General features: G+C 32.4%; 42 protein-coding genes, 1 rRNA gene and 3 pseudogenes. 21 read left to right on the forward strand and 25 right to left on the reverse strand.

The window, feature by feature from the left end; genetic code table 11:
• Nucleotides 1-11: 11 nt before the first annotated feature.
• A 5S ribosomal RNA gene (rrf, locus tag IDG64_RS09730) occupies nt 12-126 on the forward strand.
• A gap of 466 nt (nt 127-592) precedes the next feature.
• On the opposite strand, the gene ilvA is transcribed toward rrf, so the two are convergent.
• The 10 genes from ilvA to IDG64_RS09780 all read right to left on the reverse strand — a co-directional run bounded on the left by ilvA (nt 593) and on the right by IDG64_RS09780 (nt 11794).
• Nucleotides 593-1861 (reverse strand): threonine ammonia-lyase IlvA, encoded by a 1269-nt coding sequence (ilvA, locus tag IDG64_RS09735; RefSeq protein WP_000216855.1) that lies wholly within the window; start codon nt 1859-1861, stop codon nt 593-595.
• Between the two features lie 14 nt (nt 1862-1875).
• The gene (gene leuD / locus IDG64_RS09740; RefSeq protein WP_000718947.1) at nt 1876-2448 is read right to left on the reverse strand and encodes a 3-isopropylmalate dehydratase small subunit; all 573 of its coding nucleotides are present in this window, start codon (nt 2446-2448) and stop codon (nt 1876-1878) included.
• Nucleotides 2449-3819 (reverse strand): 3-isopropylmalate dehydratase large subunit, encoded by a 1371-nt coding sequence (gene leuC, locus IDG64_RS09745; protein ID WP_000531816.1) that lies wholly within the window; start codon nt 3817-3819, stop codon nt 2449-2451.
• A gap of 13 nt (nt 3820-3832) precedes the next feature.
• Nucleotides 3833-4879 (reverse strand): 3-isopropylmalate dehydrogenase, encoded by a 1047-nt coding sequence (gene leuB, locus IDG64_RS09750; protein ID WP_000221949.1) that lies wholly within the window; start codon nt 4877-4879, stop codon nt 3833-3835.
• Nucleotides 4880-4881: 2 nt separating this feature from the next.
• Nucleotides 4882-6411, reverse strand: coding sequence for a 2-isopropylmalate synthase (locus IDG64_RS09755; RefSeq protein WP_000094580.1), 1530 nt, complete (start codon nt 6409-6411; stop codon nt 4882-4884).
• Between the two features lie 29 nt (nt 6412-6440).
• Nucleotides 6441-7445 (reverse strand): ketol-acid reductoisomerase, encoded by a 1005-nt coding sequence (ilvC, locus tag IDG64_RS09760; protein WP_000214552.1) that lies wholly within the window; start codon nt 7443-7445, stop codon nt 6441-6443.
• Between the two features lie 136 nt (nt 7446-7581).
• On the reverse strand, nt 7582-7836 hold the full coding sequence (locus IDG64_RS09765) for an ACT domain-containing protein (protein WP_000196911.1): 255 nt from the start codon (nt 7834-7836) through the stop codon (nt 7582-7584).
• Nucleotides 7836-9605 carry a biosynthetic-type acetolactate synthase large subunit gene (ilvB, locus tag IDG64_RS09770; RefSeq protein ID WP_000047821.1) on the reverse strand — a complete coding sequence of 590 codons (1770 nt, stop codon included), beginning with the start codon at nt 9603-9605 and terminating at the stop codon, nt 7836-7838. The genes IDG64_RS09765 and ilvB overlap by 1 nt, the downstream gene beginning before the upstream one ends.
• Nucleotides 9606-9632: 27 nt before the next feature.
• Nucleotides 9633-11321, reverse strand: a complete 1689-nt coding sequence (ilvD, locus tag IDG64_RS09775; RefSeq protein WP_001255772.1) for a dihydroxy-acid dehydratase — start codon at nt 11319-11321, stop codon at nt 9633-9635.
• A 317-nt stretch (nt 11322-11638) separates the two neighbouring features.
• Nucleotides 11639-11794: a hypothetical protein gene (locus IDG64_RS09780; protein WP_031864523.1), complete on the reverse strand. Its 156-nt coding sequence runs from the start codon at nt 11792-11794 to the stop codon at nt 11639-11641.
• 37 nt (nt 11795-11831) lie between these two features.
• Between IDG64_RS09780 and tsaE the strand changes: the two genes are divergently transcribed.
• The 4 genes from tsaE to tsaD are packed head-to-tail and all read left to right on the forward strand — an operon-like array spanning nt 11832 to nt 14391.
• Nucleotides 11832-12293, forward strand: coding sequence for a tRNA (adenosine(37)-N6)-threonylcarbamoyltransferase complex ATPase subunit type 1 TsaE (gene tsaE, locus IDG64_RS09785; RefSeq protein ID WP_000590798.1), 462 nt, complete (start codon nt 11832-11834; stop codon nt 12291-12293).
• Nucleotides 12274-12936, forward strand: a complete 663-nt coding sequence (gene tsaB / locus IDG64_RS09790; RefSeq protein ID WP_001050718.1) for a tRNA (adenosine(37)-N6)-threonylcarbamoyltransferase complex dimerization subunit type 1 TsaB — start codon at nt 12274-12276, stop codon at nt 12934-12936. The genes tsaE and tsaB overlap by 20 nt, the downstream gene beginning before the upstream one ends.
• Entirely contained in the window at nt 12909-13373 is a 465-nt protein-coding gene (rimI, locus tag IDG64_RS09795; protein WP_000372758.1) for a ribosomal protein S18-alanine N-acetyltransferase, read from the forward strand. Before tsaB ends, rimI begins: the two co-directional genes overlap by 28 nt.
• A complete protein-coding gene (gene tsaD / locus IDG64_RS09800) occupies nt 13366-14391 on the forward strand; it encodes a tRNA (adenosine(37)-N6)-threonylcarbamoyltransferase complex transferase subunit TsaD (RefSeq protein ID WP_000159056.1) in 1026 nt (341 codons plus the stop codon). The genes rimI and tsaD overlap by 8 nt, the downstream gene beginning before the upstream one ends.
• Nucleotides 14392-14492: 101 nt before the next feature.
• On the opposite strand, the gene IDG64_RS09805 is transcribed toward tsaD, so the two are convergent.
• Nucleotides 14493-16103, reverse strand: a complete 1611-nt coding sequence (locus IDG64_RS09805; RefSeq protein WP_000106309.1) for a MutS family DNA mismatch repair protein — start codon at nt 16101-16103, stop codon at nt 14493-14495.
• A gap of 32 nt (nt 16104-16135) precedes the next feature.
• Nucleotides 16136-16414, reverse strand: a pseudogene (locus tag IDG64_RS09810) (transposase); the annotation flags it as partial.
• 428 nt (nt 16415-16842) lie between these two features.
• Between IDG64_RS09810 and IDG64_RS09815 the strand changes: the two are divergent.
• Nucleotides 16843-16971 (forward strand): hypothetical protein, encoded by a 129-nt coding sequence (locus IDG64_RS09815; protein WP_077477373.1) that lies wholly within the window; start codon nt 16843-16845, stop codon nt 16969-16971.
• 144 nt (nt 16972-17115) lie between these two features.
• Here IDG64_RS09815 and IDG64_RS09820 read toward each other — a convergent pair whose 3' ends face one another.
• Nucleotides 17116-19044 (reverse strand): ABC-F family ATP-binding cassette domain-containing protein, encoded by a 1929-nt coding sequence (locus tag IDG64_RS09820; protein WP_000602053.1) that lies wholly within the window; start codon nt 19042-19044, stop codon nt 17116-17118.
• 252 nt (nt 19045-19296) lie between these two features.
• Here IDG64_RS09820 and IDG64_RS09825 point away from each other — a divergent pair, with 252 nt between their 5' ends.
• The 7 genes from IDG64_RS09825 (at nt 19297) to IDG64_RS09855 (ending at nt 26778) form a co-directional block, all read left to right on the forward strand.
• A complete protein-coding gene (locus IDG64_RS09825) occupies nt 19297-19932 on the forward strand; it encodes a redox-sensing transcriptional repressor Rex (RefSeq protein ID WP_001283612.1) in 636 nt (211 codons plus the stop codon).
• 303 nt (nt 19933-20235) lie between these two features.
• On the forward strand, nt 20236-21315 hold the full coding sequence (locus tag IDG64_RS09830; RefSeq protein ID WP_000266883.1) for a YeeE/YedE family protein: 1080 nt from the start codon (nt 20236-20238) through the stop codon (nt 21313-21315).
• Nucleotides 21316-21374: 59 nt separating this feature from the next.
• Nucleotides 21375-21599: a sulfurtransferase TusA family protein gene (locus IDG64_RS09835; protein WP_000581077.1), complete on the forward strand. Its 225-nt coding sequence runs from the start codon at nt 21375-21377 to the stop codon at nt 21597-21599.
• Between the two features lie 206 nt (nt 21600-21805).
• Nucleotides 21806-23056, forward strand: coding sequence for an ammonium transporter (locus tag IDG64_RS09840; protein ID WP_001052265.1), 1251 nt, complete (start codon nt 21806-21808; stop codon nt 23054-23056).
• 182 nt (nt 23057-23238) lie between these two features.
• Nucleotides 23239-24189, forward strand: coding sequence for a LacI family DNA-binding transcriptional regulator (locus tag IDG64_RS09845; RefSeq protein ID WP_000790330.1), 951 nt, complete (start codon nt 23239-23241; stop codon nt 24187-24189).
• Nucleotides 24190-24337: 148 nt separating this feature from the next.
• Complete coding sequence (locus IDG64_RS09850; RefSeq protein WP_000141429.1) at nt 24338-25822, forward strand: sucrose-6-phosphate hydrolase; 1485 nt, start codon at nt 24338-24340, stop codon at nt 25820-25822.
• A complete protein-coding gene (locus IDG64_RS09855; protein ID WP_001253314.1) occupies nt 25819-26778 on the forward strand; it encodes a carbohydrate kinase family protein in 960 nt (319 codons plus the stop codon). Before IDG64_RS09850 ends, IDG64_RS09855 begins: the two co-directional genes overlap by 4 nt.
• A 187-nt stretch (nt 26779-26965) precedes the next feature.
• Here IDG64_RS09855 and IDG64_RS09860 read toward each other — a convergent pair.
• From IDG64_RS09860 to IDG64_RS09880, 5 genes and pseudogenes are all read right to left on the reverse strand, one after another.
• Nucleotides 26966-27075: pseudogene (locus IDG64_RS09860) on the reverse strand (hypothetical protein).
• Nucleotides 27076-27146: 71 nt separating this feature from the next.
• Nucleotides 27147-27863, reverse strand: coding sequence for a quorum-sensing response regulator AgrA (gene agrA / locus IDG64_RS09865; RefSeq protein ID WP_000688492.1), 717 nt, complete (start codon nt 27861-27863; stop codon nt 27147-27149).
• Between the two features lie 18 nt (nt 27864-27881).
• Entirely contained in the window at nt 27882-29174 is a 1293-nt protein-coding gene (agrC, locus tag IDG64_RS09870; RefSeq protein ID WP_000387804.1) for a quorum-sensing sensor histidine kinase AgrC, read from the reverse strand.
• Nucleotides 29175-29198: 24 nt separating this feature from the next.
• Nucleotides 29199-29339: a cyclic lactone autoinducer peptide AIP-III precursor gene (gene agrD / locus IDG64_RS09875; protein ID WP_000735197.1), complete on the reverse strand. Its 141-nt coding sequence runs from the start codon at nt 29337-29339 to the stop codon at nt 29199-29201.
• 3 nt (nt 29340-29342) lie between these two features.
• Complete coding sequence (locus IDG64_RS09880) at nt 29343-29906, reverse strand: accessory gene regulator AgrB (protein ID WP_001105705.1); 564 nt, start codon at nt 29904-29906, stop codon at nt 29343-29345.
• 289 nt (nt 29907-30195) lie between these two features.
• Between IDG64_RS09880 and hld the strand changes: the two genes are divergently transcribed.
• Entirely contained in the window at nt 30196-30276 is an 81-nt protein-coding gene (gene hld / locus IDG64_RS15580) for a delta-hemolysin (protein WP_000046022.1), read from the forward strand.
• Nucleotides 30277-30875: 599 nt separating this feature from the next.
• Here hld and IDG64_RS09890 read toward each other — a convergent pair.
• Together IDG64_RS09890 and IDG64_RS09895 are read right to left on the reverse strand one after the other, a co-directional pair.
• Complete coding sequence (locus tag IDG64_RS09890; RefSeq protein ID WP_000867949.1) at nt 30876-31661, reverse strand: carbon-nitrogen family hydrolase; 786 nt, start codon at nt 31659-31661, stop codon at nt 30876-30878.
• A 360-nt stretch (nt 31662-32021) separates the two neighbouring features.
• On the reverse strand, nt 32022-32648 hold the full coding sequence (locus IDG64_RS09895; protein WP_000522384.1) for a nitroreductase family protein: 627 nt from the start codon (nt 32646-32648) through the stop codon (nt 32022-32024).
• Nucleotides 32649-32844: 196 nt separating this feature from the next.
• Here IDG64_RS09895 and IDG64_RS09900 point away from each other — a divergent pair, with 196 nt between their 5' ends.
• Nucleotides 32845-34065: an SdrH family protein gene (locus IDG64_RS09900; RefSeq protein WP_000120294.1), complete on the forward strand. Its 1221-nt coding sequence runs from the start codon at nt 32845-32847 to the stop codon at nt 34063-34065.
• Between the two features lie 24 nt (nt 34066-34089).
• On the opposite strand, the gene mroQ is transcribed toward IDG64_RS09900, so the two are convergent.
• Nucleotides 34090-34833 carry a CPBP family intramembrane glutamic endopeptidase MroQ gene (gene mroQ, locus IDG64_RS09905; protein WP_000197635.1) on the reverse strand — a complete coding sequence of 248 codons (744 nt, stop codon included), beginning with the start codon at nt 34831-34833 and terminating at the stop codon, nt 34090-34092.
• Nucleotides 34834-35008: 175 nt separating this feature from the next.
• Between mroQ and groES the strand changes: the two genes are divergently transcribed.
• Nucleotides 35009-35293 carry a co-chaperone GroES gene (gene groES, locus IDG64_RS09910; RefSeq protein ID WP_000917289.1) on the forward strand — a complete coding sequence of 95 codons (285 nt, stop codon included), beginning with the start codon at nt 35009-35011 and terminating at the stop codon, nt 35291-35293.
• Between the two features lie 75 nt (nt 35294-35368).
• Nucleotides 35369-36985: a chaperonin GroEL gene (gene groL, locus IDG64_RS09915; RefSeq protein ID WP_000240642.1), complete on the forward strand. Its 1617-nt coding sequence runs from the start codon at nt 35369-35371 to the stop codon at nt 36983-36985.
• Nucleotides 36986-37518: 533 nt separating this feature from the next.
• Here the strand turns inward: groL and IDG64_RS09920 are convergent.
• Nucleotides 37519-38826 carry a TrkH family potassium uptake protein gene (locus IDG64_RS09920; RefSeq protein ID WP_001045075.1) on the reverse strand — a complete coding sequence of 436 codons (1308 nt, stop codon included), beginning with the start codon at nt 38824-38826 and terminating at the stop codon, nt 37519-37521.
• Between the two features lie 887 nt (nt 38827-39713).
• Between IDG64_RS09920 and IDG64_RS09925 the strand changes: the two genes are divergently transcribed.
• Nucleotides 39714-40157, forward strand: coding sequence for a hypothetical protein (locus IDG64_RS09925; RefSeq protein ID WP_000361985.1), 444 nt, complete (start codon nt 39714-39716; stop codon nt 40155-40157).
• Between the two features lie 722 nt (nt 40158-40879).
• Here IDG64_RS09925 and IDG64_RS09930 read toward each other — a convergent pair.
• A complete protein-coding gene (locus tag IDG64_RS09930; RefSeq protein WP_000206636.1) occupies nt 40880-42103 on the reverse strand; it encodes an ArgE/DapE family deacylase in 1224 nt (407 codons plus the stop codon).
• A gap of 435 nt (nt 42104-42538) precedes the next feature.
• On the opposite strand from IDG64_RS09930, the gene lukH reads away from it, so the two are divergent.
• A complete protein-coding gene (gene lukH / locus IDG64_RS09935) occupies nt 42539-43591 on the forward strand; it encodes a bi-component leukocidin LukGH subunit H (RefSeq protein ID WP_000791406.1) in 1053 nt (350 codons plus the stop codon).
• Between the two features lie 21 nt (nt 43592-43612).
• On the forward strand, nt 43613-44629 hold the full coding sequence (gene lukG, locus IDG64_RS09940) for a bi-component leukocidin LukGH subunit G (RefSeq protein ID WP_000595401.1): 1017 nt from the start codon (nt 43613-43615) through the stop codon (nt 44627-44629).
• 500 nt (nt 44630-45129) lie between these two features.
• Here lukG and sph read toward each other — a convergent pair.
• Nucleotides 45130-45954, reverse strand: a pseudogene (gene sph / locus IDG64_RS09945) (sphingomyelin phosphodiesterase); the annotation flags it as partial.
• A gap of 56 nt (nt 45955-46010) precedes the next feature.
• Nucleotides 46011-47048 carry a tyrosine-type recombinase/integrase gene (locus tag IDG64_RS09950; RefSeq protein ID WP_000857176.1) on the reverse strand — a complete coding sequence of 346 codons (1038 nt, stop codon included), beginning with the start codon at nt 47046-47048 and terminating at the stop codon, nt 46011-46013.
• A 107-nt stretch (nt 47049-47155) separates the two neighbouring features.
• On the opposite strand from IDG64_RS09950, the gene IDG64_RS15185 reads away from it, so the two are divergent.
• Nucleotides 47156-47217: hypothetical protein (locus IDG64_RS15185; protein ID WP_234097802.1), on the forward strand; the 62-nt coding region annotated here is incomplete at its 3' end.

Genomic DNA, 47217 nt, shown 5'->3' on the forward strand with positions numbered 1-47217 from the left:
ACATTCATATGTCTGGTGACTATAGCAAGGAGGTCACACCTGTTCCCATGCCGAACACAGAAGTTAAGCTCCTTAGCGTCGATGGTAGTCGAACTTACGTTCCGCTAGAGTAGAACGTTGCCAGGCAAAAAATGGATGCGATGAGCCGCATTGAGACCGCAAGGTCTCTTTTTTTATGTCTAAAACATCAAAATAAAAAGCAAACACAAAGAAAAATGGCTTGGCGAAGTGAAAACGTTTGAATCTGACGAAACGAGAAAAGAGCGCAACGAGTTTAGTAGAGCTAAATGAGTAAGCGAGAGCCGAAGGAGAGGAAAGAAGCAAGCGATTGTCACAAGTCAAGAAAGGTTCTTAGCGACGATGGTAGCCAACTTACGTTCCGCTAGAGTAGAACGTTGCCAGGCAAGTTGAGACCGCAAGGTCTCTTTTTTTATGTCTAAAACGTCAAAATAAAAGTTAACACAAAGAAAAATGGCTTGGCGAAGTGAAAACGTTTGAATCTGACGAAACGAGAAATGTAAAGTATAATAAAAAGCAGTCATAAGATGATTTCAATTAGAAATCAATTTATGACTGTTTTTCTTACTATGTGTTAAATTAACAATGAATATAACATCTTATTTTCATTAATATAAATATTGGAAGGATCGAAATGATTTACACGTTGTTTGAGTTGTATTAAATCATCATGATCTTTAAGTTGAATACCAATAATGACAGTACCTGTATTTTGAGAAGATTTTTTTAAGTATTCAAATTTAGTAATATCGTCTTGAGGTCCTAATACGTCATTTACAAATTCTCTCAATGCACCTGGACGTTGAGGGAAATTTAAGATAAAGTAATGCTTCATTTCTTCGTATAGTAATGAACGTTCTTCAATTTCTTTCATTCGATTAATATCATTATTACCACCACTAATGACACAAACCACTGTTTTACCTTTAATATGATCTTTATAGTTTTCAAGCGCACTTACACTTAATGCGCCAGCAGGTTCTGCTACAATTGCTTGTTTTGAATACATATCTAAAATCGTAGAACAAACTGCACCTTCATCTACTTGAACGTAATCATCTACATTTTCTTTTGCAATTTCAAATGTAATATCGCCAACTCTAGCTACAGATGCACCGTCCACAAATTTATCGATATTAGGCAATGTGACTACCTGATTATTTACGACAACAGATTCATACATACTACTTGCACCTGAAGGTTCAACACCTATAATTTTCGTAGTAGGTGAATAGGTTTTAAAGTAAGTACTAATACCTGAAATTAATCCACCACCACCAATAGCGGCAAATAAATAATCAAAGTTAACATTGTCAGTCTTTGATTGTTCTAGCATTTCTTTAGCAAGCGTACCTTGTCCAGAAATTGTATGAACATTATTGAATGGATCTATAAAGTTCATTTGATGTTCACTTGTATAAGTTAAAGCTTCAGCTAAACAGTGATCAAATGTATCACCAGTGAGTACAACTTCAACGTTACTATTTCCAAAGAACTTTACTTGATTTACCTTTTGTAAAGGTGTAGTGACTGGCATAAAGATAACAGCGTTTAAATTAAGTTTTTTAGCTGTATAGGCAACACCTTGAGCATGATTACCTGCACTTGCACATGTAATACCTTTACTTTTAGCTTCATCTGATAAAACAGAAATAGCGTTGTAAGCACCTCTTAATTTAAAAGAACGTACCCATTGTAAATCTTCTCGTTTTAAATAGACTTTACAATCATACTTTTGAGATAAGTAATGGTCTAATTGTAAAGGTGTTTCTTTGACAATATCTTTAAGTCTTAAAAATGCCTCATCGATATCTTTCGTAGAAACTGTTGTTTTGACTGTCATAATATTCAACTCCCTTAAAGTGATTTTTCATATTTTTCTATTAATGATTCATATTGTAGGGTGATTGCAATGTCATCTAATCCATTTACTAATTTATTTTTCCATGTTTCATCAATTTCAAAATGGAAACGCTTGTCTGGTGATGACACAGTTTGATTTGGTAAATCTATTTCAATTTCCTCATATTGTGCAAGATGTTCACGGGCACCTTTTTCTAAAACGATAGGCAACATTGCATTTTTAGTGCAATTCATATAAAATATGTCACTGAAACTTCCTGCAATAATAATATGAAAACCATAGTCCTTAAGAGCCCAAGCAGCATGTTCACGACTTGAACCGCATCCAAAATTATCTCCTGTAATTAAAATAGAAGCCCCTTTATATTGTGGTTTGTTAGGATTGAAATCTGGATTATCTGAACCATCAGGTAAGTACCGCCATTCATCAAAAGCAAATGGACCAAAGCCACTTTTTGAAATACGCTTTAAGTGTACCTTAGGAATGATTTGGTCTGTATCGATATTGTCGTTGAAGAGAGGGACTATTTTACCTTTATATGTTGTAATAGGTTTGATTGCTGCCATTTAAACAACCACCTTTCTTACGTCCACAAATTTACCATGAATAGCTGCTGCTGCTGCCATAGCAGGGGATACTAAATGTGTTCTTGCACCTTTGCCTTGTCGTCCTTCAAAGTTTCGATTACTTGTAGATGCACAATGTACGCCCTCAGGTACTTGGTCAGGATTCATGCCTAAACACATTGAACATCCTGGTTCACGCCATTCAAATCCTGCATTTTTAAAGATAGTATCTAGACCTAATTTTTCTGCTTCTTTTTTTACTGTACGAGAACCTGGTACGACAATAGCTGTAATATTTGGATGAACTTTATTTCCTTTAACAATATGACTAGCTTCAATCAAATCTGATAGTCTAGCATTTGTACATGAACCGAGAAAAACATACCCTAAGTCGATGTCTTCAGCTTTTTGACCTGGTTCTAACCCCATATAATCATACGCACGTTGATCGTTGATATCATTGATTTCAGGGAATGGTTCACTGAAATTAACACCCATTTCAGGATTAGTTCCCCATGTCACTTGTGGTTCTAATGTTGAAACATCAAGTTCAATTACACGATCAAATATCGCGTCGTCATCAGAATATAGCTCACGCCACTTATCAACTGATTTAGCGAAGTTATCGGCAAATGGTCTCCCTTTAACATATTCAAATGTTATATCATCAGGTTGGATTATGCCGTATTTGGCACCACCTTCGATAGCCATGTTACAAATAGTCATTCGACCGTCCATTGAAAGGTTTTTAATTGTTTCGCCAGTAAATTCCAAAGCATAGCCTGTACCAAAATCAACACCATACGTTTTAATTAAATGCAGAATAATGTCCTTAGCATAGACGCCTGTTGGTAAGGTACCATTAATATCGATTTTTAAGTTTTTGGGTTTTGTTTGCCATAGCGTTTGAGTTGCGAAAACATGTTCAACTTCACTTGTTCCAATTCCAAATGCAATAGCACCAAATGCTCCATGTGTTGCTGTGTGAGAGTCACCACAAACGATTGTTTTGCCGGGCTGTGTAAGTCCTGTCTCAGGTCCTACCATGTGAACAATACCTTGTTCATCAGAGCCCATATCAAAAATATGCACCCCAAAATCTATGGCGTTTTTTTGTAATGTTGTGATTTGTTTGTTTGCAATTTCATCTTTAATATTGAAAATATCAATAGTAGGAACATTGTGATCGAGTGTTGCAAATGTTAAATCTGGGCGTCTTAATTTTCTGTTTTGAAGCCTAAGTCCTTCAAATGCTTGAGGAGAAGTAACTTCATGTATAAGGTGTAAATCAATGTATAATAGTTGCGGTTCGCCCAATTTCCCGAATAACACATGTCTGTTCCACACCTTGTCAAATAATGTTTGACCCATTTACATCTCCCCCTTAGTGATTCAATTTTTGAGATAGAATTTCGAAAATATCAGTAGTATTCAATTTGCCGCCTAAATCTGCTGTCGTTTGCCCATGTTCAATCATGTTATAAATATGTTGTTCTAATTCATCTGCAGCATCTGGTTGATTTAAGCTTTCACGTAAACACATCGCTAAAGATAGAATCATTCCAAATGGATTGGCAACGTTTTTACCTGCAATATCTGGTGCTGATCCATGAATAGGCTCATACAATCTTGGACCATCGTTACTAAAACTAGCAGAAGGTGATAAACCAAGTGAACCAGGAATCACTGAAGCTTCATCACTTAAAATATCGCCAAATAAGTTTTCACATACGATGACGTCAAATTGTTTTGGATTTGTGATTAAATACATACTACAAGCATCAACAAGTAAGTGATTTACTGTTACTTCTGGATATAATTGACTTACTTCATTTACGACTTTGCGCCACAATTTACTAGAAGCTAATACATTTTCTTTATCAACTGATGTTAGTTTTCCTCGTCTTGAAGCGGCCAATTTAAATGCTACGTGAACAATGCGTTCTATTTCTTCTCTTGTATAAGTAAGAGAATCTAAGGCCTCGTGATTATTAAAATGTCTAGGTTCTCCAAAATAAATACCACTTGTCAATTCACGGACAATAACTAAATCTGTGCCTTCAACGCGTTCTTCCTTTAAAGGTGATAAAGAACTAGCGCCTTTGACAACGGTAGTGGGGCGTATATTTGCAAATAAATTTAAGGATTTACGCAATTTTAATAATCCTTGTTCTGGTCGATTGTTAGGATCTGTCCATTTAGGTCCACCGATTGCACCCAGTAAAATAGCATCTGCTCTTTTACACGCATTTAAGGTTTTCTCAGTTAAAGGCTCGCCGAATGTATCAATAGAGGCACCACCAAATTCGTGGTGCTCTATTTGATAATTAAAGTTATATTTATTACTTATAATTTCAAGCAATGATAGAGATCCGTTCAAAATTTCTGGACCGATTCCATCACCAGGTAGGGCAACAATGTTATAAGTCATAATTAATTACCTACCTTCTCAACATTTTCAGCTGCAAATTTAGCATGTGCTTCTACGTATGCTTTACAAGAGGCTTGTAAAATATCATGATCAATACCAAAGCCATTGACAGTCTTACCTTCAATCAATAAATTTACATGTACTTCTGCTTGGGCATCAGTACCTTCAGTGACAGAATTAATACGATAATCAATTAATTCTGTTTCTTTCTGGAAAATACGATCAACTGCATTGTAAATTGCTACGATTGAACCAGTACCAATACTTGAATCCTGGTAAATATGACCCTCTTTATCTTTAACAACAACAACAGCACTTTGAAGGCCGCTAGAGACATATTGTAGTTGTAGTGTTTCCAATTTATAAAGTGCTTGATGCTCATGCTCAGAACCTTGAATAATCGCATGAATATCTCTATCTGAAACAGATTTCTTTTTGTCCGCAATGGTCTTGAATTGTTTAAATAAATCTATTTGCGCTTCTTTATCAATGTCATAACCTAATGCTTTTAACTTCTCTGAGAAGGCGTGTTTACCAGATAATTTTCCTAATGGAAGTTCAGTCGTGCTTACACCAACAAGTTGAGGTGTCATAATTTCATATGTTTCACGATGTTTTAATACGCCATCTTGGTGAATACCTGATTCATGACTAAATGCATTTTGGCCAACAATTGCTTTATTTCTAGGCACTCGAATACCTGCATATCTTGAAATTAAATCCGATGTTTTTTTAGTTTCTTCGAGATTAAGAGCAGTTTGAGCACCATAATGATCATTTCGAACGTATAGTGCAAGCGCGACTTCTTCAAGTGCTGCATTACCTGCTCGTTCACCAATACCATTTACAGTGCCTTCAATTCGTCTCGCACCGCCTTCAATTGCAGCTAAACTATTTGAAACAGCCATTCCTAAATCGTCATGGCAATGAGCACTATAAATAATTTCATTTGAAGATGTTACAGATTCTGTTAAGGTTTTGAAAATATGTGCATATTCATCATGGTAACTGTAGCCGACTGTATCAGGAATATTAATAACTGTAGCTCCAGCGTCAACGGCAGTTTGTACACATTTCACTAAGAATGGTAATTCAGTACGCGTTGCATCTTCAGGTGAAAATTGAACAACGTCAAATAATTGTTTCGCGTATGTGACATGTTCTTTAATAGATGCTAAAACGTCTTCTTGAGACATTTTAAGTTTATGTTCAAGATGAATAGGTGATGTTGCTATAAAAACATGCACGACCGGCTTCGCTGCATCTTTTGTTGCTTCATATACAGCATCGATGTCAGATTTTTTACATCTAGCTAAACCACATACAGCCGTTGTTGTTAATGTTTGTGCAATTGCTTGAACAGATTTAAAGCTACCTGTACTTGAAGCAGGAAATCCAGCTTCAATAACATCTACACCCCATTTTTCTAATTGCAATGCAATACGCAAGCGTTCATCAAAAGTAAAATTCACTCCTGGTGTTTGTTCACCGTCTCTTAGTGTCGTATCAAAAATTTGAATATGACTACTCATATTTAACAACTCCTCATTGTAGGTCTATCTTATTTTTCAATGCTTTTAGATTTAATAAAAGGCATCATTTCGCGTAATTCACGACCAACTTTTTCAATTTGATGACCATGTTGTTCTTCGCGTAATTTATAAAATTCTTTGAATCCATTTTTATTGTCTTCGATAAAGCGATTACTGAAGTTACCATTTTGGATATCAGTTAATACAGCTTTCATATTTTCTTTAACATCTGGTGTGATAACACGTGGTCCTGAAACATAGTCACCAAATTCAGCAGTATTTGAAATTGAGTAACGTACATTTTCCATACCGCCTTCATACATCAAATCAACGATTAATTTCATTTCATGTAATACTTCAAAATAAGCTAATTCTGGTTGATAACCCGCTTCTACTAATGTTTCAAAGCCACTTTGAATTAATTTCGATACACCACCGCAAAGTACTGCTTGTTCACCAAATAAATCTGTCTCAGTTTCTTCTTTAAATGTTGTTTCAATAACACCTGCACGAGTTGCACCAATACCTTTTGCATAACTTAAAGCAATATTACGTGCTTGACCTGAAGCGTCTTGTTGAATACCAAATAGTGATGGTACAGCAGAACCTTCAACAAATGTACGTCTAACTAAATGACCCGGTCCTTTAGGAGCTACTAAAAATACATCAACATCAGCTGGTGGTTGAATAACACCAAAATGAATGTTAAAGCCATGAGCAAATGCAAGCGCATTATGTTTTTCTAAATTTGGTTCAATTTCGTTTTTGTATACATCACCTTGAATTTCATCAGGTAATAGCACCATAATTACATCAGCTTGCTTAACTGCTTCTGCAACAGGGAACACATCAAATCCATCTTCTTTAGCTTTGTCAAAAGAACGACCTGGGCGAATACCGATGACTACATCATATCCATTGTCTTTTAAGTTTTGTGCATGCGCGTGGCCTTGTGATCCATAACCTACTACTGCAATTTTTTTGCCTTGTAAAGCGTCCGTTTTTACATCTTGATCATAATAAACTGTTGTCATAATAAATTCCTCCAAATAATTAAATATTTTGTTTTTCGAAAATTCTGAAATATAACTTTGTAATAGTGGCAGATGTTAACTAGCAGCCTATGATATATCTATAACTAATTAGCGCATCATTGCCTTTGTCTTAAAATTAAGCTTCGTTATCAACAAGGTCGTAGCATTCAACCGTTAAAACATTAATTTGTTGCTTCAATTTTTTAATTAATATATGAAGTGATGTATCATCTTGAATATCGACTTGAATTTCCATGTTAGAAATCCCAGGTTGTTCAGAATGTGTAACATGTAATGTATCGATATTATATTGTAGGCGAACAAAAGCACTTGTAATTCGATTTAGCGTGCTGACTTGATCCGCAACTTGTAATTTAAGAATTCTTGTCATTATAAGCCCTCCATTTCATGATTTGATTTGCCACTCGGAACCATTGGGGTTACAGCTTCAGTAGGGGAAATACGAACCTCAATTAAAACTGGTCCTTGATAAGCAAACGCTGCATCTAATTGTTCTTCCAGTTGTTCTGGCTTATCGATTAAGAAACCTTTGACGCCATATGCTTCTGCCATTTTCATAAAATCAGGTTGACCATTAAATACTGAGTGTGAGAAGCGTTGATTAAAGAACTTATCTTGCCATTGTTTAACCATACCTAATGTTCCATTATTGATTAGTACGATTTTGACATCTAAACCATATTCGGGTAAAAGTGCCATTTCTTGGTTTGTCATTTGGAAACCACCGTCACCGACGAAACATACGACTGTTTTATCAGGATTAGCTAATTTGGCACCAATTGACGAAGGAATACCGAATCCCATTGTTCCTAAACCACCGCTTGTAACCCATTGTCCGTGATTTTTAAATGGATAAAATTGAGCTGCCCACATTTGATGTTGTCCCACGTCTGTAGTAACAATTGCTTCACCATTTGTAATTTTGCCGATATATTCGATTGTTTGTTGTGGCTTACAAAATACTTGATCTTCTTCACCAAGTTTAAATGGGTGTTTCTGCTTATTATTTTGACAATGTTTAACCCAGTCACTGTGTTCTATAGTCTCAACATTTTTATCATTTAAACATTCTAAAAATCTTTTACAGTCTGCAATAATACCTAAATCTACATGAATAACTTTATTGATTTCTGAAGGATCAATATCTACATGTACAATTTTGGCGTTAGGTGCAAAGGCATCAGGTTTGCTTGCTAATCTATCATCGAAGCGGCTACCTAAATTAATGAGTAAATCACACTCAGTTAATGCCATGTTACTAGCATAAGAACCATGCATACCTCCCATACCTAAAAATAGTGTATCCTCATAAGGTACAGCACCTAGACCTAGTAAAGTAGTAACTGTTGGGATTTGATGTTTATTAACAAACTGTGTTAATAATTGATTTGATTTTGATTGATTAATACCTGCGCCGGCTAATACGACAGGCTTTTTCGCTTCTTTTAAAAGTGAGATGAAAGTGTCAATGTCTTTATTTTCTGGTTCTGTAACAACTTCATAACCTGGAATATTGATTTCGTCGCATAAATCCACATTTGTAGCTAAAACACCCATATCTTTTGGAAAATCAATCACTACAGGACCTTTGCGTCCAGAATTAGCTACATGGAAAGCTTCGTGTACGATTTTAGGGATATCTTCAACACGTTTCACTTGATAATTTTGTTTTGTAATTGGTGAAGTCATAGATAGAATATCCGCTTCTTGGAATGCATCTTTACCAATGCCTGGTGTAGCAACTTGTCCAGTGAATACAACTAGAGGTAAAGAGTCGCAATGTGCATCCGTAATACCTGTCATTACATTAGTTGCACCTGGACCGCTTGTAACTACAACGACGCCAGTTTTACCAGATACACGTGCATAACCTTCTGCAGCATGAACAGCACCTTGTTCGTGTCTTGCTAAAATATGTTTGATTTTACCATCATAAAACGTGTCATATAAAGGTAGTACGGCACCACCAGGATAACCGAATAAATAATCCACATTTTCTTTAAGTAGAGCTTCTACTAGCACTTCTGATCCTGAACGCATATCATTTAAAGTTTTTTCATTTAGTTGTTCAGGTTCAAGTGATTCAGCCATTTTTAAAGGGTCAATATTTTGGTTTACTTCATGTTGAGTTTTAGACATTTTAACCATCTCCAATATAAAAATAAATTAAATTAAATTCTCAGGGACTTGCATGACGCCACCTGTATTTGCGCTAGTTACTAGGGCAGTATAACGAGCTAGATAACCTGTTTTTACTTTCGCTTTAAATGGTGTTAAAGATTCTCGGCGACGCGCTAGAACATCTTCAGGCTGGTTTACGTTTAATGTACGATTTGTTAAATCAATAGTAATCTCATCACCATCTTCAATTAAGGCAATTGGTCCACCAGATGCAGCTTCAGGGGAAATATGACCAACTGCAATACCTCTTGTGGCACCGGAAAAACGCCCATCAGTAATTAATGCAACATCTTTACCTAAGCCGCGACCAACAATAGAGGAAGTAGGTGCTAACATTTCAGGCATACCTGGTCCACCTTTAGGTCCTTCATATCTAATGACAACGACGTGGCCTGCACGAACGGTACGATTGTCTATTGCTTCAACAGCTTCATCATGCGAATTGAAACAAATTGCTTTCCCAGTAAATGTTTTGATAGATGGATCAACGCCGCCAACTTTAATAACTGCGCCTTTAGGGGCGATATTACCAAATAAGATAGATAAACCGCCTTGTGCATCATATGGTGCATCAAGAGGGTGAATGACATCAAAGTTCTTAATTTCTTTGCCTTCGTTATTTTCACGTAACGTTTTGCCAGTAACTGTGATTCTATCTGGGTGTAACGTGCCATCTTTCTTCATCAATTCATTAATAATTGCTGGGACGCCACCAGCTTCATGCACATCATGCATTGAATACGATGAACTAGGTGCTATTTTTGATAAATATGGCGTGCGTTTGGCAATAGCATTAATGCGCTCTAAGTCATAATCAATACCAGCTTCATTGGCAATGGCTAACGTATGCAGTACCGTGTTTGTTGAACCACCCATAGCCATATCAAGTGCAAATGCATCATCAATTGCTTCGCGAGTAACGATATCACGTGGTTTTAAATCATTTTTAATATTTTCAACTAATTTAAAAGCTGCTTGGCGAATCATTTCTCGTCGCTGATCACTGACTGCAAGTGCAGTACCGTTGTATGGTAATGCTAGACCTAAAACTTCCATCAAACAGTTCATTGAATTTGCAGTAAACATCCCAGCACATGAACCACAAGTAGGGCAGGCATTTTGTTCCATATCTAAAAATTCTTCTTTAGAAATCGATCCTTCTTTAAATGCGCCGACTGCTTCAAACATTGATGAAAGTGTTAATGCTTTTCCATGTGCAGATAAGCCAGCTTTCATTGGTCCACCAGAGCAAAAGATAGCTGGTACGTTTGTCCTCATGGCTGCTAAAATCATACCGGGTGTAATCTTGTCACAATTAGGAATGTAAAATACGCCGTCAAACCAATGAGCGTTAATTACAGTTTCAGCTGCATCTGCAATAATTTCACGTGATGGTAGAGAATATCGCATTCCGATATGTCCCATAGCTATTCCATCATCAACACCAATTGTATTAAATTCAAATGGAATGGCACCGGCTTCTCTAATTGCTTCTTTAGCTATATCTGCAAGCTCTCTTAAATGAACATGTCCAGGAACAATATCAATATAAGAGTTACAAATAGCTACAAATGGTTTGTTCATATCAGTTGGATTTTTTAGCGCGCCCGTGGCATGTAAAAGACTTCTTGCTGGTGCTTGGTGATCTCCTTTTTTGATCATGTCGCTTCGCATAGTAAATTCCCCCGTAAATTTTAATGATTAATCATGTTTTATAGTAATAAAAATAAGTAATTGAAAGATAAAACATAAAAAAACGTCCCAATATTATTGGGACGTTTACAAGTCCCATTCAAACAGAAATAGGACTTAAAGCGTTTAGTAAATATTTACTAACGTTCGAGTCCTAAAGAGTATAATAAAATAATAATATTTGAAGTTGTCGGTTGATGTTCAGTATATTGATTAAGCATTTTATTATACTCCTTCCGTGAATGGTATATATCACTTTAATAGTTAGAATTGTCTAAAAATTTGATAAATTTAATTTACTATATCTGCTTTAGTATGTCAACAAATATTTTAAATTTTCTTACAATTAACTTTGAATAGATAATCTGTTTCAAAGATAAGAAATTTAAGTTGAAATTTGTTACAATATAAAGGTTAAATATAAAGTTAGATACGATTGAATAATGGATAATCATTTTTATGAATGAAAAGCATAATATAGGAGAATCAACATTGATAAAGATAAATAATTTAGATGAAATGAATCAATTTGCTATATTTTTAGTTGAGCAATTGAAAAGTGGTGATTTGATTTTACTTAACGGAGATTTAGGAGCAGGTAAAACAACGTTAACGCAATTTATAGGAAAAGCTCTTGGTGTAAGACGTACGATTAATTCCCCGACATTTAACATCATTAAATCATATAGGGGTAAAAATTTAAAATTGCATCATATGGATTGTTATCGCTTAGAAGATTCTGATGAAGATTTAGGATTTGATGAATTTTTCGAAGATCAGGCAATTACTGTTATTGAATGGAGTCAATTTATAAAAGATTTACTTCCAGCGACGCATTTATCTATTAACATTTCAACAATATCTGAAAATACAAGACAAATTGAGTTGTTCGCGCAAGGAGAACATTATGAACAAATTAAGGAGGCAATTATCCATGAATTTGCTGCTCATTGATACATCGAATCAACCATTATCAGTAGCATTGATGCAAAACGATGAAGTTTTAGCTGAAATAACTACGGATTCTAAACAAAATCATTCAGTGCAATTAATGCCTGCGATTAGTCAGCTATTTGAGCAGAGCAAAATAGCTAAACAGCAATTAGATGCGATTATTGTTGCTGAAGGTCCTGGTTCATATACTGGCTTACGTATCGGTGTTACTGTTGCTAAAACATTAGCGTATGCGTTAGATGTTAAATTATATGGTGTTTCATCATTAAAGGCATTGGCAGCAACAATCGATCATACTGATGAATTATTGGTTCCTGTGTTTGATGCAAGACGACAAGCAGTTTATACAGGCATATTCCAGTGGCAAAATGGTCAATTAGTGACTATTTTAGAAGATCAATATATGTCGATAGAGGCATTGCGAGCTTTTTTAGAAGATTTAAACCAACCATTTATTTATATTGGGAAAGATACTGTAAAATTACAAGATGAATTACAAGGTGAAGTGATTGCGCAGCTACCAAATGCATCAGTCATGTATCAATTGATAGATAAACCTACAGACGTACATACATTTACTCCTAAATACCATAAATTAGCTGAGGCGGAACGAAATTGGATCAACAGTCAAAAGAACAATTAAACATTAGAGAGATGACTAAAGAAGATGTGCCACAAGTCTTTGATCTTGAGCGTCGGAGTTTCAATGACAGTTCTTGGACAATTGACGCATTTTATCATGAAATAGAGCAAAATAACTTTGCGAAATATTTTGTCTTAGAATTTGAACAACAAATTATTGGTTATTTAGGTTTATGGATTGTTATCGATCAAGCTCAAATTACAACAGTTGCAATCGATGATAATTATAGAGGCTATGGTTTAGGTCAAATGCTTTTAAAATACGGAATAAACTATGCAAGTCACACTTGTGATGTGATGAGTTTAGAAGTAAGAGTTAATAATAAAGTGGCACAACATGTATATGAAAATTTAGGATTTCAATATGGTGGTAAACGTAAAAACTATTATGGTGAAGGTGAGGACGCAATGGTTATGTGGGTGAATTTAAATGACTAAAGATATATTAATACTAGCTGTTGAAACAAGTTGTGATGAAACAAGCGTTAGTGTTCTAAAAAATGGCAGAGAGATTTTATCAAATACAGTTTTAAGTCAGATTGAAAGTCATAAACGATTTGGCGGTGTCGTTCCCGAAGTGGCAAGTAGACATCACGTTGAAGGTATAACAACAACAATAAACGAGGCTCTAGTGGATGCCGATGTATCAATAGAAGATATTGATGCCATAGCGGTTACAGAAGGCCCTGGACTAATTGGTGCGTTACTAATAGGTGTTAATGCAGCCAAAGCATTGGCATTTGCTTACGATAAGCCACTTATTCCTGTTCATCATATTGCAGGACATATATATGCTAATCACATAGAAGAGCCATTAACATTCCCGCTAATTGCACTTATTGTTTCAGGTGGACATACTGAATTAGTTTATATGAAGGATCATTTATCATTTGAAGTCATTGGTGAAACACGAGATGACGCAGTAGGTGAGGCTTATGATAAAGTGGCACGAACAATTGGTTTAAATTATCCAGGTGGTCCACAAGTTGATCGGTTGGCTGCTGAAGGTGAAGATACTTATTCATTCCCTCGTGTTTGGTTGGATAAAGATAGTTATGATTTTAGTTTTAGTGGGTTGAAAAGTGCCGTAATCAATCAACTTCACAATCAACGACAAAAAAATATTCCAATCATTGAAGCTAACGTAGCAACGAGCTTTCAAAATAGTGTTGTAGAGGTGCTTACGTTTAAAGCTATTCAAGCTTGTAAAGAATATGGTGTTCAGCGATTAATTGTTGCTGGTGGCGTGGCGAGTAATAAAGGATTACGTCAATCTTTAGCGGATCAATGCAAAGTCAATGACATTCAATTAACTATCCCAAGTCCTAAATTATGCACAGATAATGCTGCAATGATAGGCGTTGCCGGCCACTATTTGTATCAGCAAGGTCGATTTGCTGATTTAGCATTAAATGGGCACAGCAATATAGATTTAGAAGAGTATTCTGCAGAATAAAATAAACGTCAGTTATTAACATGATTACGATGAACATTATTGAAACTGTTCATAGTCTTCTGTCATGTGATAGCTGACGTTTTTATATTTAAAGTTAAATGCTAAATTTTCGGGACATTATCTTTTGCTCGTTCATATATTTTTGCTGGAAATGAAGTGATTTTTAATAATTCGATGGCATTACGAGTATTTGCTTTGCCAGGCTTAATTTTGTAATCAAAATGTATGTTATTATTTTCTATTACCTCATTGAAATGATAATTTTCATAACGTTGTTTTAAGAGTTCAGCTAACTCAATATCATGTGTTGCTGCAATAACTCTAAAGTTAGATTTTTCATGTAAAAATGATAGTACTGATTCTGAAGCGGCAATTCGTTCAGTTGTGTTGGTACCTTTAAAAATTTCATCTATAAAGCAGTATATTTTTTGATTATCTGGAATTTCAACAATACGCTTAATAGATTTTAATTCAGCCATAAAATAACTATCGCCTGATAACACATCATCGGCATTTGCCATTGACGTGAACACAATTCCAGGTTGATATACAAATTTGCTTGCGGTAACTGTTTGTATAGCCGATGCAAGAATAATGTTTATTGCTATGGATTTCATAAATGTTGATTTACCCGAAGCATTAGACCCAGTTAACAGTATATTTTGTGATAGTGAGAAATCATTGGCTACTGCATCTGCTATGAGTGGATGTGTTAACTCAGAGAATACTATGCCATCATTTGAATCATCAATTTGTGGTTCAGTATAACATTCTAGCGTTCTACGATACATTGCTAATGCATAATGATTATCTAATTCAGCTATGTAATCGAAACAATTTTTAAGCTCATTCATATGTGTTGTATAGCTTTTTTGAATTGAATGAAATAAAACATAATCAATCATGAAAATAAGTTTAACTAGTTTAATTACCATAGCTCCGATATCTTCATCATTAACTTCAGCTAAAACACTCGTTAAATGACGTGCTGTTCTAAATTGCTTAAAATTGACTTCAGGTTGTGGAACATGTTTAATTTTTGAGATAGTATAGCCTTGTTTTAAAACATTGGATGCATAAAAGATAGATTTTAAGTCATCCTCATATGTACGCTTTAAAGTTGCTGATAAAATGATATTAAATAGGCAACTCATAAGAAATAATAAAATACCAACTTGTGAATTAATAAATATAACTGCAAATGAGATAACTGGTAAAAACGGGCATAGAAACAATATATTTTGACGTTTTACCGGTGTGATTTGGTCTGGAAATGTTGGATAAACAGCTTTACCAATCAAAGCTAAATGATATGTTACGTTTTTTCTAAATTCAGCATTATCATTAAATAAACTAAGTAATGATTTGTTCGTAATTGAAAGCATTCCACGTAAACAGGCATATAGCTTCATTTCACCAATAGCTGTTAAATTATAATTCATCTTATGAAAGATTGCATTCATATTTAAGTCGGACCAAGTTTTATCATCAACTAGTGAATGTGATTCAAATTTTTCCTTGTAGAGCTTATACTCATAGTCGAAATGTGAGTTCGGTCTGATAAAAGCCTCTAATGGAGAAATCGTTTGCCATAATGTTTCCATAGATTTTAATAGACGTTGACGACTCATGTATCGTCCAACAATTCCTATTACCGATGTAAGTATAATAATTGCTATAACAAATATTAAAAATGTTTGATTTGTGCTCATAAGTATCCCCTTATTTATTTTTAATAATGTGTTTGATCTTGAGCTAACCACATCATTCGAATACTGTCATGAAGTAATTTCTCTATTCTACGACCAGAAAATACAGATTGAGTATATGCATATAAGATGATTTTTAACATCATTTTTGGATGATAGGATGTTGCGCCACGATGATGTCTGAATTCATCGAATTCGCTATCAGGTATCGTTTCAACAATTTCATTTACATATCGCGAAATATCATTTTAAGGAATTCTAACAGAAGTTTCTATTGGTAGTGTAAGTTGGGTCATGTTATAATTTTTATACATAAGGCACCTCGTTAATTTAGTTTAGTGGTATTTATTAAATTATACGAAGGGACCCAACACAGAAAATTCATTTTATTGAATTTTACATTTATGTGCAAGTTGGGCAAAGTGTCTTATTTTTTTAAAGTATTTCAAAGTAAAATTACATGTTAATACGTAGTATTAATGGCGAGACTCCTGAGGGAGCAGTGCCAGTCGAAGACCGAGGCTGAGACGGCACCCTAGGAAGGGACCCATCATCAAAAATTCTATTTATAGAATTTTACAGTAATGTGCCAGATGGGCATAGCGAAGCCATTCAATACGAAGTATTGTATAAATAGAGAACAGCAGTAAGATATTTTCTAATTGAAAATTATCTTACTGCTGTTTTTTAGGGATTTATGTCCCAGTCTTATTTCATAAAGAAAGTGTCTTAACAATGAATTTTGATAAAAACAATGTCAATAGAGAACATGCGTACTTATCAACAAAGAGTGAATAACTTGTGGATAAAAGGTGTTGGGAACGTTATTTATTGTGGATATCAGGTGGGAAAACAGAAAATAAATAATTGATTAGTGTTAATTTACTTGTGGATAACTAGGATAAGTCTGTGGATAGCTTTAATATCAGCGTTTTTATTGTGAATAAAAAAAATTAAAATTTGTAAAAAAATAACTCTAACTATAGCGATTTTACAGTTAGAGTTATGTATATTTTTATAGTTTTTGTTGTAATTCTTCCCATTTAGACATAGCGTGTTCTAATTTTTGTTCGCTATCTTGTTTTTGGATAGCTAATTCGTTTGCTTTTTGTGGATTGTTATACACTTCTGGTTGCGTTAATTGCTCGTCTATTTGTAAGATAGTAGTCTCTAAAGTTTCTATTTCATTTTCACACTCGGATATTTGTCGTTCAAGTTTGCGTTGTTCACGTCTTTGTTCTTTTTGGTTATGATACGACGATTGTTCCATAGACTTTTCATGTGCTTGTACGTTAACTGACTGTTCTTCTTGGTGCGCTTTCAACGCTTCCGCTTCCTCAACTTTTTCAATGTAATATTGATAATCTCCTAAATACATCTTTCCGCCATCAATTGTTAAATCAAATACCTTGTTTGCTAATTGGTTAATAAAGTAACGATCATGGGAAACAAATAGTATTGTTCCTTCAAAATGTTGGAGTGCTTGCTCTAACATTTCTTTTGAATCTATATCGAGGTGGTTGGTAGGTTCATCTAAAATAAGTACATTGTCACGTTGCAACATAAGTAGTGCTAGTTGTAAACGTGCTTTTTCACCACCAGATAAATCATTAATTATCTTTTTAACATCGTCTTGTACAAATAAGAAACGACCAAGAACTGCACGAATATCTTTTTCATTCATTAACGGATATTGATCCCACACATAATCTAAAATCGTTTTACTAGATTTAAATTCTGCTTGCTTTTGATCATAATAACCAATTTGTAAATTTGCGCCGAAAGTAATATCGCCATTAAGCGCTTTTTGTTGATTAGCAATAGTTTTAATTAAGGTCGATTTTCCAATACCATTTGGCCCAATGATTGCTATATGATCGCCTTTAGAGACCTCTATACTGATAGGTTTGGTAATTGCAGTTTGATAACCGATTTCTAAATTTTTTACATGCATGACGTCATTACCTGTATTCCGGTCAAAGCCAAATTGAATATTTGCACTTTTGGCATCTAACATTGGTTTATCAATGCGTTCCATTTTTTCTAAAATCTTACGTCTACTTTTTGCCATTCCACTTGTTGAAGCACGGGTAATATTTTTCTCAACAAAAGTTTCTAATCGTTTTATTTCTGCTTGTTGACTTTCATATTCTTGCATTCGTTTTTGATAATATAAATCCCGTTGCTGTATAAATTCCTCGTAATTACCAACATAGCGTTTGACATCACCTAAAGCCACATCATAAATTTGAGTAACTATTTTATCTAAAAAGTAACGATCATGGCTGATGATGACGATTGCACCTTTAAAATAACGTAGATAATCTTCAAGCCACTTTGTCGTTTCTAAATCTAAGTGGTTAGTAGGTTCATCTAAAAGTAATAAATCAGGTTCGTTTAATAGCATTTGAGCTAAAGATAAACGTGTTTTTTGGCCACCGCTAAAATCATTGATAGGTTTATTGAAATCTTCTTCACTAAAATTTAACCCGTGAAGTACTGTTTTAATTTTACTTTCATATTGATACCCTTCTAATTGTTCAAATTGATTCGATAAAGATTCATAACGGGACATATGTGTTTTATATGTATCACTATCGTAATCATTTGCATGTTTTGATAACCAATCTGTTTCTTCTTTGATTAAGCTTTCCATTCGTTTAATATGTTCAAATGGTTTTGACATTTCTTCAAAAACTGTTGCATTAGAATTTAAAGTCATTTGTTGAGTTAAATAACCTAGTTTTAAGTTTTTAATTTTTGACACATTTCCAGAATCATAGTTTTCTACGCCAGCTATAATTTTCATCAATGTTGATTTACCGGCGCCATTTCTTCCTACGATACCAATTCGTTCACCAGTTTTTACTTCAAAATCAACATCAGTAAATATATCTTCACCATCGAACGATTTTGATATATGATTGAGTTGTAAAAGTATCATTCGATCTTCACCTTTCGTCTTTCTCAAATTTTATTAACTTATGAAAAAAGTCGTAATTATTACATTAATAACCATTTTACAGTATAAAACGCCGTCTTGAAACTAAGATATTTATTTTTAAAATTCAATAATGTATAATATTTAGGTATTCATTGTAATCAATTATTTGTTTTTTAATAATCTAACAATTACGCTCTAACTCGTTTGAATACATAGATATAATTCATTCAAACACGAAGGAGGAAATAGCGAATGAGTGACCAAGTTAAAATTCCTCGAGCAACTTTAAAACGTTTGCCGTTATATTATAGATTTGTCAGTTCATTAAAATCTAAAGGTATAGATCGTGTAAATTCAAAAGCGATTAGCGATGCGTTACAAATTGACTCGGCAACAATTCGTCGTGACTTTTCATATTTTGGCGAATTAGGTAAAAAAGGGTACGGATATAATATAGATAGTTTATTGGATTTCTTTAAATCTGAACTAAGCGAGAGTGACATGATCAAAATCGCAATTGTCGGAGTTGGGAACCTAGGGAAAGCTTTGCTCACATATAACTTTTCAATACATGACGATATGACGATTACAGAAGCGTTTGACGTAAAAGAAGATGTTATTGGCCAGAAAATAGGGAACGTTATTGTTAAAGATAACGATGAATTAATAACAACATTGAAGAAGGAAGAAATAGATGTTGTGATTCTAACTACACCAGAAAGAGTTGCACAGAAAGTTGCAGATGAACTCGTCCAAGCTGGTGTGAAAGGTATTTTAAACTTCACTCCTGGTAGAATTAATACGCCTTCAGATGTGCAAGTACATCAAATTGACTTAGGTATAGAATTACAGTCATTATTATTCTTTATGAAAAATTACAGTGAATAAATGTGATGTTAGCTTTGAATGATTAACCTTGTTATATCTTTAATTAATTATAGAACAGTCTGGGACTAAGTATGTCTCAGGCTTTTTCTGTTATGTTTGAAAATGAAAGGAAAAACTGTTGTGTTGATAAATATAGTATAGGTTAATAAATTAACACGTAGAGATATAATGATGAATCGTAATTAATCGCCTTCCTTATATGAATATAATATAAATATCAAAAATATTGTGTATAAGGTTGAAAACAAGAAAATCATCACCTATAATACATACTAAACTTATCGGAAATGAGAGGTTAGGATTATGTGGATGATTTTTAGTGGCTTAATTGTCGGGGGACTCTTAGGTTTTGTCATGCAAAGAACAAGATTTTGTTTAACAGGTGGCTTTCGAGATATGTATGTGCAAAAGAATAATAAGATGTTCTATGCATTATTAATCGCTATTACTATTCAAAGTATAGGATTATTGATTTTGACGGCAACAGATATTTTACAAATTCCTGCACATAGTTTTCCAATATTGGGAACAATTATAGGTTCTTTTATTTTTGGAATTGGAATAGTATTGGCTGGAGGATGTGCAACAGGTACTTGGTATCGCGCTGGTGAAGGGCTAATTGGTAGTTGGATTGCATTAGTATTATATGCTGTTACTGCAGCAATCACTAAAACAGGGATTTTAAAGCCAGTAATGGATAAAATTAATCAACCAACGAATGTAAATAGTGATATGTCTCAAACAACTGGCATTCCGTTTTGGGGATTAGTCGTTATATTAACTATAATCACCATTTTTCTAGTTGTAAGAACACTCAATAATAAGAAAGTTCGAGTTGCTGTTCCAAAACTAAAGCAACGTTATACAGGTATTAGATATTACCTTTTCGAAAAACGATACCATCCATTTATTGCAGCAATTGTAATTGGACTTATCGCACTCTTAGCTTGGCCAATGAGTGCATCAACTGGAAGAAATGACGGTTTAGGTATAACAACGCCTTCAGCAAATTTAGTACACTTTTTGATTACAGGTGAAACTAAATTTATTGATTGGGGTGTCTTTTTAGTTCTAGGAATTTTCATTGGTTCATATATTGCAGCTAGAGGATCAAGAGAATTTAAATGGCGATTGCCAGACAAGATTACAATACGAAACAGTGCCATTGGTGGCATATGTATGGGATTTGGTGCGTCAGTTGCTGGTGGTTGTTCTATCGGTAACGGTTTGGTTGAAACGGCAACGATGACTTGGCAAGGATGGATTGCGCTAGCATCGATGATAGTTGGTGTATGGACAATGAGTCATTTTATCTTTGTTCGTCCAATGAAAAAAGTACACCAACAATCTGCAAAGGTTAAACAGCAAACGCAAATAGTATAGAAGATTATTATGCAAATGATGTTGATCAAATAAAAGTGATTGGAAAAGGAGAAATAATTATGATACACGAATTAGGTACAGTAGGAATGGTATGTCCATTTCCGTTAATTGAAGCGCAAAAGAAAATGGCAACATTGCAATCTGGAGATGAATTAAAAATTGATTTTGATTGCACGCAAGCGACGGAAGCCATTCCAAATTGGGCTGCAGAAAATGGTTATCCTGTAACAAACTATGAACAAATTGATAATGCTTCATGGACAATTACAATTCAAAAAGTTTAACGTTATCATTTTAACAATAAAATAGATATTAGATTCTATGGCTACTTCCGCTAATTTAAAAGTGAGTAAGTAGTCTTTTTTGTTTTAGTTCATGAAATCATTTTTATATAGTGTGGCACATTTTATTCCAAAAGATGTAATAAAACTTAACGCATTTTTGCTTTTTATAAATTGTCAGATTATTATGAAAAAAGGGAGTGGTAAGTATGAATCTTAACGATACGATATTTATGTTTTTGTGTACATTATTAGTTTGGTTAATGACACCAGGATTAAGTTTATTTTATGGTGGGTTAGTTCAATCTAAAAATGCGCTTAATACTGTCATGCAAAGTATGGCAGCAATTGTGCTTGTTACATTTGTATGGATAACAGTTGGTTTTACAATTAGTTTTGGGAATGGGAATTTATGGTTCGGAAATTGGGAATATACTTTTCTTAATCATGTAGGTTTTGCGACTCAAGAAGATATTAGCCCACATATTCCTTTCGCTTTGTTTATGTTATTTCAAATGATGTTTTGTACGATTGCAATTTCTATTTTATCTGGTTCAATCGCTGAGAAAATGAAGTTTATTCCTTATTTATTATTCGTAGTAATATGGACTGCTCTTGTATACAGTCCAGTAGCACATTGGATTTGGGGCGGCGGTTGGATTAACAAACTCGGTGTATTAGATTTCGCTGGAGGTACGGTTGTTCATATTACATCAGGTGTTTCTGGTTTAGTATTAGCTATTATGATTGGAAAAGGAAACAAACATTCTGAATCAACACCACATAATCTTATCATTACGTTGATTGGCGGTATATTCGTGTGGATTGGTTGGTATGGATTTAATGTAGGTAGTGCTTTTACATTTGATAATATTGCGATGCTTGCATTTACAAATACTGTCATTTCAGCCAGTGCAGGTGCTATAGGTTGGTTAATTTTAGAATATATTTTTAAAAAGACGACAAGTTTACTTGGACTTTTACTCGGTGCATTAGCAGGATTAGTTGTCATTACTCCTGCAGCAGGATATGTAACATATCTTAGTGCAACAATAATGGCTTTAATAGGAGGTATCTGTTGTTATATTGTCATTAATTACATCAAGGTAAAACTAAAATATCATGATGCATTAGATGCATTTGGTATTCATGGTGTTGGTGGTATTATTGGTGCTGTTTTAACAGCAGTTTTCCAAAGTGAAAAAGCCAATCCTGACATTGAGAATGGCTTTATTTATACTGGTGACATACATATTATACTTGTACAAATATTATGTGTAACAGCAGTTGTAATTTTTAGTATAGTCATGACGTTTATTATTGCGAAAGTAATTAAATTAATTACACCATTATCTGTTACGGAACAAGAAACGAATATAGGATTAGACAAGATTGTTCACGGTGAACATGCTTACTTTGAAGGTGAGCTAAATAGATTCAATAAACATATTCGATATTAGAATATATTTACATAGAATATTCATTGTCCTGACATTTAACTAAAGGTTGATGTTGGGACATTTTGTTATACAAAAGTTTTATTTTGAAATCTTTTTATGAAAGAAGCAGAAATATTATTTAAAGCGGTTACACATATGCTAAAATAAGGCTAAGTGTCACAAATAATGATAGGTGAATAAGTATGAAAAATATATCTGATATTGCCAAATTGGCAGGCGTTTCAAAAAGTACAGTATCTAGATTTTTAAATAATGGATCTGTCAGTAAAAAAACAAGTGAAAAATTAACAAGAATTATAGCAGAACATGACTATCAACCGAATCAATTTGCTCAAAGTTTAAGAGCGAGACAAACACACCTTATTGGTGCCATTATACCTAGAATGAATTCATATGCAGTAGATGAAACAATCAAAGGATTGGCAAAACAATGCCAAAAATATGAATCACAATTAATTTTAAATTACACAGGTTTAAATATCGAAGCAGAAATACAAGCGCTTGAAACATTAGCACGCAGTAAAGTAGATGGTATTGTTTTAATGGCTACAGACATAACAGAGAGACATATTGAAGTCATTAATAAAATGAATGTACCAATCGTTATTGTTGGTCAACAACATGAACAACTTCATAGTATTGTGCATGATGATTATAAAGCAGGTCAAATTATAGGCGAATGGATTGGTCAACAGGGATATCAACAAGTTGAAGTGTTTAGTGTAAGTGAAAAAGATATTGCAGTTGGTATACATAGAAAACGTGGTTTACTTGACCAGTTAGCTAAATACCAAATTAAACCTAATATACATGAAACAAATTTTACTTATGTGGAAGCACAAAAAGATGTTGCAAATGTTTTGGAAAATGTGGAGCAAGTAGATGCGGTTGTTGGAGCAACTGATACGATTGCATTAGCTGCCTATAAATATTATTCTGATAAAAAAGATGTTATGAAACCACATCAAATATATGGTTTTGGTGGTGACCCAATGACACAATTAGTGTCTCCATCGATAAAAACAATTCATTATAATTATTTTGAAGCTGGCCAATGCGCGATGGAAGAGATACAACAGATGCTTAAAAAGCAAGATATGCCATATAGCGTCACAGTAGATGTTAATATTTAGACGCTGTATTTTTTAAAATAAATGTGGAACCGATACCATATAACTATAAATGGATAGGTTAAAAGTTAAAGAACGTAGGTAAAATTTGCTATAATAGAATATAAATTGTTAACAGCATAAATTATAAAAGGAGGACTGGGTAAATATTATGACCGAATGGACTAGAGAAGAACGTTATCAACGAATCGAGGACGTTGATACTGAGTATTTTAAAACATTAAAACAACAAGTTGATCAATCAAAATTTCGTCAACAATTTCATATACAACCAGAAACAGGCTTATTAAATGACCCCAACGGACTTATTTTTTATAAAGGGAAGTATTATGTTTCACATCAATGGTTCCCATTAGGCGCAGTACATGGCTTAAAGTATTGGTATAACTACACGAGTGATGACTTAATAAACTTTAAAGCTGAAGGGCCAATTTTAAATCCAGATACTAGATATGACAGCCATGGTGTATATAGCGGTAGCGCTTTTGAATATAACGGGCATTTATATTATATGTACACAGGAAATCATCGAGATAATCATTGGCAACGACATGCAAGTCAGATGATCGCACGACTGAAAGAAGACGGTTCAGTTGAAAAGTTTCCAAAGCCAGTAATTAGCCAGCAACCAGAAGGATATACAAGTCATTTTAGAGATCCTAAAGTTTTTAAATATGATGAGAAATATTATGCAATCATTGGTGCACAAAATAATGATCAGCAAGGTCGATTATTACTTTATAATACTGAAGATATAATTAATTGGCATTATTTAGGTGAAATAAATACAGAGTTGGATGATTTTGGATATATGTGGGAATGCCCAGATTACTTTAATGTAGATAATCAAGATGTCATACTTATTTGTCCACAAGGTATTGAACCAAAAGGCGATCAGTTCAAAAATATTTATCAAAGTGGTTATATACTTGGAAAGTTTGATATTGAAAAGTTAACATATGAACATGAAAATTTTGTCGAGCTTGATAATGGTTTTGATTTCTATGCACCTCAAACATTTTTAGATGAAAAAGGCCGACGAGTACTAATTGGATGGATGGGGTTACCGGAAATCGAATATCCTACTGATAATGAAGGATGGGCCCATTGCTTAACAATTCCTCGTGTATTAAATGTAGAAAATGGTCAACTTAAGCAACGTCCATATCCAGCGTTGGAAAAATTACGTCACAATAAAGAGACAGCATTAGGCTACGCAAATAAATTTACTCGAAAATTACATCCGTATGAAGGTAAACAGTATGAATTAATCATAGATATTTTGGATAATGATGCTACCGAAGTGTACTTTGAATTACGTACATCTAAGACTTCTTCAACATTAATTGCTTATAACAAGCGTGAAAATAAAATAACATTAGATCGCAGCGACAGTGGTTTATTGCCGACAAATGTTGAAGGTACGACGCGTAGTACGATATTAGACACGCCATTAAAGCAATTACAAATTTTTGTTGATACATCTAGTATAGAAATTTTCTGTAATGATGGGGAACGTGTTTTGACATCTCGAATTTTCCCGACAGAAGACGCACTAGGTATTAAAACATCAACAGAATCAGGGCAAGTATATTTACAATTTACTAAATATGATTTAAAGGATGAACATAAATGAGACGTCTATTTTCAATAGGAGAAGCGTTAATTGATTTTATTCCAAATGTTACAAATGCGAATTTAAAAGATGTTCAAACATTTACGAAGCAAATTGGTGGCGCGCCATGCAATGTAGCTTGTACAGTTCAAAAGTTAGGACAACAAGCGTATATGATTACACAATTAGGTAATGATGCATTTGGAGATAGCATTATTGAAACGATATCAAGTATTGGTGTAGATGTATCAAAAGTGTATCGCACGAATGAAGCAAACACTGCGTTAGCTTTTGTGAGTTTGACTGAAGCGGGCGAGCGAGATTTTTCTTTTTATCGTAAGCCCTCTGCTGATATGTTATTTGAACCAAGTTTTGTGAATGATATTGATGTGAATGAAAATGATGTAGTACATTTTTGTTCTGTTGATTTGGTCGATAGTCCGATGAGAGATACACATTATCAATTGATTACCAAAACATTAAATGCAAATGGTACTGTCGTATTTGATCCTAATGTAAGATTGCCATTATGGGATAACGCTGAAGATTTAAGACAAACTATTCATACCTTTTTGCCATTGGCGCATATTGTAAAAGTTTCAGATGAAGAATTAGAATTTATTACAGGTATTCATGATGAAAATGAAGCCATTCAATCATTATTTACAGGTAATGTTACTGTAGTCATTTATACGAAGGGAGCAGATGGTGCTGCCGTATATTTGAAAAATGGTATTAATCATTATCATAGTGGCTATAAGGTAAAACCTGTTGATACAACTGGGGCAGGGGATGCTTTTATTGGTGCAGTTATTAGCAGGATTTTAGCAACCGATGTGTTAAATTTAACTCAGTTATTTGAAAATGAAGGTGAGGAAATTTTAGCGTTTAGCAATCGCGTTGCTGCAATAGTGACAACGAAGTATGGTGCTATTAATAGTTTGCCAACATTACAAGAGGTTGAACAAGCATTTTAAATAATTCATTTATAAAACAGTGTAGGAAACAAGTTGAATCTTGTGCTACACTGTTTTTTAAAACAAAATAAGATTCACGGGGTAGGAAATTGTAGCATTTTATTTATGGAAACTGTCAATTTCAAATTTAGTATATTTTGTTAAAAATTGCGCCATAGGATTGTAGAGTGAAATAGAAATTGATAAATTATGTAGTAATAGGAATAGGTATACAAAGAAACGTTACATCATTTTTTAATTCACGCGTCATATTTAATTTTGTTATTAAACAATTAAAAAGCCAGCTATACAGTGCATTTGCTAGTTATCTTGTTAAAATCCAACAAGATTTACAATTGAATACGCCGTTAACTGACTTTATTATCTTATTATATTTTTTTAACGTTTCTCACCGATGCATAGCAGTGTTCTTTATTTTTAAAATAGACAATTCGCTCTTTCGAATCTATAGATTCAATATTATGGCGATTGACGACAAAGCTATTATGACATCTAAAGAAACGATCATCTAATTGACTCAGTTCTTTTAAATTACCATAAAATTCAATTTGACGGTTATCTAAATGGGCAATGAGTCTGTGAGATTTTGTTGATGATTCAAAAAACATAATATCATCATATTGAACATACACTGAATTACTGCCACGTTTTAATTCAATCGTTTCAACGCTATTATCTTTAGACAACAATTGTAAGCGTGTATGTGCAGTTTCTAAACAGTCTATAATTCGAGTTCTTAATTCAGCTGGATCATCTTTAAAAATAAAATCCATCGCTGCAACTTTGTAGACAAATGTTAAATAGGTAAGTTCACTGTGACTCGTAACGAAAATAATGTTACCAACTGGGTCATGCTTACGAATTTCACTGCCTAATTTGATACCATTAATATCAGTTGAAAGTTGAATATCTAAAAAGTAACAGCCTATGTCATTCATATTTTTAGCTTGCTCAAGCACCTCATAAGGATTATCAGTTGCGAGGGCAATTTCCATAGGCTTTTCTTCTATCATTATATAATTTTTAATAATGGTAACCATGTTTTCTCTTTGTTTTGGATCGTCTTCGCAAATGAAAATTTTCATACATTCACATCCTTATGGCTAGTTGTTAATAATTTCAACCTTTTGAATAAAGAAACCATTCTCGATAATTGTATCTAATAAGACATTGTCTGCATTATCAGCAATTTCTTTTAAAGTTGATAGACCTAAACCACGACCTTCACCTTTAGTAGAAAAACTTTCTTGGAACAATTCATGAATACGTGGTATATCATCTGCACATTTATTCATAACAATAAACGTTACTGAATTTTCGCTTTCAATAAATGCAACTCGAATGATAGGATCATCAATTTCACTTGATGCCTCTATTGCGTTATCAAGAATAATACCAATACTGCGACTTAAATCGATCATATTCAAATTAATGCGAGTTACTTCATCTGGTATTTCTATACTAATCGGTATATTCATTTCTTGTGCACGTAAAATTTTAGCTGTTAGAAGACCTTTAATCTCACGTACTTTAAGATTCTCAATACCATTTAACTTAAGAGCATTCATTTGTAAATTATCTTTCATAGGTACAATATTTTTATTGAAATAGTCTCGAAGACCGGTCATGTCATCTTCACGAATGTATTCTGAAAGAGTCGTCAAGATATTGACATAATCATGACGGAACTTGCGCATTTCATTATTAATTGCTTCAATCTTTAATGTGTATTCATAATAGGTTTCAATTTCTTCTTGATTACGTTTATATTTCATTTCTTTAAGAGTAAATTGAGAATAAATAAAAATTAAGATACTCAGTAATATAATAATTCCCAAGAATAAAATCGAATACTGTTTGATTGTTGATGCATCACTCGCATCAATTTGCGAATATGCAAATAACAAAGAGAATGTTATTACTATAACAATAGTTATAACAGTAAGGAATTTTTTATTAAGAGAAAGGTATGTACCATTTATCCTTTTTAATATTCTATTTAAAATGTAGGCAAGTGCATAAGAAATTGATACATACACTACCAAAAAGATTGGTAGAACTATAAACACGCTGTGTGAAATTGTTATAATGTATGAAAAAATAATGATATAAACGAAATTTGCACAATATAAAATGATTTGAGTAACCATTACTAAAAATACAGAATATAGTCTAATTTTAAAATAGAGAAAAATTATTATAAAAATTGTTATAACAACTAGTGAAATACTTCCGATTTTGTCAAAGAAATATACTGAAGATAACACTATTCCAATAATGTATATATAATCTGATTTTTTGTATCTTATTCCACTAATAAATGCAGATATAAAGAACATTAATGAAACTTGAACAATTACAAATAAAACGTAATTATAATCATTTAATGCTTCCACTTACTATCACACTTTCTCTTATAGTTATTCGTGTAATTGAGTTAATTCTTTTGGTACTTCAGCTTCGTCCAATAAAAAATCACAATTTATATACGCGGCTCTGTAACCGATGCTGTTGAAAAAGTCAACTAAAAGCTCAATAACTTTGTTGAGTAATTTTTTCATAATTTAGTCCTCCTTTGAATAGTATATTGGTAGTAATGTAATAGCTTGTATAATAATACCCAGTTGAATAAATTGGGTATATGGTTCTTTTACAAAAAGTGTGATAATGAAAAGAATTGTACTAATTATAATTGAAAAATATCTTTTTTGCTTTACAAGCCTCGCTGGGATAGGCTTCTTCTTAGTGGCTGCAGGTGCATATTTAATCACTACTCCAACACTTATTAATGCTAAAAACATCATTAGTGTTTCATTAATATGAAAATGCAATACTAATAGAGGTAGCACAATAAAAAGTGTAATGCTTTCTATATAACACCAAAAAGATGAAGGTGCATGTGCACCATGTGCATACCTTCTAATTAGATAAAACGATATATTAGTAATTAAAGTGAAGATAAAAATGTTTAAAATATAGGCAATAGTATACATAACAATTAATTTACCTATATTTTTAGCTAAGACCTGCATCCCTAATCGTACTTGCAAAAATTGAATATGATCTAAGTTATTTCTCTTTTGAAGATACGTGGCAAACTGGTCAATTTTATTATCAAAATAATTCAATTTTACACCACTCTCCTCACTGTCATTATACGATTTAGTACAATCTTTTATCATTATATTGCCTAACTGTAGGAAATAAATACTTAACTGTTAAATGTAATTTGTATTTAATATTTTAACATAAAAAAATTTACAGTTAAGAATAAAAAACGACTAGTTAAGAAAAATTGGAAAATAAATGCTTTTAGCATGTTTTAATATAACTAGATCACAGAGATGTGATGGAAAATAGTTGATGAGTTGTTTAATTTTAAGAATTTTTATCTTAATTAAGGAAGGAGTGATTTCAATGGCACAAGATATCATTTCAACAATCGGTGACTTAGTAAAATGGATTATCGACACAGTGAACAAATTCACTAAAAAATAAGATGAATAATTAATTACTTTCATTGTAAATTTGTTATCTTCGTATAGTACTAAAAGTATGAGTTATTAAGCCATCCCAACTTAATAACCATGTAAAATTAGCAAGTGAGTAACATTTGCTAGTAGAGTTAGTTTCCTTGGACTCAGTGCTATGTATTTTTCTTAATTATCATTACAGATAATTATTTCTAGCATGTAAGCTATCGTAAACAACATCGATTTATCATTATTTGATAAATAAAATTTTTTTCATAATTAATAACATCCCCAAAAATAGATTGAAAAAATAACTGTAAAACATTCCCTTAATAATAAGTATGGTCGTGAGCCCCTCCCAAGCTCGCGGCCTTTTTTATTGTAATAAAGAAGGGGAGAGTTAATCCTCATTATGAGACCCACCGTTAAAATATATGAATAAGTCTAATGTTGGAAAAGGTCAAAAAATTAATCAATTTAATTAAGAAAATCATTCATTTGCAAAGGGCGAAATGGATTCTTACTGAGTTATCTATTATAAAAAAATAAACATAGACTTATGAAAAATCTCTCATAAATCTATGTTTAGTCATGACATGTGTTAAATATTATTTCGGGCGCTTCTTATTTATACAAATCTAATTTAATACTTTTAAATACAGGTATATTTTCGCGTTGCTGTTCTACTTCATTTAAGTTTAAATCTACAGTCAAAATATCTGCGGATTCATTTAATTCTCCAACTAAATCTCCATTTGGGTTTATAACTATCGAATGACCAGCATATTCTGTGTTACCATCGAATCCAGTGCTATTAGTTCCAATGACAAACATATTATTTTCAATTGCACGTGCCTTTAGTAATGAATGCCAATGGTGAAGACGTGACATAGGCCATTGCGCCACATAAAATGCAATTTTAGCACCACTACGAGCAGGATATCTTAATAATTCGGGAAAACGTAAATCATAACAGATAAGTTGGGTCACATAAGTACCGTCAGACAATTGAAAGGGTTCAGCTACGTTTTCGCCAGCAGTTAAAAATTCATGCTCTCTTAACATAGGAACTAAATGAACTTTGTCGTATTCATTAATTAGCTGGCCACTTTTATTCACACTAAAAGCTGTATTAAATATTTGATTGTTTCTAATGTTAGAAACTGACCCAGCTACGATATCGACTTTATATTTTTCAGCTAAATGTTTAATAAATGAAAAACTTTGTCCTAGATTATTATCTGCTTTTTCATTTAAATGCTCTAAATCATAGCCATTATTCCACATTTCAGGTAAAACGACTACATCTACTTCAGCATTCATATTTTTTTCGAACCATTGCGTTATTTGAGTTTCATTTTTAGAACTATCTCCAAAAATAATCGGTAATTGATAAATTTGGACTTTCATAACATCACATCCTTGATAGATCTTATATATAACTTACTAAAAGTTATGTTGAAACGCAAAAAACGAGCCCAAGACATAAAATCAAAGTCCTAGGCTCTACAATGTTATATTGACAGTAGTTGATGGGGCCCCAACATAGAGAAATTGGAACACCAATTTCTACAGACAATGCAAGTTGGGGTGGGCTCTAACATAAAGAAATACTTTTTCTTTAGAAATTAGTATTTCTTATACATGAGTTTTACTCATGTATTCCTATTCTTAAGTGCACATTAGCAGCGGCTAATGTGTAAGAACTACTACATAATGAATAACTAATGATTCTTTATCATTTCTGTCCCATTCCTAACAATATATTGATTATTTTTTTATTACGAAACGATCTTCCACTGGATTAAATGTTTTTTCGCCAGCAGCTTCACGAATATCACCAAATGGCATTTGAGCAATAAGTTTCCAACTTTTAGGAATATTAAATTCATTAGAAGTCATCTCATCAACAAGTGGATTATAGTGTTGTAATGAAGCACCTATGCCTTTAGTAGCTAATGCAGTCCAAATTGCAAATTGATGCATGGCATTTGTTTGAGTTGACCATATTGCAAAATTATCATAGTAGTTTGGCATTTGTTCTTGTAAACCACTTACAACATCTTGATCTTCATAAAACAAAATTGTGCCGTATGAATGTTTGAAGTTATCAATTTTTTGTTCAGTTGGCTCGAAATCACGATTCTCTCCCATGACTTCTTTTAAAATTGCTTTTGTGTTATCCCAAAATTTATTATTGTTGTCATTTAATAAGAGAACAATTCTAGTTGATTGAGAATTAAATGATGAAGGAACATGTTTAACTGCATGTGCAATCATTGATTCTAATTCGTCATCGCTAATTGATATCGAATCTTTCAAATTATATATTGAACGTCTTTCTTCCATTGCATTGTCAAAAGTCATTGCTTTTTTATCTTTTTTAAATAAACCCATAATTATTGCTCCTTCTTTACTAAAGAATACTTAATAGACTAAGTATAAAATTTATACTCGTACTTGTAAAGTAATATTTACGAAAATTTCAAGAATATTAATATTCATTTTCAAATTCCAAATATAAATGCATTTTCAACGCATATTTATTATACTTAGATTAATACTTACATGAAAAAGGGAGGTGTCTCGTGAAATGTCATATCATTGGTTTAAGAAAATGTTACTTTCAACAAGTATTTTAATTTTAAGTAGTAGTAGTTTAGGGCTTGCAACGCACACAGTTGAAGCAAAGGATAACTTAAATGGAGAAAAACCAACTACTAATTTGAATCATAATATAACTTCACCATCAGTAAATAGTGAAATGAATAATAATGAGACTGGGACACCTCACGAATCAAATCAAACGGGTAATGAAGGAACAGGTTCGAATAGTCGTGATGCTAATCCTGATTCGAATAATGTGAAGCCAGACTCAAACAACCAAAACCCAAGTACAGATTCAAAACCAGACCCAAATAACCCGAAACCAAAACCGGATCCAAAACCAGACCCAGATAAACCAAAGCCAAATCCGGATCCAAAACCAGATCCAGATAACCCGAAACCAAAACCAGATCCAAAACCAGACCCAGATAAACCAAAGCCAAAACCGGATCCAAAACCAGATCCAGATAAGCCAAAGCCAAATCCAGATCCAAAACCAGATCCAGATAAGCCAAATCCTAACCCGTCACCAAATCCCAATCAACCTGGGGATTCCAATCATTCTGGTGGCTCGAAAAATGGGGGAACATGGAACCCAAATGCTTCAGATGGATCTAATCAAGGTCAATGGCAACCAAATGGAAATCAAGGAAACTCACAAAATCCTACTGGTAATGATTTTGTGTCCCAACGATTTTTAGCCTTGGCGAATGGGGCTTACAAGTATAATCCGTATATTTTAAATCAAATTAATAAGTTGGGCAAAGATTATGGAGAAGTTACTGATGAAGACATTTATAATATTATTCGCAAACAAAACTTCAGCGGAAATGCTTATTTAAATGGATTACAACAACAATCGAATTACTTTAGATTCCAATATTTCAATCCATTGAAATCAGAAAGGTACTATCGTAATTTAGATGAACAAGTACTCGCATTAATTACTGGTGAAATTGGATCAATGCCAGATTTGAAAAAGCCCGAAGATAAGCCGGATTCAAAGCAACGCTCATTTGAACCGCATGAAAAAGACGATTTTACAGTAGTTAAAAAACAAGAAGATAATAAGAAAAGTGCGTCAACTGCATATAGTAAAAGTTGGCTAGCAATTGTATGTTCTATGATGGTGGTATTTTCAATCATGCTATTCTTATTTGTAAAGCGAAATAAAAAGAAAAATAAAAACGAATCACAGCGACGATAATCCGTGTGTGATTCGTTTTTTATATTATGGAATAAAAATGTGATATATAAAATTCGCTTGTTCCGTGGCTTTTTTCAAAGCTTCAGGATTAAGTAATTGGAATATAACGACAAATCCGTTTTGTAACATATGGATAATAATTGGAACAGCAAGCCGTTTTGTCCATACATATGCTAAAGAAAAAATGACACCCATACCAAAATAAACTGGAATAAATTTGAAATCATTATGTGCTAATGCAAATATTAATGAACTTACTGTTGTAGCAATAATAAATGCTACGATACGATTACCTTTAATCGCATTAAATAATTCTCCAAAGATTACTTTTCTGAATACGTATTCTTCTAATAAAGGACCGATAATAGATACAAAGAAGATAAATATAGGTATTTTTCGAGCAATAATAATTAGCTTTTCTGTATTAGGACTTACTTGTTGTCCACCATAAATTTGCGTTAATACAATGCTCACTACCATTTGATAAATCATTACCAATGCAAATCCAAGCAATGCCCATGGAATGATATATTTTTTAGGTTCTTTAACTTCTAATTCTAATTTTGTTGGATTTTTAATTTTTAAATTAATTAAAATAATCGTCGTGGCGGCGATTAAAAATAGAACAAGTTGTATGTAAATGACTGCTTTAGTCAGTTCTATGCCACTATATTGTACAAATGGTAATTTTTTTACAATGAGAAGCGGTAAAAATTGAGACAATATATAAATAATAACAGTTAGCAATGATGCCCATAGTCTTGTCATAATTTTCCTCCAAATATTTGTTTATAATTTATTTTATCGTAAATAACTTGAAGTTACAAAACTTAATTAAAAGGTTATGACTTGAAATTTTGACCAAATTTGATTATTATAAATGTATGTTAGCACTCTTTAATGTTAAGTGCTAAACTTTAGGTTTTTTTAAGGAGGAACAATCATGCTAAAACCAATTGGAAATCGTGTGATTATTGAGAAAAAAGAACAAGAACAAACAACTAAAAGTGGTATTGTTTTAACTGATAGTGCTAAAGAAAAATCAAACGAAGGCGTTATCGTTGCAGTAGGAACAGGACGCCTATTAAATGATGGTACAAGAGTGACTCCTGAAGTGAAAGAAGGGGACCGTGTCGTGTTCCAACAATATGCTGGTACAGAAGTTAAACGAGATAATGAAACATATCTAGTATTAAATGAAGAAGATATTTTAGCGGTAATTGAATAATATAAAACTAAATTCATAGATAAATTGTAAAGAACGAAAATGAAATATGACTAAACAAATGGAGGTTTATCATTTATGGTTAAACAATTGAAATTCTCTGAAGATGCACGTCAAGCAATGTTACGTGGTGTAGACCAATTAGCAAATGCAGTTAAAGTAACGATTGGTCCTAAAGGACGTAATGTTGTATTAGATAAAGAGTTTACAGCACCTTTAATTACGAACGATGGTGTAACGATTGCTAAAGAAATCGAATTAGAAGATCCATATGAAAATATGGGGGCTAAACTAGTTCAAGAAGTTGCAAATAAGACAAATGAAATTGCTGGTGACGGTACGACAACTGCAACAGTATTAGCTCAAGCAATGATTCAAGAAGGCTTGAAAAATGTTACAAGTGGTGCGAACCCAGTTGGTTTACGACAAGGTATCGACAAAGCAGTTAAAGTTGCTGTTGAAGCGTTACATGAAAATTCTCAAAAAGTTGAAAATAAAAATGAAATTGCGCAAGTAGGTGCGATTTCAGCAGCAGATGAAGAAATTGGACGCTATATTTCAGAAGCTATGGAAAAAGTAGGTAACGATGGTGTCATTACAATTGAAGAGTCAAATGGCTTGAATACAGAACTTGAAGTGGTTGAAGGTATGCAATTTGATCGTGGTTATCAATCACCGTATATGGTTACTGATTCAGATAAAATGGTTGCTGAATTAGAACGCCCATATATTTTAGTGACAGATAAGAAAATCTCATCATTCCAAGATATCTTACCTTTATTAGAACAAGTGGTTCAATCTAATCGTCCAATCTTAATTGTAGCTGATGAAGTTGAAGGAGATGCATTAACAAATATCGTGCTAAACCGTATGCGTGGCACATTTACTGCTGTTGCAGTAAAAGCACCTGGTTTTGGTGATCGTCGTAAAGCAATGTTAGAAGATTTAGCTATTTTAACTGGTGCGCAAGTGATTACTGATGATTTAGGCTTAGATTTAAAAGATGCATCAATTGATATGTTAGGTACTGCAAGTAAAGTAGAAGTAACTAAAGATAATACCACTGTTGTTGATGGTGACGGTGACGAAAACAGCATTGATGCACGTGTAAGCCAATTGAAATCTCAAATTGAAGAAACTGAATCTGACTTTGATCGTGAAAAATTACAAGAGCGCTTAGCTAAATTAGCAGGTGGTGTTGCAGTTATTAAAGTAGGTGCAGCAAGTGAAACAGAGCTTAAAGAACGTAAATTACGTATTGAAGATGCATTAAACTCTACACGTGCAGCAGTAGAAGAAGGTATTGTTGCAGGTGGTGGTACTGCATTAGTAAATGTTTACCAAAAAGTAAGTGAAATTGAAGCTGAAGGTGACATTGAAACAGGTGTAAATATTGTACTTAAAGCATTAACTGCACCAGTTCGTCAAATTGCTGAAAATGCAGGGTTAGAAGGATCTGTCATCGTTGAACGCTTGAAAAATGCAGAACCAGGTGTTGGTTTTAACGCTGCTACAAACGAGTGGGTTAATATGTTAGAAGCAGGTATCGTTGATCCAACTAAAGTAACACGCTCAGCATTACAACATGCAGCAAGTGTTGCGGCAATGTTCTTAACGACTGAAGCGGTTGTAGCATCAATTCCAGAAAAAAATAATGACCAACCTAACATGGGTGGCATGCCAGGAATGATGTAAAACTGTTTATAGTTCTAACTAACTAGAAAATTACATTATGCACGAGTATGATTCATTCTAAGTACAAATTAGAATGCACGTAAATATATTTTAATTACGAGACGCCTTCCATTAGTTGACTAAACTTATGAGAGGTGTCTTTATTATGTGCTGATGTGTTATTGAGATTCTTAAATCATTGTGGTGCGGAAGTTATTGTATTGCCCTTAATATGAGAGTACATCAACTTCTATAAGTAATGCATATTGCGAGTGCAGGAATGAATGAGTGCTTGATTAAAATCCTTATGGGTGGTTGACATAATTAAAAGAAACCACATTTAAAATTTCTTAATCACAAGCGGTTAACTAGGTATAGTTTAGTTTTGAGTAGATCTTTTTAAAGGTGTACTTGTGCATTTTACTTAATTAAAGACATAAGACATTTAATGGGCCTAAAATAAATAAAAAACAAAAAACTACCTGTTTAGGTAGTTTTTTAAATGTAATAAATTAAAACACTAGTTCATTTCTTGTTAAAGATGGATAGTTATTTTATAGATAAATTTGTCCTTTAGTGTAGCGGTAATTTTTAGGACTTTTTGGTGGTATAAATGTTCTTAATAAAGTTAATAGTCCTACTTTACCGCAAAGCATAACGAATATAATAATTATTTTAGTAATACCATGATATTCTGTGGTAAGGTTCATACTTAACCCGACTGTTCCAAATGCAGAAACCACTTCGAATAATAACTTGATTAATGATATGTTCGGATTAATTATCGATAATATAAAAGTAATGATACTGATAAATAGAAATGAGATATTAATGGTAACAATAGATAGTTTTATATGTTTGTCAGATATTTCTTTATTGAATACTGAAACATTATTTTCTTTACGTATATAATTTAGAACAAATATAAACGCCACTGCAAAAGTAGTTATTTTAATTCCTCCAGCTGCACTGAGAGGGGCACCACCAATAAACATAAGTAACATTAACATTAAGGCGGTAGATTTGTTAATGCTTGCTATATCAATACTGTTAAAACCCGCTGTTCGTGTTGTTACTGATTGGAAAAAAGAATTTCCGATTTTTTCAATTAGTCCCATATGTTGCATAGTATTAAACTGTTCTAATAAAAAGAATGTAATAGCTCCTATAATTATTAGGATACTAGTTGTAGTTAAGACTAATTTAGAATGTAAAGATAATTTACTCAATTTTTTACAATTAATAAAGTCTATCACGACAAAATGTCCAATACCTCCAAATATTATGAGTATTGAGATTGTAATAATGACAATTGGATCACTAGAATAATCTATTAAGTTATTCTTAAAAAGGGCAAATCCAGCATTATTAAAAGCTGATACTGATGTGAATAAGCTTAAAAATAAACCTTTGCCTATACCAAATTTTGGTATAAAAGATAAACACAAACAAATCATACCAATTAATTCAGTGACTAAACTATAAATAGCCAAGTGTTTAATTAGCTTAATAACACCACCAGGTTCGTCAATATTCCATGTAACCATAATCAAGAATCTATTTTTCATTGATATCTTTCTATTTAAAAATACTAGTGTCAATAGGGTTACGGTCACGATACCCAGACCACCTATTTGAATTAATAATAGTATTACTATCTCACCAAGTATATTAAACTGTGATCCTATATCAACTGGGGACAAGCCAGTAACTGTAAATGCACTTGAAGCTATAAATAGGGCATCTAAAAAAGATATTGGCTTTTTACCAGTAAAAGGTAAATACAATAAAAGTGCACCTATGATAGTTGTAGAGAAGAAAAGCATTAAATAAAAATATAAAGGTTTGTGGACTTTGTTCATTTTAATTTCATACTCCTTTATATTATAAATTAATAATTAGATAATATCATAAATGAAAATAGAAATGTTACTGATGTGTATTACTGACAGGTGTTGACTAATTCTTTTAATATTTTTAATTGGCCCTGAGATATATTTCATTTTCTGATTTTTACTAACTAAAAAGTGAGATTTTGGACGATTATGATTTATTACAAGTAAACATTAGAATACACGAAAATATATTTTTTTATGAGACGTTTTCCATTAGTCGACTAAGCTATTGGAAGGCTTTTTTACGGATTGTTACTACTGTTTTATATCACAATTTTACTTATGTTTATCTCAATAGTGATTATGCATAATGTTTTTTCATTTTTTTAATAATTATATTATAAAGAAGCGCATCAACTGCTATAGACTATTATTGTTATAGAGAAAATATTTAAAAAGTGAATGAGTTAGTAAAGCAAATGAATTTTTATCATATTTATATATAATTTGACTTGTAAAATATTGCTGTATTAAAAATTTTGAGATTTGTGTTATCTTTATTATGAAGATTGCTAATAATATTAGATCATGGATATGACTAACTTGAAGAAAACTAAGTCGACTATGAATAATTACCTTCACTTTCTATTGTAAAGTTTAGATAGAATTTTAATTTGAAAGTTATACAATATTATTTGGTAAATTTTAACAGATTGTGAAAATTTCCTAGTATAGTCATTTTGTTCAACAGTGTGTGATTAATTTGTATTTAGATATAAACGAAAAGAATTTGATTGAAGAAATATGTATGACTTTTATAAATATTTATTAATTTTTAAATGTAAATTATAATAAAAAAATTTGTAAAATCAGATTTAATGTTTCATTGCTGATTTTGATTGGAAGGCGATTATATGGACAAAGTAATAACATTTTTGATAATAATTTTTTTGACGATTTTAATAGTTCTGTACTATTTCAATGCTATTAAGAAAAATTATGAATTTGCTAATAGTGCTCAAAAGATTTTTTCGATTATCTCTTTTACATTTGCAACTGAAGTTTACTTGTTATTTGCAATATATATATTATTCTTCAAAATTTTTAATAGTAAAAACATAGAAATAACTGTATTCATCGTTAGTTTGACAACAATATTATTCCAACAATTTTTACCAAAATCATTCGAACGAGTTGTTTTATCAGATGATAATACTAAACTTAAATTAGATAAAAAATATGGAGAAAAAATGGCTATAGATTTTAAAATATTTAACTATGTCGGTATGATTATTATATTATCAATGTTAATCATAAAATTTGCTCACTTGGTTTTAAAAGGAATATTAAATTATTAGTTCATAATATTTAATCAAAAGTATCTGTTAAATATTGTATGTATTATCTAATAGTTGTTATTTTTACATTTTAAATAATAACAACTGGAATACGTGTAATGATAGCTATTTTTATTACTACTGTAATTCTAATCACACCCAAAAGAGGCTTCGAAAACTAATGAAAATTTTTCATTAGTTTTAATTGCAGTTTTACCTGTAAGAGTTGGTGAATCATTCGTTGTTATAAATGATATAGAAGCTATGATTTTAAATAGAAAGTTGTTGTATTATCTGGTGTATGAAAAATAAGCACAAAAGCATGTAAATTACTTGAGAAGCTTTGAGGTGATTAAGTAGAGGCAGCATTAAGATATTTAAATTAGTACAAATGACTTGTGTTAATTTATACGGACTAGCTTCTCAAGAGTAAATGGAAAAAAGTATTGAATTTTAATTTTCTCAAGTTGGTTAATAATTAATTTAAAAGGGCAGGATGAATGATGAAAAACTTAAACAACATTGATGTTAATTAAACTATCAATTAATGTTTTACAAGAGGAATTGTCACCTGACCTTAAAACTAAAGGTTAGTTTTGTTAAGTTATATGTTTTCATAAAGAAAAATTAATTTTCTTGAATCTTACTTTTTTGATTCAGTTAGAAATGATGAGTAATAACTAAAGAACAAATTAAAATAAAAAACTGCCAGCACGCGAATAGGGCAGCTGACAGCATCGTTCTTATTTCTCTTTTAAATATTGAATGGAAGCTTCTTTAAAAATATCAATATATTTCAGATACATATCTTTTTCAATATATTCATCGATTTGATGTGCCATTAATGGATTACCTGGTCCAAAAATGGCTAAATCAACATTGTCCTTATTATCACCTAAGAAACTAGAGGCATCTGTTGCACCTACAAGCGCCGAAACAAATATATCGTCTTTGTCTACATAACTAGAAGCTACATCTTTAATCGTAGTAATTAATTTGCTATTTTTATCGCTTGTTACAGGTCGGTGATTACTTGGAATATCGAGTGAAAGCTTATTGCTATCCACATTATTAATGATATTTTGGAAAAACGATTCTATAAAGTCGTTATCATACTCAGGAACTGGTCTTACGTTAAATTCAAGTGAAGCTTCATCTGGTACAGAGTTAAATTGTTTGCCGCCATTTATAATCGAACATACAGCTGTAAGACCAGATGCATAATTTGCATCCTCTTCAGAAATTTCTTTTCCTATCAATGATTTAAACATGGGTGCAACATCTAATTCATGTTTAGTATCATGTTTTTTAAGCTCTGAATATTTTTCTTTAAATTGATTATAAAATTCAAGCAGTGTATCAATTGCATTGTCACCAATAAATGGAACTGAGCTATGGACAGCTTTACCAGTTGCAGTTACTTTACATGACATAGACCCTTTATGTGCATAATAAATTCCAGATCCAGTTGGTTCAGCAATAATTAAGCCATCTACATCGTCTAAATAGCCTTTATCAGCCAATAATTTGGCACCTTCTTGTTCTTTCTCTTCGCCAGCAGTAGCTAGTAATCTTATCGTTCCTTGAGGTAATTGATTTTGTTCTTTTAATTCAATGAGTGTGATGACCAAAGCCATCAGACCGCCTTTCATATCTGTTGTGCCTCGACCATATAATTTGCCATCTTTTTCTGTGAGTTGAAAAGGGGAATAAGTCCAATTATCTTGATTTCCTGCATCAACAACCTCCATATGACCACTCAATGCGAGTATAGGTGAGCCGTTACCGATTTCTGCAACGATATTGGCGCGGTGTTCATTAACTTTCAAAATCTCAGATTTAATATCGTACTTGTCGAATAAATCTTTTAAATAATTACAAACGTCTATTTCATTATTATTTTCAGTTTGTAGTTCAACAATATCTGCTAGTAATTGAATTTTTTCTTTTTCACTAAAAGTTGTCATTAAGCTCACACCTTTTCAAAGTAGTATATATATTTATATAAACATAATTTTTATTCTTAAACATAATTTAAAATGCAGAAAGTAGTGTGTTATTTGATTTCGTTCTATGAAATTTACTGTCTAGTATCTACGATCTTATTAACACTGATATCGGCTATGCTTAATTTTATAGTAAATTGTATGAGAAAGATGCAGGATATTATTTAGCTAATAATTATATATAAATTTCAAATCGATGGTTATTAACTACTAAATAAAAATATTTGCTAAATTAATGACTTTGTACACACATTATTTTTAAAGAGGATAAAGTATTTAATAATATTAACAAAATCATTTAATAAATAGTTAAATATATATTCTCTGTTTTTGTGATATTATTCACATGTCGATACATATCAACAAATATCAATCATACGAAAGAAGGTTATAACAATGAAAAATAAAAAACGTGTTTTAATAGCGTCATCATTATCATGTGCAATTTTATTGTTATCAGCAGCAACGACTCAAGCAAATTCAGCTCATAAAGACTCTCAAGACCAAAATAAGAAAGAACATGTTGATAAGTCTCAACAAAAAGACAAACGTAATGTTACTAATAAAGATAAAAATTCAACAGCACCGGATGATATTGGGAAAAACGGTAAAATCACAAAACGAACTGAAACAGTATATGATGAGAAAACAAATATACTCCAAAATTTACAATTCGACTTTATCGATGATCCAACTTATGACAAGAATGTATTACTTGTTAAAAAACAAGGCTCAATTCATTCAAATTTAAAGTTTGAATCTCATAAAGAAGAAAAAAATTCAAATTGGTTAAAGTATCCAAGTGAGTACCATGTAGATTTTCAAGTAAAAAGAAATCCTAAAACTGAAATATTAGACCAATTGCCGAAAAATAAAATTTCAACTGCGAAAGTAGATAGTACATTTTCATATAGCTCAGGTGGTAAATTCGATTCAACGAAAGGTATTGGACGAACTTCATCAAATAGCTACTCCAAAACGATTAGTTATAATCAGCAAAATTATGACACAATTGCCAGCGGTAAAAATAATAACTGGCATGTACACTGGTCAGTTATTGCGAATGACTTGAAGTATGGTGGAGAAGTGAAAAATAGAAATGATGAATTATTATTCTATAGAAATACGAGAATTGCTACTGTTGAAAACCCTGAACTAAGCTTTGCTTCAAAATATAGATACCCAGCATTAGTAAGAAGTGGCTTTAATCCAGAATTTTTAACTTATTTATCTAATGAAAAGTCAAATGAGAAAACGCAATTTGAAGTAACATACACACGAAATCAAGATATTTTGAAAAACAGACCTGGAATACATTATGCATCTCCAATTTTAGAAAAAAATAAAGAAGGTCAAAGATTAATTGTCACTTATGAAGTTGATTGGAAAAATAAAACAGTTAAAGTCGTTGATAAATACTCTGATAATAAATCATTTAGAGAAGGATAAAATCGAAGGGAAGGATTACAAATGATTAAACAACTATATAAAAATATCACAATTTGTACGTTAGCACTATCGACTACTTTCACTGTATTACCAGCTACTTCTTATGCAAAAATTAATTCTGAAATTAAAGCTGTTTCTGAGAAGAATCTTGATGGTGATACTAAAATGTATACACGTACAGCTACAACAAGTGATAGTCAAAAAAATATTACTCAAAGCTTACAATTTAACTTCTTAACTGAACCTAATTATGATAAAGAAACAGTATTTATTAAAGCGAAAGGAACAATAGGTAGTGGTTTAAGAATTCTAGACCCAAATGGTTATTGGAATAGTACATTAAGATGGCCTGGATCTTATTCAGTTTCAATTCAAAATGTTGATGACAACAACAATACAAATGTGACTGACTTTGCACCAAAAAATCAGGATGAATCAAGAGAAGTTAAATATACGTATGGTTATAAAACAGGTGGAGATTTTTCGATTAATCGTGGAGGGTTAACTGGAAATATTACAAAAGAGAGTAATTATTCAGAGACGATTAGTTATCAACAACCATCGTATCGTACATTACTTGATCAATCTACGTCACATAAAGGTGTAGGTTGGAAAGTAGAAGCACATTTGATAAATAATATGGGACATGACCATACGAGACAATTAACTAATGATAGTGATAATAGAACTAAAAGTGAAATCTTTTCTTTAACACGAAATGGAAATTTATGGGCGAAAGATAATTTTACGCCTAAGAATAAGATGCCTGTAACTGTTTCTGAAGGGTTTAATCCAGAATTTTTAGCTGTTATGTCACATGATAAAAAAGATGAAGGTAAATCAAAATTTGTTGTTCATTATAAAAGATCAATGGATGAGTTTAAAATAGATTGGAATCGTCATGGTTTCTGGGGCTATTGGTCTGGTGAAAACCATGTAGATAAAAAAGAAGAAAAATTATCAGCATTATATGAAGTTGATTGGAAGACACATAATGTGAAGTTTGTAAAAGTACTTAATGATAATGAAAAGAAATAAGTAATAAAAGTTGCCTGCTACATAGAATGTAGTAGGTAACTTTTATTTATATTTGAATAGATAGATTTATTATGATGTGCAGTGTATGAATCTTGTTTAAGTGCAGACGAAGTATCTATATTAATGAAGAAATATAGGAGTGGAACAGAAATGATAAAGAGCCACTAATGATTTATTATGTAGTGGTTCTTACACATTAGCCACAGCTAATATGTACTTAAAAATAGGAATACATGAGTAAAACTCATGCATAAGAAATACTAATTTCTAAAGAAAAAGTATTTCTTTATGTTGGGGCCCCGCCAACTTGCATTGTCTGTAGAAATTGGTGTTCCAATTTCTTTTCGAAATTCTCTGTGTTTGGATCACGCAGTCAACTAATACCATAACATTATAGAGCCTAGAACTTGACTTATGTCCTAGACTCAGTCAATTCAAATTTTAACAATATAACTCGCTTCGTCCTTTTAGAACGAAGCGAGTTATTAGTTAGTTGAGCACTATTTACTATAGGCTTTGATTGGGTAATGATCTGAAAAATCATTGTAAACGTAGTAATATGGGAACGCATATACATCCCATGGCTTAGGTTTTTCAGTCACAACTTCATTGACTAATTGTTTTGGTTGTTTATGATCTTTATCTGTAAATATATAGTCTAAATGTTCTGGTTTACCATTAGGGTAATTATATTTCGCAATTGAATTTGATTGAGGGTCCCATGTGCTATTATGACCTGCATATAGAACATCATTTACATTCAAGTTTTTAAGCATATCTTTGAACTCTGGAGTGCCTTTATTAACATTAAGGTCGCCACCTATATATACCGTTTCATCTTTAGGGATATTTTTCTTTTTAACAAAGTCACTGATTTCTTTCATTTGTTCAGCTCTAATTTTTCGATCATGTCCAGCACTACAACGTGAATCTTCAGATTGTGTATGTGTACCGATAACGTGAACGTTCTTACCATTTTTCTCTATTTTTGTATAAACAAAGCCTTTGTTGCTATCATTATCGAATCCACAACCGCTTTTGAAAACATGCTGGATTTTTTCTTTAATAGGATATTTACTTACAATCGCTACGCCACCATCTTCAGCAACAGTTGATGAGTAGCTACCTTCAGTTTTGTCCCACCCTGATTGAGAACGACCGAGTACAGGTGTTTGGTAAGGATATTCTTTTTTCACATTACTTAATAATTTATCTGATGCACCATTATCAAATGCTTCATTGAATATTACGACATCATTATTTTTAATATAAGAAGATTGTCCGATTAAATCAGCGCGTTTATATTGTCCCCAGTTTGGATACATAGAAACCTTGTAACAACAGTATTTATTGGGTTTGGAGTCCCTAATGGGTCCCTAAATTACATACTTTCTAAAATTTTAGTTGTTTTTTTGTCCTCTTCATTAAATTTTTCTTCTAACAAATGAGAATACACGGATGTAGTTATTGCTATATTTTTATGACCTAATCTTTTAGAAATGTAATGTATAGATACACCTTTTGCTAGTAAATAAGAACAATGAGTGTGTCTTAATGCGTGCGATGTAATAATTGGTATATTATTGACTCTACAGGCTGATTTCAAAGCATTATTGATAGCCTGAAGGTTAATTATAGATCCGGCTTCTTTGAAAATGTAACCATCATAGCTAATTGCAAATGTACTTATGACGTCCATAATGTGTTTCATATCAGATTTAGCGATACTGATATATCTAGGGGAAGTATCGGTTTTTCGCTCGTCAATAAATATAGTGTTTTTCACTTGGTTGATATGCTCAATCTTTATATTTCTTGCACCACTGACACGACAACCCGTACAAATCATTATGAATAGCGCTAATGATGAACGAGTTCTCTTCTTTCTGACGTGATCTTTTAGTATTTCATATTCAGTTACCGAGATGAATTTTTCTTGTTCTGACTTCGTAGGTTTTCCGGCTTTATAATTAACTTTATAAGCGGGGTTTTTAAAAATAAGTCCATCATATAATGCGTCATCTAAAGCTGACCGAATAGCACCGTTTGTTTTTCTTATAGTTTCTTTTGCGTGTTCTTTTGAATAGTCGTTTATGAATTTCTGATAAACTTGTCTATTTATCTTTGATAACTCCATTTTACCTATTTTATGTTTTTGTATATGTTGTAATGCATTTCTATAATGACGGTAGGTATTTTCTTTAACAACAGGTTGTTTATATGTTTTAATCCAATTTTCGAAGTATTCTGCAAGAGTTATATAGTTATCTATATTAAAACCACTTCTTAACTCATTTAACTTGTCTAGTCCAGCAGAATTAGCTTCACGCTTTGTTCTAAAACCTTTCTTACGGTATCTTTTTCCTTCATGCTTAAATTCATATTGCCATTTTTTACCATCGTAACAACGTGTTTTCATGCGTTCCCTCCTCAAAATTGGCAAAAAATAATAAGGGTAGGGGGGCTACCCAAAATTTAGTACTAGGTACTAAATATGTTATAATAAAATAAAAAGTAGGTGATAAGATGACTCAATTTCTAGGGGCGCTTCTTCTTACAGGAGTTTTAGGTTACATACCATATAAATA

This window comes from Staphylococcus sp. EG-SA-15 (assembly GCF_017151895.1).
GTDB lineage: Bacteria > Bacillota > Bacilli > Staphylococcales > Staphylococcaceae > Staphylococcus > Staphylococcus aureus.

What these genes read in the sequence shown, in the direction of transcription:
- agrA (WP_000688492.1), bottom strand. Translation starts at nt 27,863, where the DNA reads ATGAAAATTTTCATTTGCGAAGACGATCCAAAACAAAGAGAAAACATG.
- IDG64_RS09820 (WP_000602053.1), bottom strand. Translation starts at nt 19,044, where the DNA reads ATGATACTTTTACAACTCAATCATATATCAAAATCGTTCGATGGTGAA.
- IDG64_RS09895 (WP_000522384.1), bottom strand. Translation starts at nt 32,648, where the DNA reads ATGGGTTTATTTAAAAAAGATAAAAAAGCAATGACTTTTGACAATGCA.
- IDG64_RS09805 (WP_000106309.1), bottom strand. Translation starts at nt 16,103, where the DNA reads ATGAGCACAAATCAAACATTTTTAATATTTGTTATAGCAATTATTATA.
- IDG64_RS09890 (WP_000867949.1), bottom strand. Translation starts at nt 31,661, where the DNA reads ATGAAAGTCCAAATTTATCAATTACCGATTATTTTTGGAGATAGTTCT.
- IDG64_RS09850 (WP_000141429.1), top strand. Translation starts at nt 24,338, where the DNA reads ATGACCGAATGGACTAGAGAAGAACGTTATCAACGAATCGAGGACGTT.
- leuB (WP_000221949.1), bottom strand. Translation starts at nt 4,879, where the DNA reads ATGACTTATAACATTGTTGCCCTACCTGGTGATGGAATCGGTCCAGAA.
- tsaD (WP_000159056.1), top strand. Translation starts at nt 13,366, where the DNA reads ATGACTAAAGATATATTAATACTAGCTGTTGAAACAAGTTGTGATGAA.
- IDG64_RS09825 (WP_001283612.1), top strand. Translation starts at nt 19,297, where the DNA reads ATGAGTGACCAAGTTAAAATTCCTCGAGCAACTTTAAAACGTTTGCCG.
- IDG64_RS09755 (WP_000094580.1), bottom strand. Translation starts at nt 6,411, where the DNA reads ATGAGTAGTCATATTCAAATTTTTGATACGACACTAAGAGACGGTGAA.
- ilvD (WP_001255772.1), bottom strand. Translation starts at nt 11,321, where the DNA reads ATGCGAAGCGACATGATCAAAAAAGGAGATCACCAAGCACCAGCAAGA.
- IDG64_RS09830 (WP_000266883.1), top strand. Translation starts at nt 20,236, where the DNA reads ATGTGGATGATTTTTAGTGGCTTAATTGTCGGGGGACTCTTAGGTTTT.
- leuC (WP_000531816.1), bottom strand. Translation starts at nt 3,819, where the DNA reads ATGGGTCAAACATTATTTGACAAGGTGTGGAACAGACATGTGTTATTC.
- IDG64_RS09765 (WP_000196911.1), bottom strand. Translation starts at nt 7,836, where the DNA reads ATGACAAGAATTCTTAAATTACAAGTTGCGGATCAAGTCAGCACGCTA.
- tsaB (WP_001050718.1), top strand. Translation starts at nt 12,274, where the DNA reads ATGAATTTGCTGCTCATTGATACATCGAATCAACCATTATCAGTAGCA.
- leuD (WP_000718947.1), bottom strand. Translation starts at nt 2,448, where the DNA reads ATGGCAGCAATCAAACCTATTACAACATATAAAGGTAAAATAGTCCCT.
- IDG64_RS09840 (WP_001052265.1), top strand. Translation starts at nt 21,806, where the DNA reads ATGAATCTTAACGATACGATATTTATGTTTTTGTGTACATTATTAGTT.
- IDG64_RS09845 (WP_000790330.1), top strand. Translation starts at nt 23,239, where the DNA reads ATGAAAAATATATCTGATATTGCCAAATTGGCAGGCGTTTCAAAAAGT.
- agrD (WP_000735197.1), bottom strand. Translation starts at nt 29,339, where the DNA reads ATGAAAAAATTACTCAACAAAGTTATTGAGCTTTTAGTTGACTTTTTC.
- IDG64_RS09780 (WP_031864523.1), bottom strand. Translation starts at nt 11,794, where the DNA reads ATGATTATCCATTATTCAATCGTATCTAACTTTATATTTAACCTTTAT.
- IDG64_RS09930 (WP_000206636.1), bottom strand. Translation starts at nt 42,103, where the DNA reads ATGACAACTTTTAGTGAAAAAGAAAAAATTCAATTACTAGCAGATATT.
- ilvC (WP_000214552.1), bottom strand. Translation starts at nt 7,445, where the DNA reads ATGACAACAGTTTATTATGATCAAGATGTAAAAACGGACGCTTTACAA.
- ilvB (WP_000047821.1), bottom strand. Translation starts at nt 9,605, where the DNA reads ATGTCTAAAACTCAACATGAAGTAAACCAAAATATTGACCCTTTAAAA.
- IDG64_RS09835 (WP_000581077.1), top strand. Translation starts at nt 21,375, where the DNA reads ATGATACACGAATTAGGTACAGTAGGAATGGTATGTCCATTTCCGTTA.
- lukG (WP_000595401.1), top strand. Translation starts at nt 43,613, where the DNA reads ATGATTAAACAACTATATAAAAATATCACAATTTGTACGTTAGCACTA.
- hld (WP_000046022.1), top strand. Translation starts at nt 30,196, where the DNA reads ATGGCACAAGATATCATTTCAACAATCGGTGACTTAGTAAAATGGATT.
- groES (WP_000917289.1), top strand. Translation starts at nt 35,009, where the DNA reads ATGCTAAAACCAATTGGAAATCGTGTGATTATTGAGAAAAAAGAACAA.
- IDG64_RS09950 (WP_000857176.1), bottom strand. Translation starts at nt 47,048, where the DNA reads ATGAAAACACGTTGTTACGATGGTAAAAAATGGCAATATGAATTTAAG.
- groL (WP_000240642.1), top strand. Translation starts at nt 35,369, where the DNA reads ATGGTTAAACAATTGAAATTCTCTGAAGATGCACGTCAAGCAATGTTA.
- mroQ (WP_000197635.1), bottom strand. Translation starts at nt 34,833, where the DNA reads ATGACAAGACTATGGGCATCATTGCTAACTGTTATTATTTATATATTG.
- IDG64_RS09925 (WP_000361985.1), top strand. Translation starts at nt 39,714, where the DNA reads ATGGACAAAGTAATAACATTTTTGATAATAATTTTTTTGACGATTTTA.
- IDG64_RS09920 (WP_001045075.1), bottom strand. Translation starts at nt 38,826, where the DNA reads ATGAACAAAGTCCACAAACCTTTATATTTTTATTTAATGCTTTTCTTC.
- ilvA (WP_000216855.1), bottom strand. Translation starts at nt 1,861, where the DNA reads ATGACAGTCAAAACAACAGTTTCTACGAAAGATATCGATGAGGCATTT.
- IDG64_RS09855 (WP_001253314.1), top strand. Translation starts at nt 25,819, where the DNA reads ATGAGACGTCTATTTTCAATAGGAGAAGCGTTAATTGATTTTATTCCA.
- lukH (WP_000791406.1), top strand. Translation starts at nt 42,539, where the DNA reads ATGAAAAATAAAAAACGTGTTTTAATAGCGTCATCATTATCATGTGCA.
- IDG64_RS09900 (WP_000120294.1), top strand. Translation starts at nt 32,845, where the DNA reads ATGTCATATCATTGGTTTAAGAAAATGTTACTTTCAACAAGTATTTTA.